This is a genomic window from Actinokineospora sp., from assembly GCF_052390155.1.
In the GTDB taxonomy this organism is placed as follows: Bacteria; Actinomycetota; Actinomycetes; order Mycobacteriales; family Pseudonocardiaceae; genus Actinokineospora.
On sequence record NZ_JBQTHF010000060.1, the window covers coordinates 1 to 57671 of the forward strand.

53 protein-coding genes and 1 riboswitch (1 of these 54 running past the window's edge) are annotated in these 57671 nt (G+C 70.9%); of the genes, 16 read left to right on the forward strand and 37 right to left on the reverse strand.

What is annotated here, in order from left to right:
- From ACT4N7_RS20810 to ACT4N7_RS20825, 4 genes are all read right to left on the reverse strand, one after another.
- Window positions 1-4612 (reverse strand): type IV secretion protein Rhs (locus tag ACT4N7_RS20810; RefSeq protein WP_444830471.1); only part of this gene is annotated, 4612 nt, incomplete at its 3' end.
- Between the two features lie 50 nt (window positions 4613-4662).
- A complete protein-coding gene (locus ACT4N7_RS20815) occupies window positions 4663-8103 on the reverse strand; it encodes a LamG-like jellyroll fold domain-containing protein (protein WP_444830472.1) in 3441 nt (1146 codons plus the stop codon).
- A 167-nt stretch (window positions 8104-8270) separates the two neighbouring features.
- Window positions 8271-9476 carry an aminotransferase class V-fold PLP-dependent enzyme gene (locus tag ACT4N7_RS20820; protein WP_444830473.1) on the reverse strand — a complete coding sequence of 402 codons (1206 nt, stop codon included), beginning with the start codon at window positions 9474-9476 and terminating at the stop codon, window positions 8271-8273.
- Window positions 9443-10930 carry an ABC transporter substrate-binding protein gene (locus ACT4N7_RS20825; protein WP_444830474.1) on the reverse strand — a complete coding sequence of 496 codons (1488 nt, stop codon included), beginning with the start codon at window positions 10928-10930 and terminating at the stop codon, window positions 9443-9445. The genes ACT4N7_RS20820 and ACT4N7_RS20825 overlap by 34 nt, the downstream gene beginning before the upstream one ends.
- Before the next feature lie 199 nt (window positions 10931-11129).
- Here ACT4N7_RS20825 and ACT4N7_RS20830 point away from each other — a divergent pair, with 199 nt between their 5' ends.
- From ACT4N7_RS20830 to ACT4N7_RS20840, 3 genes are read left to right on the forward strand one after another with little or no spacing between them, the layout of a single operon-like run.
- A complete protein-coding gene (locus ACT4N7_RS20830; RefSeq protein WP_444830475.1) occupies window positions 11130-11906 on the forward strand; it encodes a carbon-nitrogen hydrolase family protein in 777 nt (258 codons plus the stop codon).
- 2 nt (window positions 11907-11908) lie between these two features.
- Window positions 11909-12652, forward strand: a complete 744-nt coding sequence (locus tag ACT4N7_RS20835) for a DddA-like double-stranded DNA deaminase toxin (protein WP_444830476.1) — start codon at window positions 11909-11911, stop codon at window positions 12650-12652.
- Window positions 12653-12693: 41 nt separating this feature from the next.
- The gene (locus ACT4N7_RS20840) at window positions 12694-13068 is read left to right on the forward strand and encodes an Imm1 family immunity protein (protein WP_444830477.1); all 375 of its coding nucleotides are present in this window, start codon (window positions 12694-12696) and stop codon (window positions 13066-13068) included.
- 341 nt (window positions 13069-13409) lie between these two features.
- Here the strand turns inward: ACT4N7_RS20840 and ACT4N7_RS20845 are convergent, their stop codons facing one another.
- The 3 genes from ACT4N7_RS20845 to ACT4N7_RS20855 form a co-directional block, all read right to left on the reverse strand.
- Window positions 13410-13589: a DUF397 domain-containing protein gene (locus ACT4N7_RS20845; RefSeq protein WP_444830478.1), complete on the reverse strand. Its 180-nt coding sequence runs from the start codon at window positions 13587-13589 to the stop codon at window positions 13410-13412.
- A 131-nt stretch (window positions 13590-13720) separates the two neighbouring features.
- The gene (locus tag ACT4N7_RS20850) at window positions 13721-13900 is read right to left on the reverse strand and encodes a DUF397 domain-containing protein (protein WP_444830479.1); all 180 of its coding nucleotides are present in this window, start codon (window positions 13898-13900) and stop codon (window positions 13721-13723) included.
- Window positions 13875-14738 (reverse strand): helix-turn-helix domain-containing protein, encoded by an 864-nt coding sequence (locus ACT4N7_RS20855; RefSeq protein WP_444830480.1) that lies wholly within the window; start codon window positions 14736-14738, stop codon window positions 13875-13877. The genes ACT4N7_RS20850 and ACT4N7_RS20855 overlap by 26 nt, the downstream gene beginning before the upstream one ends.
- Window positions 14739-14925: 187 nt before the next feature.
- Between ACT4N7_RS20855 and ACT4N7_RS20860 the strand changes: the two genes are divergently transcribed.
- Window positions 14926-15168, forward strand: a complete 243-nt coding sequence (locus tag ACT4N7_RS20860) for a hypothetical protein (RefSeq protein ID WP_444830481.1) — start codon at window positions 14926-14928, stop codon at window positions 15166-15168.
- A gap of 5 nt (window positions 15169-15173) precedes the next feature.
- Complete coding sequence (locus ACT4N7_RS20865; RefSeq protein WP_444830482.1) at window positions 15174-15536, forward strand: hypothetical protein; 363 nt, start codon at window positions 15174-15176, stop codon at window positions 15534-15536.
- 13 nt (window positions 15537-15549) lie between these two features.
- Here ACT4N7_RS20865 and ACT4N7_RS20870 read toward each other — a convergent pair whose 3' ends face one another.
- The gene (locus ACT4N7_RS20870; RefSeq protein WP_444830635.1) at window positions 15550-16854 is read right to left on the reverse strand and encodes a cytochrome P450; all 1305 of its coding nucleotides are present in this window, start codon (window positions 16852-16854) and stop codon (window positions 15550-15552) included.
- 72 nt (window positions 16855-16926) lie between these two features.
- Between ACT4N7_RS20870 and ACT4N7_RS20875 the strand changes: the two genes are divergently transcribed.
- Complete coding sequence (locus ACT4N7_RS20875) at window positions 16927-17520, forward strand: TetR/AcrR family transcriptional regulator (protein ID WP_444830483.1); 594 nt, start codon at window positions 16927-16929, stop codon at window positions 17518-17520.
- On the opposite strand, the gene nadC is transcribed toward ACT4N7_RS20875, so the two are convergent.
- The 3 genes from nadC to nadA form a co-directional block, all read right to left on the reverse strand.
- A complete protein-coding gene (nadC, locus tag ACT4N7_RS20880; RefSeq protein WP_444830484.1) occupies window positions 17510-18352 on the reverse strand; it encodes a carboxylating nicotinate-nucleotide diphosphorylase in 843 nt (280 codons plus the stop codon). The genes ACT4N7_RS20875 and nadC overlap by 11 nt on opposite strands.
- Window positions 18353-18464: 112 nt before the next feature.
- Window positions 18465-20093, reverse strand: coding sequence for an L-aspartate oxidase (locus ACT4N7_RS20885; RefSeq protein ID WP_444830485.1), 1629 nt, complete (start codon window positions 20091-20093; stop codon window positions 18465-18467).
- Window positions 20090-21097: a quinolinate synthase NadA gene (gene nadA, locus ACT4N7_RS20890; RefSeq protein ID WP_444830486.1), complete on the reverse strand. Its 1008-nt coding sequence runs from the start codon at window positions 21095-21097 to the stop codon at window positions 20090-20092. The genes ACT4N7_RS20885 and nadA overlap by 4 nt, the downstream gene beginning before the upstream one ends.
- A gap of 60 nt (window positions 21098-21157) precedes the next feature.
- Between nadA and ACT4N7_RS20895 the strand changes: the two genes are divergently transcribed.
- Window positions 21158-21889, forward strand: coding sequence for an NUDIX hydrolase (locus ACT4N7_RS20895; RefSeq protein WP_444830487.1), 732 nt, complete (start codon window positions 21158-21160; stop codon window positions 21887-21889).
- Window positions 21890-21952: 63 nt separating this feature from the next.
- Window positions 21953-22633, forward strand: a complete 681-nt coding sequence (locus tag ACT4N7_RS20900; protein WP_444830488.1) for an LON peptidase substrate-binding domain-containing protein — start codon at window positions 21953-21955, stop codon at window positions 22631-22633.
- A gap of 16 nt (window positions 22634-22649) precedes the next feature.
- Here ACT4N7_RS20900 and ACT4N7_RS20905 read toward each other — a convergent pair whose 3' ends face one another.
- The 4 genes from ACT4N7_RS20905 to bioD all read right to left on the reverse strand — a co-directional run bounded on the left by ACT4N7_RS20905 (window position 22650) and on the right by bioD (window position 25342).
- A complete protein-coding gene (locus ACT4N7_RS20905) occupies window positions 22650-23255 on the reverse strand; it encodes a DUF2567 domain-containing protein (RefSeq protein ID WP_444830489.1) in 606 nt (201 codons plus the stop codon).
- Between the two features lie 53 nt (window positions 23256-23308).
- Window positions 23309-23512 (reverse strand): biotin synthase auxiliary protein BsaP, encoded by a 204-nt coding sequence (gene bsaP / locus ACT4N7_RS20910; RefSeq protein WP_444830490.1) that lies wholly within the window; start codon window positions 23510-23512, stop codon window positions 23309-23311.
- Window positions 23513-23519: 7 nt separating this feature from the next.
- A complete protein-coding gene (bioB, locus tag ACT4N7_RS20915; RefSeq protein ID WP_444830491.1) occupies window positions 23520-24557 on the reverse strand; it encodes a biotin synthase BioB in 1038 nt (345 codons plus the stop codon).
- Between the two features lie 65 nt (window positions 24558-24622).
- Complete coding sequence (bioD, locus tag ACT4N7_RS20920) at window positions 24623-25342, reverse strand: dethiobiotin synthase (RefSeq protein WP_444830492.1); 720 nt, start codon at window positions 25340-25342, stop codon at window positions 24623-24625.
- 69 nt (window positions 25343-25411) lie between these two features.
- On the opposite strand from bioD, the gene ACT4N7_RS20925 reads away from it, so the two are divergent.
- The gene (locus ACT4N7_RS20925) at window positions 25412-25657 is read left to right on the forward strand and encodes a glutaredoxin family protein (protein WP_444830493.1); all 246 of its coding nucleotides are present in this window, start codon (window positions 25412-25414) and stop codon (window positions 25655-25657) included.
- Here the strand turns inward: ACT4N7_RS20925 and ACT4N7_RS20930 are convergent.
- From ACT4N7_RS20930 to ACT4N7_RS20945, 4 genes are all read right to left on the reverse strand, one after another.
- Window positions 25654-26919, reverse strand: a complete 1266-nt coding sequence (locus tag ACT4N7_RS20930) for an adenosylmethionine--8-amino-7-oxononanoate transaminase (RefSeq protein WP_444830494.1) — start codon at window positions 26917-26919, stop codon at window positions 25654-25656. The two genes, ACT4N7_RS20925 and ACT4N7_RS20930, sit on opposite strands and share 4 nt — an antisense overlap.
- 43 nt (window positions 26920-26962) lie before the next feature.
- Window positions 26963-27703, reverse strand: coding sequence for a hypothetical protein (locus tag ACT4N7_RS20935; protein WP_444830495.1), 741 nt, complete (start codon window positions 27701-27703; stop codon window positions 26963-26965).
- Window positions 27704-27818: 115 nt separating this feature from the next.
- Complete coding sequence (gene dnaE / locus ACT4N7_RS20940; RefSeq protein ID WP_444830496.1) at window positions 27819-31352, reverse strand: DNA polymerase III subunit alpha; 3534 nt, start codon at window positions 31350-31352, stop codon at window positions 27819-27821.
- Window positions 31353-31456: 104 nt separating this feature from the next.
- Window positions 31457-32869 carry a helix-turn-helix transcriptional regulator gene (locus ACT4N7_RS20945; protein ID WP_444830497.1) on the reverse strand — a complete coding sequence of 471 codons (1413 nt, stop codon included), beginning with the start codon at window positions 32867-32869 and terminating at the stop codon, window positions 31457-31459.
- Window positions 32870-33041: 172 nt separating this feature from the next.
- On the opposite strand from ACT4N7_RS20945, the gene ACT4N7_RS20950 reads away from it, so the two are divergent.
- Window positions 33042-33278, forward strand: coding sequence for a DUF397 domain-containing protein (locus tag ACT4N7_RS20950; protein WP_444830498.1), 237 nt, complete (start codon window positions 33042-33044; stop codon window positions 33276-33278).
- Window positions 33279-33428: 150 nt separating this feature from the next.
- The gene (locus tag ACT4N7_RS20955) at window positions 33429-34064 is read left to right on the forward strand and encodes a uridine kinase (protein ID WP_444830499.1); all 636 of its coding nucleotides are present in this window, start codon (window positions 33429-33431) and stop codon (window positions 34062-34064) included.
- 22 nt (window positions 34065-34086) lie between these two features.
- Here the strand turns inward: ACT4N7_RS20955 and ACT4N7_RS20960 are convergent, their stop codons facing one another.
- The gene (locus ACT4N7_RS20960) at window positions 34087-34371 is read right to left on the reverse strand and encodes a hypothetical protein (RefSeq protein ID WP_444830500.1); all 285 of its coding nucleotides are present in this window, start codon (window positions 34369-34371) and stop codon (window positions 34087-34089) included.
- 173 nt (window positions 34372-34544) lie between these two features.
- Here ACT4N7_RS20960 and ACT4N7_RS20965 point away from each other — a divergent pair, with 173 nt between their 5' ends.
- On the forward strand, window positions 34545-35492 hold the full coding sequence (locus ACT4N7_RS20965) for an AsnC family protein (RefSeq protein ID WP_444830501.1): 948 nt from the start codon (window positions 34545-34547) through the stop codon (window positions 35490-35492).
- Between the two features lie 164 nt (window positions 35493-35656).
- Here the strand turns inward: ACT4N7_RS20965 and ACT4N7_RS20970 are convergent, their stop codons facing one another.
- From ACT4N7_RS20970 to ACT4N7_RS21000, 7 genes are all read right to left on the reverse strand, one after another.
- Window positions 35657-35956, reverse strand: coding sequence for a hypothetical protein (locus ACT4N7_RS20970; RefSeq protein ID WP_444830502.1), 300 nt, complete (start codon window positions 35954-35956; stop codon window positions 35657-35659).
- Window positions 35957-36005: 49 nt separating this feature from the next.
- A complete protein-coding gene (locus tag ACT4N7_RS20975; RefSeq protein ID WP_444830503.1) occupies window positions 36006-36935 on the reverse strand; it encodes an RluA family pseudouridine synthase in 930 nt (309 codons plus the stop codon).
- A 70-nt stretch (window positions 36936-37005) separates the two neighbouring features.
- Window positions 37006-37599 carry a signal peptidase II gene (gene lspA, locus ACT4N7_RS20980; protein ID WP_444830504.1) on the reverse strand — a complete coding sequence of 198 codons (594 nt, stop codon included), beginning with the start codon at window positions 37597-37599 and terminating at the stop codon, window positions 37006-37008.
- An 18-nt stretch (window positions 37600-37617) separates the two neighbouring features.
- Window positions 37618-38961, reverse strand: a complete 1344-nt coding sequence (locus ACT4N7_RS20985; protein WP_444830505.1) for an aminotransferase class V-fold PLP-dependent enzyme — start codon at window positions 38959-38961, stop codon at window positions 37618-37620.
- Window positions 38962-38995: 34 nt separating this feature from the next.
- Window positions 38996-39111, reverse strand: a riboswitch (SAM riboswitch).
- Window positions 39112-39173: 62 nt separating this feature from the next.
- The gene (locus tag ACT4N7_RS20990) at window positions 39174-40655 is read right to left on the reverse strand and encodes a potassium/proton antiporter (RefSeq protein ID WP_444830506.1); all 1482 of its coding nucleotides are present in this window, start codon (window positions 40653-40655) and stop codon (window positions 39174-39176) included.
- Window positions 40656-40752: 97 nt separating this feature from the next.
- Window positions 40753-41034 carry a DUF167 domain-containing protein gene (locus tag ACT4N7_RS20995; RefSeq protein WP_444830507.1) on the reverse strand — a complete coding sequence of 94 codons (282 nt, stop codon included), beginning with the start codon at window positions 41032-41034 and terminating at the stop codon, window positions 40753-40755.
- The gene (locus ACT4N7_RS21000) at window positions 41031-41609 is read right to left on the reverse strand and encodes a TetR/AcrR family transcriptional regulator (protein WP_444830508.1); all 579 of its coding nucleotides are present in this window, start codon (window positions 41607-41609) and stop codon (window positions 41031-41033) included. The genes ACT4N7_RS20995 and ACT4N7_RS21000 overlap by 4 nt, the downstream gene beginning before the upstream one ends.
- A 54-nt stretch (window positions 41610-41663) precedes the next feature.
- Between ACT4N7_RS21000 and ACT4N7_RS21005 the strand changes: the two genes are divergently transcribed.
- The 4 genes from ACT4N7_RS21005 (at window position 41664) to ACT4N7_RS21020 (ending at window position 45818) form a co-directional block, all read left to right on the forward strand.
- Complete coding sequence (locus tag ACT4N7_RS21005) at window positions 41664-42182, forward strand: SRPBCC family protein (protein WP_444830509.1); 519 nt, start codon at window positions 41664-41666, stop codon at window positions 42180-42182.
- Between the two features lie 236 nt (window positions 42183-42418).
- The gene (locus ACT4N7_RS21010; protein ID WP_444830510.1) at window positions 42419-44257 is read left to right on the forward strand and encodes a glycosyltransferase family 39 protein; all 1839 of its coding nucleotides are present in this window, start codon (window positions 42419-42421) and stop codon (window positions 44255-44257) included.
- A gap of 33 nt (window positions 44258-44290) precedes the next feature.
- Complete coding sequence (locus ACT4N7_RS21015; RefSeq protein WP_444830511.1) at window positions 44291-45115, forward strand: DUF4397 domain-containing protein; 825 nt, start codon at window positions 44291-44293, stop codon at window positions 45113-45115.
- Window positions 45116-45236: 121 nt separating this feature from the next.
- Window positions 45237-45818: a class F sortase gene (locus ACT4N7_RS21020; RefSeq protein ID WP_444830512.1), complete on the forward strand. Its 582-nt coding sequence runs from the start codon at window positions 45237-45239 to the stop codon at window positions 45816-45818.
- Here ACT4N7_RS21020 and ACT4N7_RS21025 read toward each other — a convergent pair.
- The 10 genes from ACT4N7_RS21025 to ftsZ all read right to left on the reverse strand — a co-directional run.
- Entirely contained in the window at window positions 45815-47422 is a 1608-nt protein-coding gene (locus ACT4N7_RS21025) for a penicillin-binding transpeptidase domain-containing protein (RefSeq protein ID WP_444830513.1), read from the reverse strand. The genes ACT4N7_RS21020 and ACT4N7_RS21025 overlap by 4 nt on opposite strands.
- 131 nt (window positions 47423-47553) lie before the next feature.
- Window positions 47554-50700: an isoleucine--tRNA ligase gene (gene ileS, locus ACT4N7_RS21030; protein ID WP_444830514.1), complete on the reverse strand. Its 3147-nt coding sequence runs from the start codon at window positions 50698-50700 to the stop codon at window positions 47554-47556.
- 335 nt (window positions 50701-51035) lie between these two features.
- Complete coding sequence (locus ACT4N7_RS21035) at window positions 51036-52253, reverse strand: MFS transporter (protein ID WP_444830515.1); 1218 nt, start codon at window positions 52251-52253, stop codon at window positions 51036-51038.
- Between the two features lie 58 nt (window positions 52254-52311).
- Window positions 52312-52869 carry a hypothetical protein gene (locus tag ACT4N7_RS21040; protein WP_444830516.1) on the reverse strand — a complete coding sequence of 186 codons (558 nt, stop codon included), beginning with the start codon at window positions 52867-52869 and terminating at the stop codon, window positions 52312-52314.
- 83 nt (window positions 52870-52952) lie between these two features.
- Window positions 52953-53783, reverse strand: a complete 831-nt coding sequence (gene wag31, locus ACT4N7_RS21045; protein ID WP_444830517.1) for a DivIVA-like cell division protein Wag31 — start codon at window positions 53781-53783, stop codon at window positions 52953-52955.
- A 46-nt stretch (window positions 53784-53829) separates the two neighbouring features.
- Window positions 53830-54105, reverse strand: a complete 276-nt coding sequence (locus ACT4N7_RS21050; protein WP_444830636.1) for a YggT family protein — start codon at window positions 54103-54105, stop codon at window positions 53830-53832.
- A gap of 28 nt (window positions 54106-54133) precedes the next feature.
- Window positions 54134-54766: a cell division protein SepF gene (locus ACT4N7_RS21055; protein WP_444830518.1), complete on the reverse strand. Its 633-nt coding sequence runs from the start codon at window positions 54764-54766 to the stop codon at window positions 54134-54136.
- Between the two features lie 103 nt (window positions 54767-54869).
- Window positions 54870-55601 (reverse strand): YggS family pyridoxal phosphate-dependent enzyme, encoded by a 732-nt coding sequence (locus tag ACT4N7_RS21060; protein ID WP_444830519.1) that lies wholly within the window; start codon window positions 55599-55601, stop codon window positions 54870-54872.
- A complete protein-coding gene (gene pgeF, locus ACT4N7_RS21065) occupies window positions 55598-56314 on the reverse strand; it encodes a peptidoglycan editing factor PgeF (RefSeq protein ID WP_444830520.1) in 717 nt (238 codons plus the stop codon). The genes ACT4N7_RS21060 and pgeF overlap by 4 nt, the downstream gene beginning before the upstream one ends.
- 148 nt (window positions 56315-56462) lie before the next feature.
- On the reverse strand, window positions 56463-57671 hold the 3' portion of the coding sequence (ftsZ, locus tag ACT4N7_RS21070) for a cell division protein FtsZ (protein WP_444830521.1). It continues 66 nt past the right edge of the window; the window shows 1209 of its 1275 coding nt (coding positions 67-1275); the start codon falls outside the window, past its right edge; its stop codon occupies window positions 56463-56465.

A 57671-nucleotide genomic window follows, 5' to 3' on the forward strand; every position in this document is an offset into this window, starting at 1 on the left:
TATCCGCGATCCTGGTGATATTCCCCGTCGGGTCGTAACTGTAGGCCCTGTCCGCCACCCCGTACGAGGTCGCCGTCTCCCGCGTGGTGCTCGACCGCGCCAACCGCCGGGTACCCAACTCGTACTCATTGGTCAGGAAAACATTACTCGCACTATCCTCACGGTCGTAAACCTCGCGCAACACCTCCCCATACGGTGAATACGTCGTCGCGGAGACGAGTGAACCCACGGCGCCGGTGAGTGTCTCCGGCAAACCCATGCTGTTGTAGTAGGTGCCCGAGGAGTCCGCAGGCACAATGGTGACGCCACCGGACACCGCAGCGCGGTACGAGGTGTCCTGGAGTTTCCCGGTCCAGGTATAGAGATAGAACACCTCGTAGGTGGTGCCGAGAACGCCTTCCGCCGCGTTGGGCAGGATCATCTTTCGGCCCGAGACTCGACCACCGGAGTCGTATCCGGTGACCTTGTCGGTGTACGCGTTCCCCGCCGACCACCGCCGCGACAACGCGGGCATGCCCAGACCGTTCGGAACACCGTTGGAGTCCTTGACCGTGTCGTATTCCCACTCCGCCAGTTTCGTCCCGGCCGTCGAACCGTCGTACCGGCCCACAGTGCGGCCGAGCCTGTCGTAGGCGAACGCCAGGGTCTTGCCCCGCGCGTCGGTGGAGGTGAGCATCCGACCCGCGGCGTCGTAGGTGAACGCGCTGTGTCCGCTGTCGGGATCGTCGGTCGTGATCTTGCGTCCGCGCAGGTCGTACCCATACCCCCACCGGTTGCCCGCCGCGTCGGTGACACCGGCAAGGTGCCCGGCGGGCGTGTAGGCGTAGGTCGTGGTGTCGAACGAACTGCCCACCGCACCCGTGTACTGGCGCTTCTGCACCGTACGGCCCTGCGCGTCACTGATCAGCGTGGTCGCGGTCCCGCCCGCGGGCGGCGTGTTGTGCACCCGGTCGCCGCCGTAGGCCGTGGTCGTGCGCCACTGCTCGACGTTGTACTTCCGGTAGGCCGCCACGATCGGTCGGGCGAGACCGTCGAACTCGGTGATCGTCTGGTTGGGCAACTGCCAGTCGAAAGCCCCGGCCAACACACCTGACGCAGGCTGATCGTTGTAGTAGGGCGCGCTCTGCTTGTAGGCCAAGCCACGCGAGTCGTACATCATGTCGGTGATCAACCGGCCACCACCAGGAGCGGGAGTCTGCGTCTGCCGCTTCCGCAACAACCCGTCATAGAGCGTGTACGCGGTCAGATACCTGTTGTCGTCCTGAAGCTGCTTGGTCGCCACCACACTGGGCGCGTTGGTGTTGTAGGAGTACACGTACTCCGCGTCGGCGAGATCCCGACCCTTCAGATGCCCCGGCGACCACACACGCGCCAACCGCCCGAGCGCGTCGTACTCCATGTCGGTACGACGGTTGTTCGGGTCCACGGCGGCGACCGTGGCGTTCCACGCGGGCTCCAAGTACACAGTGGACACATGACCGAGCGGGTTCGTGCTGGTGATCGAGGTGACCGGACCCGTCGTCGGGGTGTACGCGGTCGTCGTCTTCTCACCGGACGCGTCGACAACCTCAACGGGCCTGCCGAGCGCGTCGTAGACCGCGGTCGACGCCGTCACGAACCGCTGCCCCGCAGCGTCCCAGGCGTCCAGGGCTTCCGCCTTGGTCACGCCGCCGCGCGTCGGCGCGACGCCGTACTCCTGCCCGTCATACGACGAGCGTGCCTCGGACCGAATCGTGGTGGCGGACGCGGCCACGGCACAGGTTCCAGTGACCGCCTGCACATTCCGCGCGTACGTGAGCAGCCACGCGGTCGTGTTGCGGACGTAGGTGGTCCTGGTGCACGACTCGTCACCTGCGACCGCCAGATCACCCAGATCCTCCACTTGAGACGGGAGGCCGTATCCGTCGAACGTCTTGTGCACCGCGGTGCGCCGCCACGCCCCGGATTCGAGCAATGTCCTGCCCCGGACCCCGGAGATACCGGACAGCAACGACTGCGAGCCGTCGGTGCCGGTCGCGGTCGGGGCGGACACCCACGGATCGTTCACCGACGCGGCGACGAGCTGCCCACCGGAATACTGCCTGGACTCCCGCAGGAAACCTTGCAACCTGGCCACATCCCGGACCGGTTCACCCTCGCTTGTGGACACAAAGACGCTCCGTGTGCCACTGGGCAGCCGATCTCCGTCCATCCCACGCAGGAACACGCCTTCGGTGACGCTCTGCGTCCCGGACGGCTCGCCGGTGACTGTGCGCACCGTGTCGTATCCGCGCCAGAGCGACCAGGTACGGCGGGCCGGGGCGGCGAAGTCGTTCTCGTCGTGGTGCCAGGCCGCCCCACCGAGATAGTCGTAGTGCACCTTGAAAAGACTCGACGCGCCCGTCCGGTCGTCGTCGGTCACGTCGGTGACGACGTACTTGTGGAACCAGTCCATGACCGGCTCCGTGGCTCCCTCCGGTGTCCACCAACTCGGGTAGCAACGCAGCGTGTTCGACTCGGGCGAGGAAGGCATGCGAGTCGTCAGGTCGCAGTCCATGTCGCTGTACCTGACGCTGGTGTACGCGCCGGTCTCATTGGTGATACCCGTGATCCGATACCTCGTGAGCGCCCAGTCGAAGCTGAAGGTGTCGACCCTGTTGCGCATCGCCGTGCGGTCGAAAGTCGTCGGGGGCAACGTGATCGGGCTGCCGACGTGTCCGGTTCGGACGATCGACCTGAGGTTCAGCACTGGTGTCGACTGGCGGGCGCCCGGGTCCGGGTAGTCCTGGGTCAACGTCCAGGAATCGACATCGCGGTACCCACCCGAGCCATCTCCGGCTTGTGCGGTCACCTTGTTGAGTCGCTTGCGGGTGAAGAATGTCGGCGACACCCGGTTCGTGCACTGCTCACCCGCGGCGCAGAGTTGATCCGCGGGCACGTCCGGCCACGATGCGGCCGTGGCTGCGTTGAGCTGAGCCGGGTCACAAGTGACGCTCCCAGAAGCGATGCAGCGTTCCGCCGTCTCGAACAACACCCTGCCCGCCGCCGCACCGAACACACTGGTAGAACGCAGCCCGTACTCGATGCGGTCCAGGTGGCCACCGCGCACATACGAGGTACCCGCGGCCGGATCGAGGTTGCGGCCGTAGAAGTTCGTCTCCGGCGAGTAGTAGTACGACGTGACATTGCCGTGCGGATCCACTATGTAGTCCAGGTTCCAGCGATAGGCCTGCTGACACCACGACACCTCGAAGGTCGCGGCGGCACAGGGCTCGCCGCCGTTGTTCCCGTAGACCGGAACGGTCCACGCCGACCGCGTCTCCGGCTTGCCCGCGATCCAGCCCGGCAGCCGGTTCATGCCGAGGAAGTACTGCGTCCCGTCCGGTGTGGTGACCTTCCAGTACTCACCGTCGTTGTCGCCGTTCACTGATCCGGTGAACCGCTCGATCCTGGCCCCGTCGTCGTTGCGGGCCCGCCACACGCCGGTGCTGCTGTCCTTCACCAGTTTCCCGGAAACACCTGCCAGGCTGATCGTCGCGTTGTCGGTGGCCCAGCAGTTGTCGCCGGTCGTGCGCTGCCCATTGGTGCCGCCGAGATCCTCCGAGCAGGTCTTATAGGACCGCTCGATGAAGCCGCCCGCGGACAGATCCCACCCGTCACCTACCACCGATGCCTGGTTGTTCGTCGCCGAGGTACGCCCGTCCAGACTCTGCGAGGAATACCCCAGCGACACGGTCGGCGCGGAACCGGCGGCAGGCGGCGGAACACGCATCGGGTAGCCGTAGGTGAAGTCGCCCGCCGAACCTCCACCGGTCCATGAGCCCGCCGGGGCCAGCGAGCTGGCCGTGTACGCCCCACCGACGCCGCCCGGTGCCGCCGTCACCGCGAACACGCCCGCGGGGGCACTCGACTGCGTCGCGGTGACCGACCTGTCCGCCACCGGAGACTGCAGGGTGACCTCGCCGGAGACGACGCCCACTTCGAGATCGTTCTTGGCCGCGGATACCGGCTCGGCTGCCCGGCACACGGGGTTCTGCGGGGTGGTCAGCGCGCAGGCGGGGAGCTTGACCAGCCGCAGCCGAGCGGCGTAGTCGCCGCCGAACGCCCGCCCGAAGGAGCTGTAGTCCACATCCACCCGCAGCGGCTCGCCAGTGCCGACACCGGCCATGCTGAAGACCAGCCCGTGCACGCCGAGTGCCCGGGACACACCCTGGTCCGCCACGGTCACCGTGACGGTCGCGTCCCGCTCCGCGTCGCCGCTCGTCGCCACGCGCGGCAGTCGGCGTATCGAGACCGGCGTCTCGCCTGCCCGTTCGGGTGCGCTGTCAACCTGGGCACCGTCTACGGCGCCGGACAGGGTCACCCGAGCCGTCGCCCGTCCAGGCCACGAAGGTGCCGCCACCGTCGCCATCACGGCCTTCGCCGCCGGGTCGGTGGGCAATCCCCGCGGCGAGACCCCCGTCACCGGGACGGACTTCTCTTTCTGCAGCTCGGGAAGCTTCCATCCGAAGCGGACCTGCGGCGCGGCCACCGCGGGCACCGACGACGCGAGCAAAGCGACCGCCGTGGCCGCGGCGACAGCCCGACCGAACAACCCGACACGGCCTGCCGAGTTCCTGACGCGAACATTCATGGTCAACTCCACAACTTGGTGCGCAGCAGGGCACGCGTAAGTCCGCAGGACTACTGATGTTTCGATTCCTGGTACCGGGTCTGGACATCGGCGGCACTGAGGACACCGGTGTAGATGCGGACGTCGTCGATGTCGCCTCGCCATGGATCGGAGTAGCCGCCGTTCCAGGTACCGCGGCCGATCAACAGGTTGCCCGTGGAATGCCAACCGGTCACCCCGCTGCCATCCGGCGTGCCGGAGAACGTGCTCTGCCGGACACCGTTGACAGACAACGAGATCGTGCCTGCCGCACCGTCATACATGGCCGCGAGGTGCACCCATGTATTGGTCGCGGCGGTCGCATTCGAACAGGCCGACCGACCTGTCGCGGACGGCTGGTCGAATGTCGTCAGGCACCATCGGCCGGAGTCCGGCCGGTAACCGAGGATGAACGGCGAGTACGACGGGCCGTCGACGGCCACCACGGCGCGGGGAACCGTGGCGTCGGTGAGCCTGGCCCACGCCATGACCGTGTACGACTGGTCGGTGCGCAGCTTGTTCGGCCGCGCGGCGGTGATCTGGCCGGTGCCCGACGCGTCGAACCTGGCCCACTGGTCCTCGCTGGTCGGAGTCCAGTTGGGGTCACCTGGATCAGCCGGAGTCCCCGCCCACGTCACCCCACCCGCCAGAGTCCCGGTATATCCGGCGATCGTGTCCACCGCCGCGGTACCCGTGCCATCGTCGAGGCGGTACCGAGCCCGGCCCACCCACGTGTTCGCCACCGCCGCGGCCTCCGCCGCGCTGATCTCCCGACCCCACAGGCGGACTCGGTCGATCGTCCCGGGAAAGTAGTCCGCGCGGACGCCGTTCCACTTCCCCGCACCGACGACGAACCCGCCCGCCTGGGCGTCCCACAGCGTCGCCGTGGCCGTGCCGTCGATCTTTCCGTTGACGTACAAGGAGATTCTCTTCGAGTTCGGCTCATAGCTGCCGACGAGATGGGTCCATACCCCGACCTGTGGGGCCGCCGCCGACATCGCCCTAGCCACCGGTGCCGCATCACTGTCGGCCTGCGGCGCGCTCATCGCCCACCGGCCGACGTCCGCGGCGTACTGCAGGGCGAACCCACTGGCCCGGACGCCGTCCTGGCCCGCCACGGTGTAGCGACCTCCTGCGTCGTTGAGTTTCACCCAGGCGGACACCGAGAAGGCCCGGTCCGTGCGCACAACGGGGCTCGACGTGCTCGCGTATCCGCCGTTACCGGTCAGCAAACCGTTGTCCGCGTAGCCATTGGCGAACGACGCCCCACCGCTGAGGGTGAGCGCACGGCCATTGCCGGTGCCATCGGACGCTGTGCTGCCACTGGTCTCCGACATCTCCCAGATCGCCACCGGACCCGCCGCCACACCGACCTGGAAGGTGTACTGCACCCGACCCGCGGACGGGTTGCCCGCCCGGTCGAATGCCTGCACGTACAGGATGTTCGTACCCTGCGCGGTCGGGGTGACCGGCACGGCCACGGACCCATCCGGCGAAGAGACGTCCACTCGGTGTTCCAGTGTGTCCGTGTTGATCGACCACCGGTAGTAGGCGACATCCATCGTGTTGTTCGGGCCGGTGTAGCCGTTCGGCGTGACCGTGAACACCCCGGTCTGGCCGATGCTGCCCTGCGAACCGGCCGTCGGATAGTCCGAAGAGGACACTCCAGGAGTGTTCGGGGCCACCGTGTCCACCACGAACTCGCACGCGGCCGACCAACTCGTGGCGATGCCGTCGGTCGCGTAGAGGTGCCAGGTGAAAACCGCGTCCCGGTTGACCACCGCGGTCGGCGCGACGATCTCCGCGAAAGACCCGGACGGCACGTTGCCCTGCTGGTAGACGTTCCCGTTCCACGTGTAGTTGTCCAGCGGGCCGTCGAAGAAGGCGAAACCCGCCGTCAGCATGCCCCCATCGGGATCGGCCAGCCGCGCCCGCACCCGAGGTGTCCTGGTGCCGATGACCGGTCGCGACGGGCCGACGACACAGCCGATCGCGTCGGCGGCGTTCGGCCCCCAGCTTTCCATGCCGAGGTCGACAGGCGCGTTCGGCGCGTTGTTCGGCGGCGGTGGCGTGTAGTAGGTGACCACGAGCTTCGGCGTGTTCACGCCGCCCTCCGCGGAGGTGAACTTCTTCCACCCGTACACATCGGACTCGTTCTCCGCCCGGAGCATGACCCCCGCGGTGGTGAACCCCTGGTCCGCCCACGCCTGAGCCAGCGACCTGACGTCGGTGTTCGTCCAATCTCCGGCACAACCGGAGTAGCCCTTGGTTTCGCTGGTGGTGGCGTACCGGTTCCACGGCTGCGGCATGTTGCTCCAGACGGTCCCAGGACCGACCAACGGAGTGCTCCACACCTCCCAGTTCCGCGGCGAACAACTGTACGACTGGAACTCCCACAGCCGCAGCGTGCTCGCCGTGACGACCGTGCCGCGGATCTGACTCATGTCGAAGTGCAGGTACGCGCGGGTCCGCACACCCGAGATGTAGCCCATGCGGAGTTCCGTGGAACCCGACTTGCCGAGCGTCGATCCCTCCTGAACCCAGGTGTCGAAACCCGTCCCGAGCTCCGGGCTCGGATCGATGGCCACCGGGTAGCTGACCAATGGATCGTCGAAGAAGCCATCGGCCGGTTCCACGGTGATATCCACCGCATCCTGATTCTGCCCCACACTGTCGGCACCCGACCGAGACGCGGTGTGCTGCTTGGCTTTCACCTGCTTGAGCCGATCACCGGACCGGGAGTCCACCCGGGCGTCCCACATCTCCGCGGTGGGGATCCCCCCGATGACCTTGCCAGAGGTGTCCAGCAACGCGACATGACCACCCGCGTCAACGCGCATCTCCACCCCGACTGCCCGCATCGGCAGCGTCACCTTGATCGGCTTCGTGGGCTTGTGCTTGACGACCAGCAACTCCTGGAACCCGGTCAGGGTGGCCTTCACCTGGAGGTCGATGCCGGGCTCGATGTCCCGATAGGTCGCGGTGTCCCCCGCGAGCACCGGCTCCGGCAACGCACCACTCCATTGCATGGCGACGAGCCCGCCCGGCGCCGCCACCGATGCCAGATCCCGAGTCTGCGGCCCGCCCGCGCCAGCCAACACGAGATCGCGCGGGTGCGCCCTCGGACGAACAGACCCGTCCGCACCCCTGACCAAGGTCAGGTCGACAGGCGTCCATTCGGTCCCCCGCTTGACGCGGACCGGCCCGGAAGCCATCTCCGCCGTCACCGTGCCGTCTGGATTCGCCCATGTCTCCGAGCTTTCCGTGGTCAGCGACGGCACCCGGACCCGCTCGTTCGACTCGCGCGCCTGATCCAGCGCGGCATCCTGATCAAGGGCAGGCCGACTACCGGACGGCGCGGCCGACGCGGCCACCGGAACCAGCGCGGGCACGGCGGCACCGCTGATCACCATCAGGGCACCAACCGACCACGCGCGCATGCGGACGCGCCGCGTCACCGCGGTTGTACTCACGACATCCCCCAGCCCGGGCCACGACCCGGAAAGATCACACGAACCCCAGTCCCCCGACTGTCAGCGGGAACTGTGCCTCATCGGGACCGCCGACGAAATGGACTGAACGGACGAATGACCGAAAGTAATCGACGGCCAGTTGATGAGGCGCAATCGCGTTGCGGGAGTCAGGTCGCGGTCACCGCGATGGCGGCGATCGCCTGGTCGATCTGGTCCGGCGACACGAAATAGTGTGGTGAGGCGCGGATGACCCGGTCCAGATCGCGGCGGGTCATGTCGTAGAGGGTGGATGTGCGGCCACTCACCGTGACCGTCACCCCATGTTCGCGGAGCCGGTCGCGGACCTCGTCGGCGGGTGCGCCGTCGACGGTGAAGCTGACCAGGCCGCATTGCTCTTTCCCCAGGTCGCGGACGGTTACACCGGGCAGCTCGGCGAGCCCGGCGCGCAGTTGGTCGGCGCGGGCGCCCACGGCGTCGGCGATCGGGCCGATGCCCAACTCCAGGGCGTAGCGCACCGCCGCGATCAGGCCCAGTCGCTCGGCCACGCCGCATTCCCACAGTTCGAAGACCCGCGCGTCGTCGCGTAGTCCGATCTTGCTCGGGCCGTCCCAGGACCCGCTGTGCAGGTCGATCAGCCGGGGCCGCATCCGTTCGCGCGCGTGGTCGCGGACCACCAGCACGCCCGTGCCGCGTGGCCCGCGCAGCCACTTGCGCCCGGTGCCGGTGACGATGTCGGCGCCGAGGTCGCGGGCGGACACGGGGAGTTGGCCGATCGACTGGCAGGCGTCGAGCAGAACCAACGCGCCCACCTCGTGGGCGGCAGCGGCCGCCTGGGCGACCGGGTTCACCAGGCCGCCATTCGTGGGCACGTGCACCAGCGACACCAGTTTCACCCGCTCGTCGAGCAGGCCGCGCAGGGCGTCGACGTCGAGGGCGCCGTCGGCGTCGGAGGGCACCGGCTCGACGGTCGCGCCGACCCGCTCGGCCAGGTGCAGCAGCGGGATCGCGTTGCCCGCGTACTCCACCTCGGTGACCAGCACGCGATCGCCCGGGCCGAGCGGGATCGCGTCGAGCGCGGTGAGCCATGAGCGGGACGCGCTGTCGGTGAACGCGATCTCCCCCGGCGCGCACCCGAGCAGGTCGGCGAGCACGCCGTAGCCCGCCTCCAGGTCGTCCATGCGCTCGTTGGCCGCTCGGTAGCCACCGACTTCTTCCTCACGACGCAGGTGCGCGACGGCCTCGGCCACGACCCGGCGCGGCGGCAGCGACGACCCGGCGCTGTCGAGGAAGACCTGGTCGAGGCAGGCGGGCGTCTCGGCGCGGACCGCGGCCAGGTCGATCACCGCGGCGTCCATCGCTGCACGTTCCACCATGCCCCCCACGTGTGGTCGGTTCCCGGCGCGTCGACAACGGGTTGGTACCCGTTCCAATTCTCCCGGATCACATAGCTGTGCCGCGACTGACTGAGCACGATCAGACCAGGGTCGGCAAGGTAGGCACGCTGCGCTGCCCGGATCGCGACAGCGCGCTGAGCCGGGTCCGTCGTGGCGCGGGCGGCGTCGAGCGCGGCGGCGGTGGCCCCGCCCGCCGGGTGCAGCAGCGGGTACAGCGCGGGGTCGGGGTCGAACGGGTCGCCGAAGGCCACCAGTTCGGGGCCGCCGTCGCCCGCGCCGGGCCGGGCGGTGACCTGGATGCCGAGCGCGGCGGCGGCCCCGGCGAGGCCGGTCACCAGGTCGCGGGAGATCTGGTCGGCCATCGGGTAGGCCACGGTGATGGTCGCGGGCACGCCCGCCTTGGTCCGCACGCCGTCGGCGCCCGACACCCACCCGGCGGCGTCGAGGACAGCCCGGGCCCGGGCGACGTCGAACTCGAACCGGCCGCCCGGTTCGACGAACTCCGGCAGCACGTCCGGCACCGGCAGCGACGCGGGGCTGCCCTGGCCCGCGAGCGCGGCCTCGACCAGGGCCCGCCGGTCGACCGCGAGGTTCAGCGCGAGCCGGACCGCCGGGTCGGCGGTGACCGGGGACGTGCCGGGCAGCGTGACGGCGCGCAGGTCGGCGGCGCTGTGCCGGACCACGGTGAACCCATCTGCGCGCTCGAACCCGGCGGCGAGCCGGGCGGGCAGCGCGGTGCCGTCGAGCCTGCCGTCGCGCAGGTGTTGCGCGCGCGCCTCGTCGTCGGGCTCGAACTCGACGGTGACCCGGGTGATCGCGGGCGGGTCGGCGAAGTACGCGCGGTTCGCGGTCAGCACGAGCCGGGTGCGGGGTACCCACTCGGCGACCTCGTACGGGCCGGTGCCCACCGGGCGGTCGGTGCCCACGGCCTCGCTCGACCGGATGCCGAGGACGAGCAGGCCGGCGAACCCGGCGTAGGGCTGGGACAGGTCGAAGCGGACCGTGGTCGGATCGACCTGCGTGACGCCCGAGAGCATCCAGAACCTCGGCCGCAGCACCGCTTTCGGGTCGAGCAGCGGCCGGTAGCCTGCGACGACGTCGGCGGCGTCGAAGGCGGTACCGTCGTGGAAGGAGACGTCGCCGCGCAGCCGGACCGTCCAGGACTTGCCGTCCGGTGCCGTCTCCGGTTGCGTGGCGGCCAACGCGAGCCGCAGCGTGCCGCCCGGTTGGTGTTCGACCAGGCCGTCGTAGATCTTGGCCGCCCCGTGCGGCGCGTAACCTGCGAGAGGGTCGAGCGTGGCGGGCGCCTCGGCGGCGGCGATCACCAGCGATTTGCCGTCCGGGTCCCCCGACGCGGGCGGCGTGGCGTCACCAGTGCACGCGGCAGTCGCGGAGAGGACGAGGACGGCGAGCGCGCATCGGCGGCGGGACACAGGAACGGACAATAGTGTCCTGAGTCGGGGGTTCGTGCCTTATCGGCGGATCCAGGTTTTCGCTGGGCGTGCCGTCGGAAGGTCCTCGTACCGGGTGTACTCGGGCCTTTCGACGGTGCGGCCAGCGGGAAGCTGGGCCGTCGAGAAGGTGCGAACCTCCGACTCAGGACACTAGGGCATCTTCGTGAGGGAGCGGGCTGTGCGCGCAGCGCTGTGTCAGATCATCGCGACCGCCGATCCGGCGGCCAACCTCGACCTGGTCCGCGCGGGCGTGCGGCAGGCGGCGGCCGAGGGGGCGGCGGTCGCGCTGTTCCCGGAGGCCACCATGTCGTGCTTCGGGGTGCCGCTGGGGCCGGTCGCGGAGCCGCTGGACGGGCCGTGGGCCACGGCCGTGCACGCCGTCGCCGAGGAGGCGGGCGTGCTGGTGGTCGCCGGGATGTTCACCCCGGACCCGTCCGACCGCGTGCGCAACACGCTGCTGGTCACCGGCCGGGACCACCACCTGGGCTACGACAAGATCCACCTCTACGACGCCTTCGGCTTCGCCGAGTCCCGCACGGTCGCGCCCGGGGACTCGGTGGTCACAGTGGATCTGGACGGCCTCACCCTGGGCATCGCCACCTGCTATGACGTCCGGTTCCCGGAGTTGTTCCACGCCCTCGCCGACAAGGGTGCGACGGCGGTGTTGTTGGGCGCGTCCTGGGGGGCGGGCGAGGGCAAGCGGGAGCAGTGGGAGCTGCTGGTGCGGGCGCGGGCCCTGGACTCGACGTCGTGGGTGCTGGCGTGTGGGCAGGCCGATCCGGGAATTCCGAGCACCGCGCCCACCGGCATCGGCTACAGCCTGGCGGCCGACCCGATGGGCCGCGTGCACGGCCAGTTGGGCGCGGACCCGGGAATGCTGCTGGTCGACATAGACCCAGACCTGGTCGAGTCGACCCGCAAGGCCATCCCGGTCCTGGCCAACCGCCGCCTCTGACCGTGTCGACATTCGAACATGTCGCAACACAGATTCACTCTGCTCTGCACCTGGCCGACGCCGCCCGGCAGTCGTTGAAATCCGCTGTCGAATTTGTCGATCAAGCTATACAGGTGCTGAAACCCGTTCTTGACGGTACGACCGACGCGGCCGCACTACAAGCATGGGCATCACTCGAACAGGCGCGATCGATGTTGTCCGAGCAACAGGCGAGGATCACCTCCGCCGAAATTTGTGTTCGGAGTTACCTAACGCTCATCGGGGCAGACTCCCCAGCAGGCTACGTCAATGAGTCTTTACCCACCACCACGTCCCTGGAATCGGGGTACCGAAACCGCGAATCGGCAGTCATCAAGAAAATTCGTGCCGAGCTGCCGCCCGATGTTGAACCACGGTCGGGCCAGAAGACCCATGGCCGCTGGATCGACGCGGACGGGACCGTCCATGCGGAGACCAGCGGAAAAGACGAGAAGTATGACGAGGTAGTACGATTTCTCAAGAGCGTCAATTCGAGGCGCATGCTCGTTGTTGCATCCCACGTGGAGATCAAACTCGCCGCGCACATGCGTAAGAACGCAATCAGATCCATAATACTGGCCCTGAACAACGTGCCGTGCACGGGCGAACTGGGGTGCGAAGCACTTATTTCGGTAATCCTACCGAAGGGGTATAGTCTTACCGTGTACGGGTCCGACGGATTTGTCCAGAAATACGAAGGAGGCGGGACCTCGCCTTGGGTGCCCTAGAGGTCTACTTCGAGCGTGAGCACGCGAACAGCCCTGTCCGGGTGGCCACCCAGCAGGATGTCGACGGCCTTATCGACCAGATGCGCACCGAATCGCCGGAGCTGGCGCCGATCTTGATGCAAGTAGTGATCTCGGGCGACCCGTACACCCAGGGACTGGATGTCGGCCTGAAGTCGGATCGCGGAGTCTTGCGATACAGCGGTCGCGACTGGTTCGAAGGTTTGTACAGTACAGGCGAACTTCCAATAACTGGAACTCCTCTGCTCTATTTCTACATGGACACCGACACGGAGTTTCCGCCCAACGCCGAGGTGTCAATCGACGCCATTCGACAAGCAGTCAAGGAATTCCTCGCGACCAACGGGGCACTACCGACCTGTGTCCGGTGGCAAGCGGACCAAGGAACCGATCGTTAACGCGACCCGATGGGCCGGGTGCACTGCTAGGCCAGCTGCACCTCGGAGAAGGCCGCTGTCGTGCCGATTCCTTCCCTGACATCTGCTGAGGCGTTCGATTCCGGCGTGCTGCTCGCTCCGCGTGCCGCCGCCCGACTGGTCGACCACGCCAAGCAGATCTACGCAGCAGCGCGACGTGTAGAGATACGGCGTCGACTACCGCGGCCTACACGGCACCGACGAACGCATCCGCCTCGACACGATCCCCACCGTCCACGCCGTCCACCACGCCGCGATCCGCAGACTCCTCCAAAGCTGAGCGTCCTGGTCGTCGATCCGGCGGCAGCCAAAGTCCGTCTGGTCTACTGGCGGGCGAAACGGCCGTGCTTGATCTCGCGCACCATGGCGAGGACATTGCCCCGCAACACCGGTCCGGTCGCGTTCTTCGAGTCCCGAAGATCGCGCAGCGTGTTGGACAACTCAACACAGTCCGCCCCGCTCTGGCTGCGGCTCGACTTACGCCAGGTGGTTTGCGACGTCATCGCATGTCTCCATTTCAATGTAAGGCCAGGATCCGAATCGATCGGGTAATCAGTAGGTCGGCAACTTCACTCACGGAAGGGATGCTCACCGGCCTCCCGACCTTCGATCGGCACGTCAATAGGCCGGGGGTCTACTGACGGTCGAAACGGCCGTGCTTGATCTCGTGCACCATGGCGAGGACATTGCCCCGCAATACCGGTCCGGTCGCGTTCTTCGAGTCCCGAAGATCGCGCAGCGTGTTGGACAACTCAACACAGTCCGCCCCGTTCTGGCTGCGGCTCGACTTACGCCAGGTGGTCCGCAACGTCATCGCATGTCTCCATTCTATTGGCTATCTCAGTGATAAATCGGACTGAGTCATCAGGGCTCATGGCCACCCGTAGTACCGTGTCAACGGCGTGTTTGTAGGCGTTCACGTCGTCATTACTGTGCAACCACAACGTCGATCTACGGGTATCCAGAAATACCACTGGGGCCGGATTGTCGGACTCGAAGAGGTGGAATGGCCCCTCCAGTCCAGGATGCCATCCAACGCCAAACGGGACGATCCGCAGGTCGATGTTGGGACGCCTTGACATCTCCACCAAGTGGCGCAGTTGATCCACCATCACAACTTTGCCACCGATGTCCTGGTACAAAGCCGCCTGCCCGATGAGGGCTACCAGGTTGGCCGGGTTCGAACGATTGATGACGTCTCGGCGACCGATTCGAACCGCGATCCTGGTAAGGATATCGATTGGCAAAACGCCGCCAGCCGACATGATCGCTCGAATGTACTCGGTGGTTTGCAGCAAGCCCGGTATCAGCAGCGGCGCCACCGCCGTCATGTGCCTGGCGTTCTGTTCATACTCAAGGTATGCCGACATTTGCTGTCGGTGCTCCGGCAGGGTTGTGGCCACCCAGTGTGGCTCGTGCGTGCCATGAACCAGCGTCAAGACGTCGTCGTACTGGTCGCCACTGACGCCGAGTGCGGTGAGGATCTGCGCCACCTGCTCCGGCTTGGGCGTCCGCTCACCAGTCTCCCATCGGGACAACATGGCTGGGTCGCGACTGATCCGCGCGGCGAACTCGCGCAGCTTGAGTCCCTTGCCCAGCCGGGCCTGCCGGAGCGCACTGCCCAGCGCGACCGCTTTGGGTGTCCTTGCCATGCCATCTCCATTGTTGTCGAGCGGTAACAGCTTAGCGTAACCGCGCCTGGTCGGACACTTCACCTGTTGTGCGTAATGCAATGCTGTTGCGTTGGTTGACTACTTGGCTGATCCTTTCGACATCAGCCGGAACGTAGCAGGTAGCCGCAAGCGCAGCAGCGCGGCGACGAACAGGGAGACCAACCCCATGACCGACACATTGCACCTGAACTCCTGGGCATCCATCGTCAAGGACTGCCCGATGCGCTACCGCGTCCACGACGGCGAGGACATCGTCTTCACCTGGGGAAGTTCCGCCAACAGCTTCGAGTTCTGCTTCTCCACCGAACCCTTGCGCCGATTCGTCGAACTGGGCACGCGCGCGCTGGCCGAAGCCGAGACCCAGCGCGCGGCCGAAGAAGCCGAGGACGCCGAACAGCAGTCGGCCTGACGGAGATGAGCTTGCACGAACCGATCACCGAAGCCGCCGCCCTGCGCCGGTTTCCCGAACTGGCCGAACTGGTCGAGATCCGGCGGGCAGGCTGGGACTTCCACCGACTGCACGACGAGAACGGCGACCTGCTGGGCATCGCCGCCAGCCACAGCAAGCAGCGGTACACCGACGCCGTCTTCCTCTTCGACCGCGCGCACTTCGTCGGCTGCCGCACCGTCACCGACGAAGACGACGGCGGTGTGGTGTGGCTCAAGGAAGGCAAAGACCTGCAAGAGATCGTCCGCGAACTCGTGGACCTCCCGGCGCCGGGCGAACCGGGCGCACCCGCGCTGATCATCCGCGCGAGTGCACTGTGGACACCGTAACCGCAGACGCGGGCTACCGGCGGGGGCGGACGATGATGCGGGCGCCCTTGGCGGGCACCAGGGTGATGTTGCGCGACTGAGCCTGCTCCGGCGCCCCCACGGCATCGATGTCAAACCGTGTCAACACCGCGCGCAGGACGGCGGCGGCTTCCTGAAGGGAGAAACCGGCACCGAGGCAGCGGCGGACGCCGCCGCCGAAGGGAATCCAGGTGCCGGCGTCGGGCTGGGTGCCGACGAAACGGTCCGGGCGGAAGTCGTCGGGGTCGGGGTGGTTGGCCGGGTCGCGTTGGACCAGGCCGATGTTCGGGGTGACGATCGTGCCCTTGGGTAGCAGGTTGCCCGCCACCACGGTCGGCTCGGTGAGCCGCCGGGCGACGCTGTAGATGACCGGGCGCAGCCGCATCGCCTCCTTGGCGACGGCGTGCAGGTACTCGTCGTCGCCGATGTCGGCGGCCTCCTGGGCTTTGCGCAGGAGGTCGGGGCGGCGGGCGAGTTCGTGGAAGGACCAGGCCAGCGCCGTCGCGGTGGTCTCGTGGCCTGCCAGCAACAGCGTCATCATGTCATCGCGGAGTTCGGCGTCGGTGGCGTCCGGGGCGGCGGCGAGCAGCCGGGACAGCACGTCGCCGCGGGTGGCGAGGTCGGGCTGGGTGCGGCGCTCGGCGATCTCCGCGTACAGCAACCGGTCCGCGGCGGCCAGGTTCTCGCTGTTGCGCTTCCACGGCCAGAACCGGTTGAGCCGCGGATTCATCCAGCCGAGCAGGGCCAGCGGGCCGATCGCGGTGACCTTGTTGATCAGCGGCCGCAGCTTCGCCAGCCGCTCACCCTCGGCCATGCCGAACACGACGCGCAGAATGATCTCCAGAGTGACGGCGTTCATCGGGCCGTGCACCGCGAACGGCTTGCCGACCGGCCAACTCTCGGCGGACTCGACGGCCAGGTCCGACATCATCCCCGCGTACCCGCGCAGCGCGGCGCCGTTGAACGCGGGCATCAACCGCTTGCGGGAGCGCAGGTGCGCGTCCTCGTCGAGGATCAGCACCGAGTGTTTGCCCATGACCGGCGCGAGGATCGCGTTGCCCTCGCCGGCGTGGAACACCGACGCCGGGCCCGCGAAGATCTCGCGGATGTCCTCCGGCCTGGCCACCGAGACCATGGTGCGGCCACCGAGCAGGCGAACGGTGTAGGTGTCGCCGTAGCGGGCGCGCCACCTCGGGGCGACGCGGTGCCGGGACCGGACGAACAGCACGGTCTGGATCACCTTCGGCAGCCGCGGCCCCTCCGGCAGGGACTCACGCTGCGCGACACCGGCCGAACCCATGGGCACCTCCGCGATTGTGCGTTACCTCGATTTATACGCCCGTATAGATCGGCGGGCAACTACTATCCACGGGTGGGACATCGTGAGCAGCTCCTCGTCGCGGCCCGCAGGCTGCTGGAGGACAAGGGATACGCGCACATCACCACGCGCGACCTGGTGGCCGCGTCCGACACCAATCTCGCCTCCATCGGCTACCACTTCGGCTCCAAGGCGGGCCTGCTCAACGAGGCGCTGGGCACCGTGTTCGAAGAGTGGACCACCCAACTCGCCGAGGTCGCGATGGCCGACCCGGACGCCTCGCCGATCGCTCGCGCCCACCTGACCTGGGCCACCGTGCTGCGCAACCTGGCCGACCGACGCGCCCTGCTGCTGAGTTTCGTCGAGGCGCTCGCCCAGGCCGAACGCGACCCGCACCTGCGCGAACAGCTCGCCGACCTGCAGGACCGCACCCGGGTGCGGATCGCGGAACTCGTCGCGACGTCCTACCGGGGCGAGGTCCGCGCCGACGACCCGCGCTGCACCGCGGTGGCCAGCTTCGTCCTCGCCGTCTGCGACGGCCTGGCCCTGCAATGGCTCCTCGACCCGACCCGCACCCCGGACGCCGAGCACCTGCTGCGCGGCCTGGACGACCTGCTGACGCTGTCCGAGCGCGCACCTACCGACTGAGGTCCATGCCCAGGTCGAGCGCGGGCGCCGAGTGCGTCAGGGCGCCGACGGCCAAGTAGTCGACCCCGGTCTCGGCGTACGCGCGGGCCACGTCCAGCGTCAGGCCGCCGGAGGCTTCCAGCCGGGTGCCCGTGCCCGCCGCCCGACGGACCGCCTCAGCGCACTGCGCCGGGCTGAAGTTGTCCAGCAGCACCAGTTCCGCGCCCTCGGACAGCGCCTCGTCGAGCTGGTCGAGGCTGTCGACCTCCACCTCGCACGACAGCTCCGGGGCGTGCGCGCGGGCGGCGGCCAGCGCCAAGGTGACCGAGCCCGCGGCGACGACGTGGTTGTCCTTGATCAGGATCGCGTCGCCGAGGCCGAGGCGGTGGTTGACCCCACCGCCGCACCGGACGGCGTATTTCTCCAGCAGCCGCAAGCCGGGCAGCGTCTTGCGGGAGTCGCGCACGGCCGCACCAGTGCCCTCGATCGCGGCCACCCACGCCGCGGTGGCGGTCGCCACGCCGGAGAGGTGACAGATCAAGTTCAGCGCGGTGCGCTCAGCGGTCAACAGGGCGCGGGTGTTCCCCCGCAGCACCAGTGCGGGCTTCCCCGGGGTAGCCGCGGAACCATCCTCCACAGTGGACACAACGGTCAGATCGCCTACCACACGGTCGAAAACCGCCAGCGCCACCGGCACCCCGGCCAACACCCCCGCCGTGCGCGGCGTGATCTCCGCGACCGCCGCCGCGTCGGCCGGGACGGTGGCCTCGGTGGTGGCGTCGGGACCGTAGCGTAGGTCTTCGGTGAGCGCGGTGGTGATCACGCGGTCGAGGTCGGCGGCGTCGATACTCACGCGGACGCCCTGAGACACTGGTTCGCTCGCGGGCTCGCTCACGGACGCCCCCTCGCAGGCTCCGTGCCGCCGCTCGCGGACGCCCTGTGACATGGTTCGCTCGCAAGCTCGCTCACGCGGCACCCCGCAACGCGGTCGGCCGGGCCAGCACCGGCTGCCCGGACGGGTTCAGCCGAACCACCAGACTCCGCCACCACGCGCCGTCGTCCCTGGCCGGGAAGTCCGTGCGCACATGACATCCCCGCGACTCCGTCCGCGCCGCCGCCGACGCGATCAGCGCCCGGCCGACCAACGTCAACGCCGCGTCCTCCACCCGCTCCCGCGTATCAAGTAGACAGTCCACAGCGGACACGTCGAGCACCGACCCGACCACCGCCAACCCCTCCGCCTCACGCCCGATCGCCGCGTACCGGCTCATCACCCGCTGCAGCGAGTCCCGCTCGGCGACCGGCGCGACCGGCAGATCGCCCACCACCGCCAAGCGCGGATCGGCCAGCCGACCGGCCGCAAGGTCGAGGGCAACGGCCTCGGCCGCGCGAGTGCCGACGACGAGCCCCTCCAGCAAACTGTTGGACGCCAACCGGTTCGCGCCGTGCAGGCCCGTGCTGGCCACCTCGCCCGCCGCGTAGAGGCCCGCGACGGCGGTCCGGCCGTCCACAGTGGACATCACGCCGCCGCACGCGAAGTGCGCCGCGGGAGCCACCGGGATGGGCTCGCGAGTCGGGTCGACCCCCGCCGCGCGGCACGCCGCGTAGACCGTGGGGAACCGCTTGGCGAAGGTGACGCCGTCGAGGTGGGTGGCGTCGAGGAACACGTGGTCGTCGACGCCGCCGCGCTCCAGCGCCATGTGCCGGGTGATGGCCGCGGCGACGACATCGCGCGGGGCGAGGTCTTCGAGCGGGTGCAGCCCGCGCATCACGCGGGCGCCCGTCGCGTCGACCAGCACCGCGCCCTCGCCGCGCACCGCCTCGGTGACCAGCGGGCAGCGGCCGCGCGCGCCCTGTCCGGTGTAGAGCACGGTCGGGTGGAACTGGAGGAACTCGACGTCCGCGACCGGCGCCCCGGCGCGCATGGCCAGCGCGAGGCCGTCGCCGGTGGCGACCTCGGGGTTGGACGTGGCCTGGTAGAGCTGGCCGAGCCCGCCGCTGGCCAACAGCACCGCGGGCGCGCCGAGCACCCCGGGCACCCCGGCCGCGTCGAGCACCAGCAGGCCGGCGACCGCGCCCGCGGGCGTGCGCACCGCCTGCACCGCGACGTGGTTCTCCAGCACCGGAACCCGCCCGTCGCGGGCCGCGGCCAGCAGCGCCCGTTCGACCTCGGCACCCGTGGCGTCGCCGCCCGCGTGCACGACGCGGAACGCGCTGTGGCCGCCCTCGCGGGTGCGGGCCAGCCGCCCGTCCGCGCCCGGGTCGAACACCGCGCCCAGCGCCCGCAGCCGGGTCACCGCGGCGGGTCCGTCGGCGATGATCGCGCGCACCGCGGCCTCGTCGCACAGCCCGGCGCCCGCCACCAGCGTGTCGGCGACGTGCCGCTCGACCGAGTCGCCCTCGTCGTGCTCACCGGGCAGCACGACGGCCACGCCGCCCTGCGCCCAGCGCGTGTTGCCGTCCTCGGCGGACCCCTTGGTGACCACCAGGACCCGCAGGCCCAGCGAATGCGCCCGCAGCGCGGCGGTCAGCCCGGCGACGCCCGTGCCGACGACGACCAGGTCTGCGCCCGCCTCCCACCGCGGGGCGCTCACTCCGCGCCGCCCGGCTGACCGATCTCGATCATGCGCCGCACCGCCCCGCGCGCCTTCGCGGCGATGTCCGGGTCGACGTGCACCTCGTCCTTGCCCTCGCGCAGCGCGCGCAGCAGCGCCGCCGGAGTGATCATCTTCATGTACCGGCAGGAGGCCCGGTCGTTGACGGCGTTGAACTCGATGCCCGGCGCGGCCTTGCGGAGCTGGTGCAGCATGCCGATCTCGGTCGCCACCAGCACCGACTTCGCCTTGGTCGACCGCGCCTGGGTGACCATGTCGCCGGTCGAGAGGATCTTGACCTTCGCGCTGGGCACGATCCCCTCGCCCGCGAGGTAGAGCGCGGAGGTGGCGCAGCCGCACTCGGGGTGGATGAACAGGTCGGCGTCGGGGTTCGCGGCGGCGCGCGCGGCCAGCTCGGGCCCGTTGATGCCCGCGTGCACGTGGCACTCGCCCGCCCAGATGTGCAGGTTCTCCCGGCCGGTCTCGCGCCTGACGTGCGCGCCGAGAAACTGGTCGGGCAGGAACAGCACCTCGCGCTCGGCCGGGATCGAGCGCACCACGTCGACGGCGTTGGACGACGTGCAGCAGATGTCGGTCTCCGCCTTCACCTCGGCCGTGGTGTTCACATAGGACACGACGACGGCGCCGGGGTGCTCGGCCTTCCACGCGCGCAGGTCGGCGCCGGTGATGGAATCGGCGAGCGAGCAGCCCGCGCGGGCGTCCGGGATCAGCACCGTCTTCTCGGGGGCCAGGATCTTCGCGGTCTCGGCCATGAAGTGCACGCCGCAGAACACGATGGTCGACGCGTCGCTCCGCGCGGCGATCCGGCTCAGCGCGAGCGAGTCGCCGGTGTGGTCGGCGATGTCCTGGATCTCGGGGAGCTGGTAGTTGTGCGCCAGCAGCACCGCGTCGCGCTCCTTGGCGAGTCGGCGCACCTCGTCCCGCCACGCGGCGTCCGCCACCACCCCGCCGTAGGGGGTCAGGTCGATCAGCTCCGCGGTCATCAGGCCCCTCCTTGATTGTCCGATTTCCGATCCCGAGGTTTTCGCCTTAGAATCGAAAACATGACGGATGCTACCACCGGAGCCGCGCCGCTCGCGCACGAAGTCCTCGCCGCGGTGCTCCAGGTGAGAGCCGGATCACTTCAGGTGGTGCTGTGGGAGCGCGCGATGGAACCGCACGCGCACCGCTGGTCACTGCCCGGTGGCAGGCTGCGGTCGGCCGAGGACGTGGAGGCGTCCATCCGGCGTCAGCTCGCCGAGAAGGTCGATGTGCGCAAGGTCTCCCACGTCGAGCAGCTCGCCGTGTTCAGCGCGCCCGACCGGGTGCCCGGACCGCGCGTGCTCGCCACCGCGTTCCTCTGCCTGGTGCCCTCGCACCAGGACCCCGAGCTGCCCGCCGACACCGCGTGGCACCCGCTGGACGCGTTGCCGGACACCGCGTTCGACCACGAGGCGATCGCGCTGCGAGCCCGGCACCGGCTGCGCGCGAAGCTGTCGTACACCAACATCGGGTTCGCGCTCGCGCCGCCCGCGTTCACCATCTCGGCACTGCGCGAGCTGTACTCCGCCGCCCTGGGCTACCGGGTGTCGGCGACCAACCTGCAACGGGTGCTGTCCCGGCGCGGCCTGCTCGCGCCGACCGGGGAGACGGCCAAGCCTGGCCGGGCGGGCGGGCGGCCCGCGGCGCAGTTCCGCTTCGCCGACACCGCCGTGGCCGTCACCGACCCGTTCGCGGTGCTCCGTCCGCCGACCGGCGAACGCGGTCGGAGTGGGACAGCCGGCGGCGCGACGTAGGCCGTCCGAGGCAATAGGGCGGATCGGACGGCGCGCGAGGGCGCTTCGTCGTAGCGTGATGGCGTGGCCGATTCGCTTCCGCTGTTTCCCCTTCAGGCAGTGCTGCTGCCCGGAGCGAACCTGCCCCTGCACATCTTCGAGCCGCGCTACCGGCAGTTGACCGTCGACCTGGTCACCGGGGTGGTGCCGAACCGGCGCTTCGGCGTGGTCGCCCTGCGGCCCTCGATCGAACACGAGGTCACCGACGTCGCGCAGCTTCGGGAAGTCGGCTGTTCGGCGGCCCTGCGGCAGGCCAAGCAGCTACCGGACGGCCGCTTCGACATCGTCACCACCGGGGACCGCCGCTTCCGCCTCCTCGACCTCGACTCGACGAGCGCCCCCTACCTGCTGGGCACCGTCGAGTGGCTGCCCGACGCCGAACAGTCCACGGTGGCCGCCGAGTCGGTGTCGATGCTCGCGGCGTCGGCGCGGTCGGCGCACCGCCGGTACTGCATGGCGGCCTGGCAGCGGGAGGACTGGACCGAGCCTGCCGACGACACCGAGCTGGGCGAGCTGGCCCACGCCCTGGCCGCCGACTGCCTGCTGAGCCTGGAAGACCGCCAGCGCCTGCTGGAGGAGACGCGGCCACTGCACCGGCTGCGGATGGTCGGCAAACTGCTCAACCGGGAAGCAGGCCTGCTCTCCGCGCTGCGCGCGGTGCCCGCTCCCCCGTCGGAGTTCAGCGCCCCGATCAACCTGAACTAGTGCGGCGACCTCAGCGTCAGCCGAGGCGGCGGCCGAGGTCGTCGCGGCCGTTCCAGGCGGCGGCGATGCCGTACGCCAGAGCGGTACCCAACGGCCAACCGATCAACGCCCAACCGGACTCCAGACGCGGGGCGATGGCGAGAATGTCGCCCACCGCCGGAGCATCCGCCACGGCGTAACGAGCCTGCGCCCACGACACGCCCACCTGCATCGCCAGCCACGCCGCCAGGGCCGAGCCGATCACCGCGGCCGCCATCAGCACCGGGCCGCGGCGCTCGCGCAGCAGCCAGACCGCGGCGCCCGTGGCCACCCCGGCGGCCAGGCCGAGCAGGACGAACAGCACCAGGTCGTCGAAGCGGTGGTAGCTCTCGGTGCGCAGCGGCACGAACCGGCCGCCGTCGATCACCTGGACGAGTTGGGCGGGAGCGAGGCGCGACCACAGCCAGCCCAGCGCCATGCCGAACAGGGCGACGAAGGACAGCACGCTCACCGCGGGCAGCAGGTCGGCCTTGATCACCACGCGCGGGATCGGGCGGTCCCACGCGTACGGGTACGGCAGCACGGGCGGGATCTCGGTCCGCACCGGGGCGTCGCCCTGCGACTCGACCGGGTGCTCCGCCACGCCTGACCTCCGCTCACGATGCCGCCGCAGGCCGGCGACCCTCGCCAGCGAGACTAGTCGGTCAGGGCGGGCGTGCCCGCGTTGGTGGTCTCGCCGTGTCGACTGCACGTGGCCGACCACCCACTCGGTGTCACCTGGACGACCATCCGGCGGGCGCACTCGGCGCAGAACCGCGGCGGCTCCAGGGCGGCCCGGCCGCCGCGGCAGGGGGTGTGTTCCCCCGCCGCGGGCGGCCGGCCGCAGTGCACGCAGAACATCGCGCTCCTACAGGGAATCCGAGAGCGCCTTGATCGGCATCTTCAGGTCGGCGAGCATGTCCAGATCCTGCTGGGCGGGGCGGCCCAGGTTGGTCAGGTAGTTGCCGACAATGATCGCGTTGACGCCGCCGAGCATGCCCTTCTCGGCACCGAGGTCGCCCAGGGTCAGCTCGCGGCCGCCCGCGAAGCGCAGCATCGTGCGGGGCAGCGCCAGCCGGAACGCGGCCACGACGCGCAGCGCGTCCTTGCCCTCGATCGGCTCGTAGGACTCGTACGGCGTGCCCGGCTGCGGGATGAGGAAGTTCATCGGGACCTCGTGCGGGTCCAACTCGGCGAGCTGCACGGCGAACTCGGCGCGCTGCTCGTCGGTCTCGCCCATGCCGACGATGCCACCGGAGCAGACCTCCATGCCCGCCTCGCGCACCATCCGCAGGGTGTCCCAGCGCTCCTCCCACGAGTGCGTGGTCACCACCTGCGGGAAGTGCGAGCGCGCGGTCTCCAGGTTGTGGTTGTAGCGGTGCACGCCCATCGCGACCAGCTCGTCCACCTGGTCCTGGGTGAGCATGCCGAGCGAGCAGGCGATCTGGATGTCGTTGCCGGACTCGCGGATCGCCTTGATGCCCTCGCGCACCTGCGACAGCAGCCGGGCGTCCGGGCCGCGCACGGCGGCGACGATGCAGAACTCGGTGGCGCCGGTCTCGGCGGTCTGCCGGGCCGCCTCGACCAGGCCCGGGATGTCGAGCCACGCGGAGCGGACCGGGGTCGGGAACCGGCCGGACTGCGAGCAGAAGTGGCAGTCCTCGGGACAGCCGCCGGTCTTGACGCTGACGATGCCCTCGACCTCGACCTCGGGCCCGCACCACTTCATCCGAACCTCGTGGGCGAGCGCGAGCAGGTCGTCGAGTCGGTCGTCGCCGAGCCGCAGGACGGCCAGGACCTGCTCCTCGGAGAGGCCGACGCCCTGGTGGAGCACCTGCTCGCGGGCGACGGCGAGCACGTCGTCACTCGTCGTGCGGTCGTCGGTGCGCTCGGCGGCTGCCGTCACGGGGTTCCTCCTAGAGGCCAGGGCGTCCGGTCGGTGGACAGTCTGCCGCATGGGACTGACACGCATCAGCGATGTAGGTCACGCCCGGCGAACTCCTTGGCCTCGAACTCCCCACCCAGCGCAGGCGCCAGCGACCGCCGCGCCACGGCGGCGAACTCCTCGGGCGCCAGCGTGCCCGCGCCCGCCGGGAACACCCCGACCAGCGGGACGCCCGCGATCACGGGCAGGTCGTCCAGGTTGCAGCGGGCGGCGAGGTCGGGCTCGTCCGGCCAGGCGCCGACGACCACGCCCGCGCAGGTGATGCCGCGCCGCTGGAGCGCCTCGGTGGTGAGCGCGGTGGCGTTGAGCGTGCCGAGCCCCGCCTCGGCGACGACCACGGTCGGGGCGCCGAGCGACCACGCCACGTCGGCCAGCGTGCCGCCGTCCGGGTCGAACCGGACGAGCAGCCCGCCCGCGCCCTCGACCAGCACGAGGTCGTGCGTGCGGGCCAGTTCGCCTGCCACCCTGGCCACCTCGGACGGGCGCACCGGGGGCATGCCCGCCCGGCGGGCGGCGGTGTCCGGGGCCAGCGGGTCGGGGAAGCGGCGCAGCTCTCTGGTGGTCAGCTCGCCCGCGAGTCTGCGCACGTCGTCGAGGTCGCCCGGCTCGTCGGCGGCCACCCCGGTCTGCGCGGGCTTGAGCACCGCCACGCGCCGCCGCAGGGTCAGGGCGAGCGCGGCGATCCCGGCCGTGACGACGGTCTTGCCGACGCCCGTGCCGGTCCCGGTGATCACGAGGACACTCACGGGTGCTCACGTTAGACCTGGCAATTGGTATGAACCGAGACCGCCCCCGGGCTCCGTTATGGTCGAGGCGTGAGTGATGAGGGTGTGGTCATCTACAGCGCCGACTGGTGCGGCGACTGCCGTCGGGCGAAGTCCTGGCTGCTCAGCAACGCGGTCCCGTTCACCGAGATCGACGTCGATCGCGACGCCGCGGCGCGGGCGCGGGCGGCCGAACTCGCGGGCGGACGCCGGAACATCCCGGTGGTCGTGCTGCCGGGCGGCGCGGTGCTCGTGGAGCCGAGCGACACCGACCTGGCGGGCGCGCTCACCGGTTAGACCGCGGCAGCGGCGAGGACACCCGCGGTGATCGCGGCGATGTCGTCGGGCGTGCAGACGTACGGCGGCATGGTGTAGACCAGATCCCGGAACGGGCGCAGCCAGACCCCCGCGGCCACGGCGGCGCGGGTCGCGGCGGGCACGTCGACCGGGTGGTCGAGCTGCACGACGCCGATCGCGCCGAGTACACGGACGTCGCGCACGCCCGGCAGGTCGCGCGCGGGGGCGAGCCCCGCGGTCAACTCGGCCTCGATGCGCTTGACCGTGCCGCGCCAGTCCTGGGCGAGCAGCAGGTCGATCGACGCGGTGGCGACGGCGGCGGCCAGCGGGTTGCCCATGAAGGTGGGCCCGTGCGCCAGCACCGGCACCTCGCCGCGGGAGATCCCGTCGGCCACGCGCGTGGTGCACAGGGTCGCGGCCATGCTGAGGTAGCCGCCGGTCAGCGCCTTGCCGACGCACAGCACGTCCGGGCTGACGCCCGCATGGTCGGCGGCGAACAGCTCCCCCGTGCGGCCGAACCCGGTGGCGATCTCGTCGAACACCAGCAGCACGTCGTGGGCGAGGGTCAGCTCGCGCAGCACGTGCAGGTAGCGGGGGTCGTGGAAGCGCATGCCGCCCGCGCCCTGCACGACCGGCTCGACGATCACCGCTGCCAGCTCGTCGGCGTGGGTCTCGATCAGCTCGGCGAGGTGGGCGACGTAGTCGTGCTCGAACCCGGCGGGCGGGGCGTCGGCGAACACCTGGCCGGGCAACACGCCGCGCCAGAGGCTGTGCATGCCGCCGTCCGGGTCGCACACGCTCATCGGGTGGAAGGTGTCGCCGTGGTAGCCGCCGCGCCAGGTCAGCAGGCGCGACTTGGCGGTGTTGCCCGCCGAGCGCCAGTACTGCAGGCACATCTTGACGGCCACCTCGACGCCGACCGAGCCGGAGTCGCAGAGGAACACGTGCTGGAGCGGGTCGGGGGTGATCTCCACCAGCCGGGCCGCGAGGCGCACGGCGGGCTCGTGGGTGAGGCCGCCGAACATGACGTGGCTCATCTTCCCGGCCTGCCCGACCAGCGCGGCGTCGAGCACGGGGTTGCGGTAGCCGTGGATCGCCGCCCACCACGACGACATGCCGTCGACCAGTTCGCGGCCGTCGGCCAGGCGCAGCCGCACCCCTTCGGCGGAGTCCACGACCAGCGGTGCCTGTGTGCCGGGCATGGGCCCGTAGGGATGCCACACGTGCGCGCGGTCGAGCGCGCTCAGCTCGTCGGGGGTCACGCCGGGCAGGCTAACACCGGCCCCTGACAGTCCATAGTGGACGCTAGTCGATGCCGGCGAGTTCCTTGCGGCGCGCCACGAGTCGGGCGATCTCCCGGCCGTCGTCGGTCGGCACGATCCACTCCCCCGGCGGCACGGTGATGCGCACGGCGGGCCCCGGCGTGACCGTGACGCGGAGTTCGCCCACCCCCGGCACCGGCAACGTCGCGCGGCGGGCCACCATCACCTGCTCGACCGCGCCGACGCCGCTGAGCGCCACCATCGGCCGCACGGTGCGGAACCGGCCGCGGCTGCCCGCGAGCGTGATCCGGTCGGACCCGACCAGCAGCTCCAGCCCGCCCGTGCCCCGCGCCCGCCACGGCACCTCGACGCCGGAGTCGGCCAGATCGCGCGTGTAGGGCTCCAGGACGTGGCCGCGCGCCAGGTCGGCGATCCGCCATCCCGCCGCACCGAGCACCGCGGCGGCGAGCGGGGCAGTCAGCCAGATCAGGGCGGGAAAGGCGGTGCCCACCAGGATTCCGGACAGCACCCCGAGTGCGGCCGCCGCGCTCGGCCACCGCCGCGGCCGCAACCACCGCGACCGGAAGTAGGCCGTCCCCGCGCCCCCGAGAACCAGCGCCGCGGCGACCGTCGCCGCAGAAGCCTCGAAGTCCGGGCGGCCGAAGGCGACACCCGCGCCGAGGAGGGGACCGAACAGGATCACCGCCGCGAGGTGCGGACGCACCGCCCGCAGCCGCGCCGCCACCACCCCGCCGACCGGTTCCTGATCATGTAGCCCCCGCACCGCAGAAACGGTACCCAACGCGACCCCCGATTCCCCGCATTCCCACCCACCGCGAGTCCGGTGCGCCACAGCCCCTTCGGGACCGCTCGATCACCGCAGCCTCCTTAAGACTCGGTTACGACAGGCAGGCGGGGCCGAGGAGGGCCTTGAGGTCGCCCATCAGCGACGGCGACGGGGCGACCCGCAGCGTGTCGTCGAGTTTGAGGAGGGTCTGGCGGGGGCCGTTGACCAGCTTGAGGTGGACCTCGGTGGTGCCCGGATAGGCGCCGAGCACGTCCTTGAGCTGGGCCACCAGCGGCGGGGTGCACTTGGTCGCCGCCATGCTCAGCCGGAACGGTGCCCCGGCCGCGTTGGACAGGTCGGGGACGGCCAGGTCGTTGGCGATCAGCGAGGTCCGGTCGTCCCGTTTGGCGACCCGAGCCTTGACCAGGACGATCGCGTCCTCCAGCACGCCCATCCCGACCACGGCGTAGGTCTTGGGGAAGAACAGCACCTCGATGCCGCCCGCCAGATCCTCCAACTGCGCCGACGCCCACGGCTCGCCGTTGCGGTTGACCCTGCGGTTGACCGACGCGAGGATGCCGCCGATCACCACCTGGGCACCGTCGCCGATGCCGCCTTCGAGGATGGCCGCGATCGAGGTGTCCGACTGCGCGGTCAGCACGTGTTCGACGCCGTTGAGCGGGTGCCCGGAGACGTAGAGGCCGAGCATCTCCCGCTCCAGCGCGAGCTGGTGCTTGGACTCCCAGAACTCGTCCGGCACGCGGACGTCGAAAACACTGGTGACGCTCTCGTCCGCGCCACCGGCCGCGCCGAACAGGTCGAACTGGCCGACGGCCTCGGCCTTCTTGGTGTCCATCACCGCGTCGATGGCGTCGGTGTGGATGAGGAACAGGCCCTTGCGCGGGTGCTTGAGCGAGTCGAACGCGCCCGCCTTGATCAGCGACTCGACGACCTTCTTGTTGCACGCCGTGGTGTCGACCTTGCGCAGGTAGTCGGAGAAGTCGGTGAACTCGCCCTTCTCGGTGCGCGACTTGATCAGCGACTCGACCACGTTGGCGCCGACGTTGCGGATCGCGCCGAGACCGAAGCGGATGTCGCCGCCGACCGGGGCGAACTCCTTCTCCGACTCGTTGACATCGGGTGGCAACACCGTGATGCCCATCTTGCGGCACTCGGCGAGGTAGACCGCGGCCTTGTCCTTGTCGTCGCGCACGCTGGTGAGCAGGCCCGCCATGTACTCGGCCGGGTAGTTCGCCTTGAGGTACGCCGTCCAGTACGACACCAGGCCGTAGGCCGCGGAGTGCGCCTTGTTGAACGCGTAGTCGGCGAACGGGACGAGGATGTCCCACAACGTCCTGATCGCGTCCTTCGGGAAGCCGTTGCGCTCCATGCCGCCGGAGAAGTTGACGAACTCCGCGTCCAGGACTTCCTTCTTCTTCTTGCCCATCGCGCGGCGCAGCAGGTCGGCCTGGCCGAGGGTGTACCCGGCCAGCTTCTGCGCGATCGCCATGACCTGCTCCTGGTAGACGATCAGGCCGTAGGTCGTGCCGAGAACGTCCTCCAGGTCCATCGCCAGCGCCGGGTGGATCGGGGTGATCTCCTGCTGGCCGTTCTTGCGCAGGGCGTAGTTCGTGTGCGACTTCGCGCCCATCGGACCCGGCCGGTAGAGCGCGCCGACCGCGGAGATGTCCTCGAAGTTGTCGGGGCGCATGAGCCGCAGCAGGTCGCGCATGGGGCCGCCGTCGAGCTGGAACACCCCGAGCGTGTCGCCGCGGGAGAGCAGCTCGTAGGTGGGTTTGTCGTCCAGGCCCAGGGTTTCCAGGTCGGGGACCGGCTTGCCGTTGCGCTCGATGTTGCGCAGCGCGTCATCGATGACGGTGAGGTTGCGCAGGCCGAGGAAGTCCATCTTCAACAGCCCGAGCGACTCGCACGTCGGGTAGTCGAACTGGGTGATGATCGAGCCGTCCTGCGGGCGCTTCCACAGCGGGATCGTCTCCATCAGCGGCTCGGCCGAGAGGATCACCGCGCAGGCGTGCACGCCCGCGTTGCGAATCAGGCCCTCCAGCCCGCGGCCGGTGTCGATGATCTCCTTGACCTGCGGGTCGTTCTTGTAGAGCTCGCGGATCTCGGTGGCCTCGTTGTAGCGCTTGTGCTGCGGGTCGAACAGCCCGGACAGCGGGATGTCCTTGGCCATCACCGCGGGCGGGTACGCCTTGGAGATCCGGTCGGCGATGGCGTAGCCGGGCTGGCCGAACAGCACCCGCGCGGAGTCCTTGATCGCGGCCTTGGCCTTGATCGTGCCGAAGGTGATCACCTGCGCGACCTTGTCCGCGCCCCACTTCTCCGTGGTGTAGCGGATGACGTCGCCGCGCCGACGCTCGTCGAAGTCGATGTCGATGTCGGGCGGGCTGACCCGGTCGGGGTTGAGGAAGCGCTCGAAGATCAGCCCGTGGGCCAGCGGGTCGAGGTCGGTGATGCCCATCGCGTACGCGATCAGCGCGCCGGCAGCCGAGCCGCGGCCGGGGCCGACCCGGATGCCGCTGTCCTTCGCCCACTGGATCAGGTCGGCCACCACGAGAAAGTAGGCCGGGAAGCCCATCTGCAGGATGACGCCGATCTCGAACTCGACCTGCTTGCTGTGCTCCTCGTCGACCCCTTCCGGGAAGCGCCGCCGCATGCCCGCCCACACCTGCTCGCGGAAGTACTCGTCCTCGGACTTGCCGTCCGGGATGGGGAATTTCGGCATCAGGTTGCGGAACTCGAACATGCCGGAGATGTCGACCTTCTCGGCCACCAGCAGGGTGTTGCGGCAGCCCTCCTGCCACGGGTCCGAGTTGTCGATGGCCCGCATCTCCTCGGGCGACTTCAGGTAGTAGCCGTCGCCGTCGAACCGGAACCTGGTCGGGTCCTGCAGGGTGCTCGCGGTCTGCACGCACAGCAGCGCGTCGTGCGCGGCGCTGTCGGACTTGTAGGTGTAGTGCGAGTCGTTGGTGACCACGAACGGGATGTCGAGCTTGCGGGCGATGTCGACCAGCCCGTCGCGGACCCGGCGTTCGATCTCCAGGCCGTGGTCCATCAGCTCGACGAAGAAGTTGCCCTCCCCGTAGATGTCGCGCCAGGTGGCGGCGGCTTCCAGCGCCTCGACCGGGTGACCGAGGCGCAGCCGGGTCTGAACATCACCGGACGGACACCCCGTGCTCGCCATCAGGCCCGCGGAGTGCGCGGCGATCAGCTCGCGATCCATTCTCGGCCACTTGCCGAGCTGACCTTCGATGGACGCATGACTGGACAGCCGCATGAGGTTGCCGAGCCCGGCGGCGTCGCGGGCCCAGATGGTCTGGTGGGTGAACGAGCCGCTGCCACCGACGTCGTCGGACTTCTGACTCGGGTCACCCCAGCGGATACGTTCCTTGGTGAACCTCGACGCAGGCGCGATGTATGCCTCGATGCCGAGGATCGGCTTGATGCCTGCGCCCTTGGCGTGCTTGAAGAAGTCGTAGATACCGTTGGTGTGGCCGTGGTCGGTGATCGCCACCGAGGTCATCCCGAGGCGCTCGCACTCGGCGAACATGTCCTTGAGCTTGGCCGCTCCGTCGAGCATCGAATACTCGGTGTGCACATGGAGATGAGCGAAGGAGTCAGCCACGCGAGCGATCCTCTCACGGGGCTGCCGGGTGACTCGGACGACGTGCCGGAGGCGACGAACCGAGCTGCCTCGGAGGACGGGGTGCCACCCGATGAAGCCTCCTCTCAGTCACCCAGCAGCATCGTTCGATCACGCCACGCCATCTGCAGTAGCGCCCACGAACTGGCGGACATCCGCGAGCGGAGCCGTTCGATCGCGTCCGCGGTGAACGGCACACCGACACCGCTGCCCAAGGTGACGAGGTCGCCCTCGTCATTGGCCGAGACCAGCCCGGCGAACAGCCCGTCGAACACTTCGTCCTCGATAACGGCCACCGTGCGCTGGCTGGCACCGAGCGTCAGCGCATCCATGACGAGGCCGTAGTGCCAGAGCCTGAACCGCCCCTCCCGCCGCGCGTGCTCGAAGGAGCGGAACGGCTCGTCCGCCGCATAGTCGATCAAGTGAACACCACCACCGTCATGCTCCGAATTTCCCAGCAGCTCCTCGGAGAACTCACGCATGATGTTTCGCCACAGGGAGAAATCATTGCCGATGTCGGCCTGTGCCACCGAGGACGGCTGAAATTCTCCGGCAGGCATGACACTGCACAGTCCACCGCCATCCGCGACCGCGTTCCCGTCACGTTGGTGCAGGAGAAACCGATGCTCCCCCCACTTGTCACGACGAATCGTGAGGGTGCTGATCCCTGGTGACATCAGCAGTTCTCGCGGGTCGAAGGGATCGACAATGGATCGCCGCAGCGGCAGGTTCGCCCATTTCGGCAGAACGCCCCCAGCGGCCAGCCACGCCCCGCGGAATTCATGAGCGAGCGACTCTTTAACATCGAAAGTCTCGAAGAACGTCGTCGTTCCGAACGTGAGCGTCAGACCGTTGTTCACATTCACGTTCAGCAGACGATAGGATACTCTATTCTCCAGCAGGCGCGGCCGAACGATGTCCCGCACCGCCCGACTATAGCCGGAATACAGCACACCGCTGTTGTTCAGCGGCAGTACGTGCGAATGCGACCCGGTCAACGTGGGCGTCGGGGTGGTGTCGAACGACCGCACCAGGCGCACCTCGTCCAGACTGACCGGCTTGTCCAACAGCCAACCCGGCCCAGCTAACACGGGCCCGCACTCCGCTCGTGCCGACGCCGGGTACAACTCCACCGCTCGCCTGCCGACCTTCCAACCGCGCGCCTGGCGAACCCGCAACCATGCCTCCTGGCTGTGCCTGACCTCGTCGGCGACCACCGAACCGCGATCCACGGCCGAACCGGCGTCGCCCGCTTGCGTCTCGTCGACCGACGACAACACCGGCACGGACGCCGAGTCATCGGCGCGGAGCAGACGAAGCAAGCTCTGCTTGGTCACACCGAGCAACGTCGCGAGTTTGGGCCAGAGGTAGGGAAGCGGCACGCTCTGTCCCGACTCCCAACGATGGATGGTGGTGCGGTCGACATGCAACGCTTCCGCAAGCCCCTCTTGGGTGAATCCACTCGCTTTCCGAAGCTGCGCGAGTCCGACTCTCTTCACAGTGCCCCCAACTGTCCCGTATGCACTTGCGGTCGATAACGCGACCATACCGCCCGGAACGCCGCTTTTGTGCAACATCCGGGCAGCATGAATGCCCTACCGCGCCGATGGCGAATCCGACAATGTCCACGATGTCCCGACAGTACGACATCGACAGGAACGAGGGCAACAGATGGACTTGTACGCCGGTCGACTGGACAGCGCGACCTGGACCCGAATGTGCGGCGGCGGCAACGGAGAGGACGAGAACACCGAGGCATGTGTCGAGTTCACATCTGTCCCAGGTCACACGAACGCCGTGGCGATTCGCGACAGCAAGAATCACGGTGCGGGCGAACTGCGATTCACGGCGGCAGAGATGCACGCGTTCGTCAGGGGCTACGTGATGGAAAACAATATCAACCTCTGACCTGAATGAAGCGGAATCCCTTCGGCGAGCAACAAACAGGCCCATCCTGAAGGGATTCCGCTGTCTACCGAACGAACCACTCGATCCTCGCGCGGAAGTGACAGCGCAATGACGCGACGTCGTAGCGCCGGATCCGGCACAGTGGACACCATGCGTTTCCGGCCAGTGTCGCCTGGTGTGTTGGTCCACGAGTTGACCGCGCGGGTCGCCGAGCGGGACCGTGTCGAGTGGACGCGGGTGATTTTGGACGGTGCGCCGCCCGCCGACCCCGGGACGCTCGCCGACACCCTCGCCGACGCCCTGCGGGTGCTCGGCCGACCCGTGCTGCGGGTGTCGGCCACGGACTTCCGCCGACCCGCGTCGCTGCGGTTCGAGCGGGGGCGCCGCGATGCAGGCGCGCGCTACGAGCTGTGGCTCGACGAGGGCGCGCTGCGCCGCGAGGTGCTCGACCCGCTGGGCCCCGGCGGGTCGGGCCGGGTGCTGCCCGCGCTGTGGAACGCCGACACCGACCGCGCGACCCGCGCCGACTACGCCGTGCTGCCCCCGCGCGGCGTGCTGCTGCTCGACGGCGAACTGCTGCTCGGCCGCGGCCTGCCGCACGAACTGTCGGTGCACCTGTGGCTCTCCGCCCCGGCGCTGACCCGGCGCCTGCCCGCCGACGAGCACTGGGCGCTGCCCGCGTTCGCCCGCTACGACGCCGAAGTACGCCCGCTGCACACCGCCGACGCGGGCGTGCGCACCGACGACCCGCGCCACCCCGCCGTGCTGGACGACGCCCCGGTGTGAGCGGATGATCACCATCCGTGTGCTACCGGGTCAGGCGGTTGAGGATCTCGATGGAGGCCGCGGCTCGGTGCATCGACACCACGCATCTGCGCAGGTACCGCAACTGACGCCAGCGCCCGCGCCACGTGCCGGACGGGCCTTGGCGCACCTCCCGCGCCACTGAGTCGCGGAAGGTGTCGATGACGCCCATCTGGGCTCTGACTACCCGGTCCGTGGACCCACCTGCGGCGGCCTGACCGCGCCGGTACGCGCTGGCGGCGTCCTGCATCGCGTCCTGGAGAAACCGGCCGCGGCGATCGGGTAGCACCTGACCATCCTCGTGCACCGCCGCGACGATGCACAACTGCCGACGCGGGCGTGTGCGCACCGACCCCGCGCCACCGACGCCCCGCGTGAACGGATGATCACCATCAGGATCATCACCGTGTCGCGACTCGGCTTCCGACGCGGTGTTTCGGCCGACCGGGTAGCGTGCGATCCGTGGTCGCGACGGACTCAGTGGATACCCGCCTGCTCAGGGCGGTCGCCGACATGGGCAGGGCGGCGGTGCACGAGGTGGCCGCCCGGCTCGGCATGGATCCGCGTGAGGTCGCCGCCCGGCTCGTCGCGCTGTCCGGTGCCGGTCTGCCGCTGCTCGTCGGCGTCGAGTGCGACCCTCACCGGCTGCGGGCGATTCTGGACCGGATGCCTCCGCAGGCGGGGTATGGCGCCCCTTCCGGGGGCTACCCGCCCGGGCCCGGGGGCTACCCGCAGCAGCCCCCGTACCCGCCGCCGGGATACCCGCAGTCCGGCCAACACCAGGCGCACGGCCCGAGCGGCCCGTACCCGGTGCGCACCGGACCGGCCAGCCAGCCGTTCCCCGCGCAGGCGGGCCCGGCGAGCCAACCGTTCCCGGCGCCGGACGGCCCGATGAGCACGTGGGGGCCGCCGCAGAGCTCGTCCTGGGCGCGCGGCGACCAGCCGCCGCAGATCCCGGTCGACCGCACCCAGCCGGCCACGCGTCCGCCGCGTGAGGGTCGGGTCGGGTCGAAGCTGGAGGCCGAGGGCCTGGAGGGCGAGCGGCTCGCGATCCAGCTCGTCGAGGTCGTCGACCCGGCCGACTACCTGTTCACCGCGGCGGGATATTCGCTGCAGCAGGGCGAACGGTCGATCGTCGTGCACACGGAGTTGACCAACCGCGGCTCGATGCGGTTCGAGGCGCTGCCGGACATGTACCTGGTGCTGGTGACGCCGGACGGCCGGTCGATCTCCAAGGCGCCGGTGTCGCTGTCGTCGCGTCCCGCGCACCGGATCGGCGTCTCACCGGGGCAGACCGCGGGCGGCCACACGGTGTACGTGCTGCCGGAGGACACGGAGATCACCCACGTCCGTTGGAGCCCCCGCCCGGACGAGGAAGCCCGCACCCTGACCTGGGCCGTCGAGAACTAGGGCCTGGTTCAGATGTGGGGTGCGTGAGAGTCGTGATCGAGGTGGTTCCTGGCGGTGCCGACGGATCGTCTCTCATACCGGGTTGTATTCGGGCGATTCGTCCGTGCCGTCAGGGGCCACCTCGGCGCGGCTATCGCGTGCGCCACATCTGAACCAGGCCCTAGTCACGCGCGGCCGAACAGCTTGCCCAGCCAGCCCTTCTTCGCCGGCTCGGCCGCCGCGGCCGGGATCGGGCTCGTCGGCGGATCGCGGTCGTAGACCACCTCGCGCCGGTCGACCCGAACCGTCTCGTCGTGCGCCGGGCCGCGAGTGAGGTCGCCCGGGTTCACCCGCACCGTCTCGTCCACGTCGTCCATCGGTAAGGCGCCGATGACCGGCGGGGCCACACCGTCGGACATGAAGCGGCCGTGGCCGCCGGTCGCGAACGGGTCTCCCCCGTCGTCCGTGCCACGCTGATCTTTCATCGCACCACCCTTGGCCGTCCCCACAGTGCGTCCAAACCTAGCCCAGAACTCAGTAGTCGGCGGCGAGGACGTCCAGCGCGGCGGCGAGATCGGCGGGGTAGGTGCTGGCGAACTCGACCCAGCGGCCGTCGTCGGGGTGGTGGAAACCGAGGGTGCGGGCGTGCAGCCACTGCCGGGTGACGCCGAGCCGCTTCGCCAGGACCGGGTCGGCGCCGTAGGTCAGGTCGCCGACGCAGGGGTGGCGCAGGGCGGCGAAGTGCACCCGGATCTGGTGCGTGCGACCGGTTTCCAGCTTCACGTCGAGCAGCGACGCGGCGCGGAACGCCTCGATGGTCTCGTAGTGCGTGATGCTCGGCTTGCCGCCCGCGACCACCGCCCACCGGTAGTCGTGGCGGGGGTGGCGGTCGATCGGGGCGTCGATGGTGCCGACGCTGGGGTCCGGGTGGCCCTGCACGAGCGCGGAGTAGCGCTTCTCGACGGTGCGCTCCTTGAACGCGCGCTTGAGCGCGGTGTAGGCGTGCTCGCTCTTGGCGACCGCCATGACGCCCGTGGTGCCGACGTCGAGCCGGTGCACGATGCCCTGGCGCTCGGCGGCGCCCGAGGTGGCGATCCGAATGCCCGCCGCGGCCAGGCCGCCGATGACCGTGGGGCCGCTCCAGCCGGGGCTGGGGTGCGCGGCCACGCCGACCGGCTTGTCCACGACCACGATGTCGTCGTCCTGGTGCAGCACGATCAGCCCGTCGACCGGGATGGCCTGGACCTCGATCGGCCGGTCCGGCTCCGGCAGGGTGACCTCCAGCCAGGTCCCGGCGAGCAGCCGGTCGGACTTGCCCGCGGGGTGGCCGTCGACCAGCACGTCGCCGGACTCGGCGAGGGCGGCGACCACCGTGCGGGAGAGCCCGAGCAGCTTCGACAGCCCGGCGTCCACCCGCATGCCGTCGAGGCCATCGGGCACCGGCAACGTCCTGGATGCACTCATGCCATCCCCTCGCAGGCTCGGTGATGCCGCTCGCGGACACCCTGTGACAGTGGCTCGCGCGCAAGCTCGCTCATGAATTGTCCTGCTTACGAGTAGAGCGGCCGTCGTAGTCGCGGCCCATCATCGCCATGATGACGATCAGCACGCCGCCCACGGTGATCCCGGAGTCGGCCACGTTGAACACCGGGAAGAAGTCCCCGTTGGGGGCGAACACGGACACGAAGTCCACGACGTGGCCCTGGAAGGGGCCGGGTGCGCGGAACATCCGGTCGGTCAGGTTGCCCAGCGCGCCCGCGAGCACCAGCCCGAGGCCGATCGCCCAGCCCACCGACCGCAGCTTCGGCATGATCCAGATGATCGCGACCACCACCCCGGCGGCGACCAGGGTGAGCAGCCAGGTCATCCCGGTGGCCATCGAGAACGCGGCGCCCGGATTGCGGACGAGTTGCAGGTAGACCGCGCCGCCGAGCAGCCGGATCGGGGCCTCGCCCTCCAGGGTCGCGGTGGCGATGATCTTGGTGACCAGGTCGAGCGCGAAGACCACGACCGCCGCGGACAACAGCAGCACGCCCCGGCGGGCGGGCGGCTCGGGGGCCGGGGCGGCCGGATCGGTCTCGGTGCCGCGGTCGTCGCCGCGCTCGGTGCTCACCGGCCCATTGTCCATGCAGGCGGAAACGCCGGGTCAGGCCGCCTCCCGCAGGAACGGCGGCAGCGGGCGCGGGTCGTCGACCGGCGCCCACCGGCCGTCCACGAGCTCATAGGCCGCGCGGGGTCCGTCGGCGGCCAGCGAGCACAGCGCGGCGACCAGCCGGTCGACGTGCTCGGCCGTGGTGCCGAGCCCGACACTCGCCCGCAGCGCGCGGGACTGGGTGGCGTCGACGCGGCCGAGCAGCCTGCGGGTGGCGATGTGCGCGCAGAACGCGCCGTCGCGTACGCCGATGCCGTGCTCGGCCGACAGCGCCGCGGCGGCCAGGCCGGGGTCGAGCCCGTCGACGGTGAAGCTGACCACGCCGACCCGGTCGTGCCCTGGCCCGAACAGGGCGAGTTCGCGCAGGCCTGGCACGGTGGCCAAGCCTGCGCGCAAGCGGTGCAGCAGCACCTTTTCGTGCTCGGTCACCGCGGCCCAGCCGTGCCGGGTGATGGTCTCGCAGGCCACCGCGAGCGCGTGCACGCCGACGACGTTGGGCGAGCCCGCCTCGTGCCGCTCGGGCACCTTGGACCACGACACGCCCAACCGGTCGCCCCAGTCCACGACCTGGCGGGTGGCGCCGCCGCCGACCAGGTACGGCTCGGCCGCCCGCAACCAGTCGGCGCGGCCGATCAGCGCGCCCGCGCCGAACGGGGCGTAGAGCTTGTGGCCGGAGAGCACCGCGTAGTCGACGTCGAGGGCGCGCAGGTCGACCGGCCGGTGCGGGGCGAGCTGCGCGGCGTCGAGCACGGTCCGGGCGCCGTGCGCGCGGGCCACCTCGGCCAGCGCGGCGACCGGCCACAGCTCCCCCGTGACGTTGGACGCGCCACTCAGCACCACCAGCCGCGGGCCGACCGGCAGCCCGGCGAGCGCGGCGCCGAGCGCGAGCACGGCGTCGCCGGGACTGGCGGGCGTCTCGATCCGGTGCACCCGGGGGCCGCGCCACGGCAGCAGCGCGGCGTGGTGCTCGGTGTCGAACAGCACCACGGATGTGCCCTTGGGCAGCGACCTGGCCAGCAGGTTCAGGCTGTCGGTGGTGTTGCGGGTGAACACCACGGCGTCCGTGCGGCGGGCGCCGACGAACGCGCGCACCGTGTCGCGGGCCTGGTCGTAGACCCGAGTGCAGACCTGGGAGGCGAACCCGGCGCCGCGGTGGACGCTGGCGTACCAGGGCAGCAACTCGTCCACGGCGTCGCGGACCGCCTCCAGACACGGCGCGCTGGCCGCGTGGTCGAGGTTGGCGTAGGTCACCCGGCGGCCGTCGACCAGCGGGACGGCCAGCCGCGCGCCCACCACGGGCGGAACGGTGACCTGGACAGGGGGAGCGGCGAGCGGCACGAGCAGACCTCCGGGTCCGGTCGGACCCGCGACGGGTCCGCGCTTGCCCGCCCGCACCGCGCGGGGGGCCAGGTCCTCACCCGGGGCACCCCACCGCGGTTGGAGGGTTGCCGACCAGCGAGCCGGGGCTTGACGCTGGCACTCATGACCTTGGCGGCCACGATACCGCAGCGGCGGCGCGGGGTGCGGCGCCGCCCGCATCGTGGGAGCGGCTACTCCGCGCCGGTCTCGCCCTTCCAGCGCGCGTAGCGGCCGGCGCGGTCGACCGCGCGGATGCGGTTCTCGGTGGCCGAGCGCGCGGCCTGGGTGGACACGACGAGCAGGTGGTCGCCCTCCTGCAGGCGGGTGGTCAACACCGGGGTGAATCCCTTGCCGTCCCTGGCGACCAGGCTCACCGACGCCCCGGGCGGCAGCCGCAACTCGGACAGGTAGACCCCGTGCAGCTTCGAGCCCACCGGGATGGACACCTGCAGCAGTTCGGCGTCGAGGTCGTCGAGGGTGGCGACGTCGACTTCGACCTCCTTGGTCTTCGCCCCGGGGTCGAGGTTCAGCGCCTTGGCGAGCAGCCCCAGCGTGCTGCCCTGCACCAGGGTGAGCACGATGACCAGCACGAAGACGGCGTCGACCAACTGCTGGGCGCCGGGCAGGTTCTGCGACAGCGGGATCATCGCCAACACGATCGGCACGGCACCGCGCAGCCCGGCCCAGGACAAGAAGACCTGTTCCCGCCACGGCACGCGGAACGGCGTTGTCGACACCAGCACCGACAGCGGGCGGGCGAGCAGGGTGACCACCACCCCGGCCACCAGCCCGGGCACCACGGCGTCGAGCAGCCGCGAGGGCGAGGCGAACAGTCCCAAGAGGACGAACAGGCCGATCTGGGCCAGCCAGCCCAATCCCTCGGCGAAGGACACCGTGTCCGACCGGTGCGGCAGGCGGGAATTGCCCAGTACCAACGCCGCGAGGTAGGTGGCGAGCAGACCGGAGGCGTGCACGGCCTGGCCGCCCGCGAACGCGAGCACGCACACCGCGACCGTGGCGAGTGGATAGAGGCCGGTGGCGGGCAGGGCCGCGCGGCGCAGGGTGTGCGTGCCGACCCAGCCGAGGCCGAGGCCGAGGACCGCGCCGACCCCGAGTTCGTAGACCAGGGTGAACGGCAGTGTCCAGTCGATCGGCGCGGTGGAGGTCAGCAGCACGACCGCGATGTAGCACGGCGCGTCGTTCATGCCGCTCTCCAGTTCCAGCGAGCCGACCAACCGCCGGGTGACCGAGAGCCGCCGCAGCACGCTGAACACCGCGGCCGCGTCGGTCGAGGCGAGCACCGCGCCCCAGAGCAGCGCGGTGCGCCAGTCGAAGTCCAGCAACCAGTGCAGCACGGCGCCGGTGACCCCGACGCTGACCGCGACGGCCACTGTGGACAGTGCGATTCCTGGCCACAGCGCGGATCTCACCTCGGACCAGCGGGTGGTGAGGCCGCCCTCGGCGAGGATCATCACCAGCGCGGCCAGGCCGAGGGACTGGGTCAACTCGGCGTTGGAGAACTCGATGCCCAGGCCCGCCTCGCCGATCAGCACGCCGAGTCCGAGGTAGAGCAGCAGCGACGGCAGACCCAACCTGACCGACACGCGCACGGCGAGCACCGCCACCAGCAGCACGGCCGCCCCGATGCCCAGGGCCAGGGTCAGATCGGTCACCCCACCTCCAGCCGTCGACGTCCGTGCGGCCATTCTGTCTTGCCGCCGGCGCCCAGCGGTAATCGACGGGCCGACAACGCCGCAGGTGAGGCCCCGCTCAACCGGCGTCGGCGAGCAGCCGGTCGAGGGTCGCGGCGGCGTCGTCGGGGGCCGGATCGATCTCGATCACCTTGTCGCGGCCGCGGTCCCCGGTGACGATCAGCACGTCCTGCCCGCGCACGCCGAACGCCGCCGCGAGCGCGCGGCGGACCGCGTCGTGCGCCTTGCCCGCCACCGCGGGCGCGGCGACGGCGACCACGAGCGCGGCCCCGTCCGCGGGCCAGCGGCCGCCCACCCGCGCCCTGCGCGACCCGGGTTTGACCCGCACGGCGAACCTCATCCCGGCTCCGCCGGCGCGGACAGCATGGTGCGCAGGATGTCGGCCACGTGCGCGCGGCGCGCGGGCGACGAGCGCGGCAGCGAGTCCGGCGCGGCGCGCATGAGCTGGGCCTGTCCCAGGTAGACCGAATAGGCGACCACCGCGCGCCTGCGTGCCTGTGCGCGGCCGAACCCGAGTTCGGCGAACTGCGCGGCGAGGTAGGCCAGGCGCCGTTCGGTGACCCGGCCGACGGCGTCGGCGACCAGCGGGTCGGTGGCCGAGGCCAGCAGCGCCAGTTCGACCCCGACACCGTGTTCGGGGTCGAGCACCGCGCCGAAGAGCAGCCGCAGCCGCTCGGTGGCGGTCGCGCCCTGGTCGGCGGCCCGGATCACGTTCTCGGTGTGTTCGCACTCCCACCGGTCCAGCGTGGCCGCGAGCAGCGCGTCGCGGCTGGGGAAATGCCAATAGACGCTGCCCTTGGTCGCGCCGACCCGCGCGGCCAGCGGCTCGACGGCCACCGCCGCCACACCGCCCTCGGCGAGCGCGGCGAGCGCGAGCGCCGTCCAATCGGCTTTGCTCCTGCGGTTCCCGGACACGCCGCCATACGCTACCGTACGGACGAGACCATACGGTTGCGTACGGAGGATGTCATGATCGACAACATGCACCGGCGAGACCTGCCGGTGGACCCGACGCGGGCGGGCGAACTGCTCGACCGCATCGTGGGCACCGACAGCCCGCTGTGGCCCACCGACACGTGGCCGCCGCTGCTGCTGGACCGCCCGCTCGGCGTCGGCGCGGCGGGCGGCCACGGCCCGATCCGCTACACCTGCACCGCGTACACCCCGGGCAGGCTGGTGGAGTTCACCTTCGCCCCCGGTCTCGGCGTGCGCGGCACACACACGCTGGAGGTGCTCGACGGCCCCGGCGGCACCAGCGTCCTGCGGCACGTGCTGCGCGGGCGGCCGGAGGGCACGGGCCGGGCGGCCTGGCCGCTGGCGATCCGGTGGCTGCACGACGCGCTGCTGGAAGACCTGCTCGACCGGGCGGCCGCCGCGGTCGGCCACCCACCCGCGCGGCGGGCCCGGTGGTCGCCGTGGGTCCGGGTGCTGCGCCGACTCGTGGGCGGGCGCAAAGTCGGCAAGGTTGACGAGGTCGGCAGGGTCTAGCGGGAGACGCATCCGGGCGTCTGAGTTGACCCGAACGGCCCAAGGCGAACTCCTGCTTCACCCGTAAGGCGCTATCGGCCGAACACGGAAAGTTGCAGTACGCAAGGGCGTGACCTGCGGTCTAACATTGGCCCACCGCAGCGCGCGGCGCCCCTCGCAGTTCCCGCCGGATCGCCCATCGAAGGAGGTCGCGGCTCGCTTCCGGCCAGTCGGCCGGTCGTCGAGCAGGCACCCACATGACCCAGCACCGTTGGAGCGCGGACTCCTCGGCCCGGTTATCCCTGCGCCTGTGGCGGACCCTCGCCGACGAGCGCATCCGGGCAGCGGACCGTGATCTCATCGCCCTCGCCGCGCCGATCTCCCTCGCCGCGCTCGCCGCCGCGGTCCGCCTCGCGGGCGGCGCCGGACCCAGCCAGACAGCCGAAGCCCGACACGTCGCCCAGGTGTTCTCCATCGACCAACTCGGCACACTGCTCAACCCCGTCGAGACGGCCGCCGCGCCGCTGGCCTGGCTGCAGCTCGGCGGCTACACCGCCGTCACCGACGCGTTCACCCGGCACACGTCGGCGCTGAGCGCCGTGCGTGAACCGCTGGCGCTGGCCGCCGCGCTCGGGACGCTGCTGCTGTGGCTGCTCGCCCGGCGGATGGGACTGTCCCGGTGGACCGCGGCCGCCGCCGCGGGCATCGTCGCGCTGTCCCCGCTCGCCGTCGGCGTGCAGGTCGCGGTCCGGCCGGAGAACGTCGCAGTGCCGTGGGTGCTGGCCGCGCTGGTGCTGCTGTGGACACCGCGAAGACACCGCCGCCTCGCCCCCGACCTGTGGGCCACGGCGTTCCTGGTCGTCGCCGTGATCACCGCGCCGGTCACGCTCGTGCTCGCGGTGACCGCCGCCTGGCTGATCTGGCGGCGCGGGCGCAAACGCCTGTCGCTGATGCTCGGGTCGCTGTTCACCCTCGGCATCGGCATCGGCCTCGGCGCGTCGGCCGCGCTGAGCGGCATCCGGCTCGCCGCGGACGGTCCGGCACCCGCGCAGTGGCTGTCGCTGGACCCGGTGCTCGCGGCGGCGGGCGTGTTCGCCGCAGTCGGCGCGCTGTTCTCGTTCCGGCTGCGCCCGCTCGCGTTCGGGGTGCTGGCCCTGATCGCGATCACCACGCTGCCCGGCGGTCCCGGCGCGGGCGCGCTGACCGTGGTCGTGCCGCTGGCCGCGCTGCTCGTCGCGGGCACGGTCGAGTGCGGCGTCACCCACCGCGCGCGGGCGGGCAAGCACACCGTGACCAGGCCGTTGCTGCTGCCAACCGCCGCGCTGGCACTGACCGTGGCGGCTTCCGCCCTGCCCGCGTGGACCGGGGCGCTGACCGCGTCGGCAGCCGACGTGCGCGCGGCCGACGCCCCGGGCACCGCGGCGGCGAGGTGGCTGCGGGACAACCTGCCCACCACCCCGGTGCTCACCGACGAGGCCACCTGGGTCGAGCTGATCCGCGCGGGCAGGCCGCCCGACGCCGTCACCCGTTCGGCCGCGTGCGTCGACACCTGTCCGGCCAGGACGTGGCTCCTGGTCACCCCCGGGCTGCGCGCGGAACTGGCCCGCAGACCCGCCCTCGCCGAGGCCGCCGCCCGCGCGGAAGCGGTCGCGGTGTTCGGCGACGGGCCTCAGGCGATGGTCATCCACCGACCCGCCATCGCGGGCGCGGCGGCGGGCGAACGCCGGGCTCGCGCGCTCGCGGGCGCCGACCTGGCCGGGTCGCCCCGGATCGCGGCCGACCCCGCCGTGGCCGACACGCTGCGCGCGGGCCGCACCGACCCCCGGGTGCTGACCACCCTGTCCGCCCTCGCGTCGGCCCGCCCGGTGCGGGTGGCCGCGCTGCCCGCCGTACCCGGCGAGGACGCCGCGGACCAGCCGCGCAGACAGGTGCTGCTCGCCGCCGCGGGCGACCCGGCGGAACAGCTCGTGTTGTTCTTCTCGGGCCAGCGCGGGGTGTTCCGGCCCGAGTCGGTGGCCGCCACACCCGAGGGCGTGCTGGTGCGGTATCCGCCCGGTGTCCCCGCCGGGCTGCTCACCCCGTACGACGTTCCCTGACCCCATTCCCCACAGTCGGAAAGGACACCGGCGATGCGTTCGCTCCGTCGGATCGGTGCGGCCGTCGCCGCCCTGGCCCTGGTCACCCTGGTCTCGCCCGCTCCCGCCGCCGCGCAGCCCGCGCCCGGCGCCGACCTCGGCTGGGTCCGCCTCGGCCACCTCTCCCCCGAGGTGCCGCCCGTCGACGTGTACCTGGCGCCGTTCGGCGGGCGGGAGCGGGTGATCATCCGCAAGGCGGGCTACGGCGCGGTGACCCCGTACTCGACGCTGGTGCCCGGGGCGTACACCGTCTCGATGCGGCCCGCCGACGCCGCGTCCACCGCGCCGCCCGCGCTCAGCGCGACGGTGCAGATCGTCAAGGGCAGCGCCTACTCGCTGCTGGTTTTCGCCACCGGCCCCCAGGGTGCCCTGCGCGGCGACCTGGTGATCGACGACCTCAGCGCCCCCCGCCCCGGCTCCGGGCGGCTGCGGATCGTGCAGGGGGCGGCAAGGCTGGCGCCCGTGACCGCCGACGTGGGCGGCGGACCGGCGCTGGCCACCTCGGCGGCCTACGGCATGACGACCCCGTACACGGACCTGACCGAGGGCCGCTACACCCTGCGGCTGCGCGGTGAGCAGGCCGAGACACCGGCCGCAGTGGACGTTCGCGCGGGCACCTCGACCACACTGCTGGTCACCGAGGCCGAAGGTGCCCTGGTGGTGAACCCCCTGGTGGACAGCACAGCCACGGCCACCGCGCCGCGCCTGGGCGTGGAAACCGGTGCGGGCGGCACGGCTCCCGCGGGCGCGGGCTGGCTGTTGCTCATCCCCGCGGCCTTACTCGCAGCCTTCGCGACAGGCAGCAGGCATGCGCCCTGACCCTCCACAAACGACAGTCCTTTCGCGACACCAAGCCGCTCGGCCCGCTGTCGCGGCCGCCGAGCCCCATCGACGCGTTCGGCCGGATGCTCGACCACAGACCCGGCCCGGGCTTCGGGTGGTGCTGGCGCTGACCGCCGTCCTGGCGGTCGGCTGCGCGGCCACTCCCGCTCCCGCTACCCCGCCGCCCCCCACGACCACCAACACACCGGTTCTCCCCGCGCCACAACCACTTCCGGCCGCGCCCGCCGTCGAGCCGGTCGGCCTGAGCATCCCCGCGATCGGCGTCGCCGAGTCCGGGCTGGTGCCGCTGCGGCTCGGCCAGGCGGGCGAACTGGAGGCACCGACCGACTTCGCCCGAGCGGGCTGGTACGCCGCGGGCCCGGTGCCCGGCGACCCCGGCCCCGCCGTGATCGCGGGACACGTCGACTCACGCACCGGACCGGCGGTGTTCTTCCGGCTGCGCGACCTGCGCCCCGGCGACACCGTCACCGTGCGCCGCTCCGATGGCGCCGACGCGGTGTTCACCGTCGACACCGTCCAACACCACCCGAAGGACGCGTTCCCCACCGCGGCCGTCTACGGCCCGGTGCCGGGCGCGGCGCTGCGGCTGATCACCTGCGGCGGCGAGTTCGACCGCGGCCGATCGTCCTATCGGGACAATGTGGTGGTCTTCGCCTCCCGCCACGAGTTGATCGGCTAACTCAAGCCCGCCAAGAACTTCCCCGTCACGGCGACCGCGGGGGCCGCCGCGCCCGCGTCCTCGACCAGGACGGCGAACGCGACATCGCCCCGGTAGCCGGCGAACCAGCCGTGCGAGCGGGTGCCGTCGCCGAACTGCGCGGTGCCCGTCTTGCCCGCCACCGGCCCGTATCCGGCGAGCGCCCGGCCCCGCCCGGAGGTCACCACCTCGCGCATCATCGTGCGCAGCGCGCCGACCGTGCCTGCGGACGGACCCTGGTAGCCGGTCTTCACGACAGTCTGGATCCCGGCGAACAGCCGCGGCGTCACGGCCGAGCCCTTCGCCACCGTGGCGGTCATCAGCGCGAGGCCGAACGGGCTGGCCTGCACGGTGCCCTGCCCGATGCTGTTCTCCACCTGCTCAGGCGTGCCGCCCGCGGGCCGGACGCGGCCGGTCTGCGTGGCGAGGCCGGGGATCTCGAAGTCGGCGGCCAGGCCGAACTGCGCCGCGGCCCGCGGCAGCAAGTCCGCCGGGAGATCGGCGGCCAGGGCGGCGAACGTGGTGTTGCACGACTGCGCGAACGCGGTGCGCAGCGGCGCCTGCCCCAGCTCGAAATCGGCGTTCTTGATGGCGCGGGTGCCGATCGTCTGCGAGCCGGGGCACGGGAGCACCGTGTCGATCGTCGCCTTGCCCGCGCCGAGCACGGCCGCGGCAGTGACGACCTTGAACGTGGAGCCCGGCGGGTAGAGCCCGTTGAGCGCCTTGGGCGCGTCGCCCGCCGCCCGGTTCTGCGCGACGGCGAGGATGTCGCCGGTGGACGGCTGGATGGCGACCACCAGCGCGGGCCCCGCAGCGGTGTCGACCGCCGCCTGCGCCGCCCGCTGCGTCGGCACGCTCAGCGTCGAGGTCACCGCCGCCGTGGGCGCCGCGGCCACGCCGAACAGCGTCGTCACCTCGGCGCCCCCGCCGTCGACCAGCACGATCCGGCTCGCCTCGGCGGCTTTCGGCCCGGCGAGCCGCTTCATGCCGCCCGCCAGCAGCGGCGCCACCGCCGGGTCGACCGGCCGCACTTCGCCGCCCTGCCACGACATCAGCGGCTGTCCGTCGCGGTCGAGCACCGCGGTGCGGTCGGTCGCCGAGCCGCGCACGACGAGCGCGTGGCCGGGTGTCAGGCTCGGGTGCACCACGGTCGGCGCCCAGCGCACCCGCCACTGACCTTCGGCGCGCGCGAGGGTGAGCGCGCTGCCGTAGCTCCACACCCGGCCGGGGCCGAGCGTCCAGCTCACCCGGAACTCCTCGCTCACCTCGGCCGCGTCGGCCGCGGGCGGGACCATCCCGGTCCACTCGGCGGTCACCGCGGCTGGCTCCAGCGTCGCGAAAGTCGCCGCCAGCACCGACTTCGCGGTGTCCTGGTCGGTCGTCAGTGCCGCGGCGCCCGCCGCGTCGCGGGCCGCCAGCGCGGCGAGAAACTTGTCGCCGACCTGCACCGCGGTCAGGGACGGCGGTCTGGCCGCGGGCGCGGGCGCGCCATCGTCCGGCAGCAGGATGAGCAGCGCGGCGAGCACGACGGCGACGACCGACAGGCCGCCGATGGACAGAATCCAGCGTTTCCGTGTCGAGGACACGTCGAACCCCCAGTACCCCACGTCCCCCGACGCGTGGCGATCACGCACCACCCACGATGCCAGGGGAGCGGCCCCGCCGACCACACGGGCCGACGAACGCCACTCCCCCGATGCGCACCCGTGATGTGCGGTCAGCTCCGACGCACCGCCACCGCGACAGCCAGACCGTCGCCGACCGAGCCCGCGAACCCGGCGGCCGAGCCGTAGTCGACCGAGTCGGCCAGCGTCTCGCTCACCAGGACGGCCTCGTGCGTCCGCGCCGCCGCGGCCACCTCGTCCGGCGCGTCCACGGTGAGCGCGATCCGGTCGGACACGTCGAGCCCGGCCTCGCGGCGGGCCTGCTGCACCACCCGGATCAGGTCGCGCGCGAGACCCTCGGCCGCCAGCGCCGCGGTGACCGCGGTGTCGAGCACGACCAGCCCGGAGCTGGCGGGCAGTTCGGCGGTGGCACCCGCGTCGGTCGCCACCAGGCGCCGCTCGTACTCGCCGTCGAGCAGCTCGATGCCCGCGGCCACCACCGTGCCGCTGCCGGTGGTGGACCACTCGCCCGCCTTGACGGCCTTGATCACCTTCTGCACGTCGGCGCCGAGCCGCGGCCCGCACGCGCGGGCGTTGACCACCAGCTCGAAGTGGCCGTGCGCGGCGACGTCGGTGGTCAGCTCGACCGCCTTGACGTTCACCTCGTCGCGGATGAGCGCGGCGAACGGTTCGAGCACGGCGACGTCGTGCGCCGCCACCAGCAGCGTCGCCAGCGGCAGCCGCACCCGCAGCTTGTTCGCCTTGCGCAGCGCGAGCGCCGACGAGCAGACCTGGCGCACCCGGTCCATGCCCGCGACCAGCGCGTCGTCGGCGGGCAGCGCCGCGGCGTCCGGCCAGTCGGCCAAGTGCACGGAGCGCTCGCCGGTCAGCCCGCGCCACACCGACTCCGCGGTCAGCGGCAGCAGCGGCGCCGTCAGCCGCGACACGATCTCCAGCACGGTGTGCAGCGTGTCGATGGCGTCCGTGTCGCCCGCCCAGAACCGGTCGCGCGAGCGGCGGACGTACCAGTTGGTCAGCACCTCCAGGTATTCGCGCACCGACTGGCAGGACCCGGAGATGTCGTAGAGGTCGAGCGACTCGGTCACCGAGGCCACGAGCTGCCGCGTCTTGGCCAGCACGTAGCGGTCGAGCACGTGGCCGGAGAATGTCCCCGTGTCCGTTCTCGATGTTCCATCCTTGCCCTCGGCATTCGCATACAGGGCAAGGAAGTACCACGAGTTCCACAGCGGCAGCACGGCTTGGCGCACCGCGTCGCGGATGCCGCGCTCGGTGACCACGAGGTCGCCGCCGCGCAGGATCGGGCTCGCCATGAGGAACCAGCGCATGGCGTCCGAGCCGTCGCGGTCGAACACCTCGTTGACGTCCGGGTAGTTCTTGCGCGACTTGGACATCTTCTGCCCGTCGTCGCCCAGCACGATGCCGTGCGCCACGCAGTTGGTGAACGCGGGCCGGTCGAACAGCGCCGTCGCGAGCACGTGCATGGTGTAGAACCAGCCGCGCGTCTGGCCGTTGTACTCCACGATGAAGTCGCCCGGGTAGTGGTCCTCGAACCACTGGGCGTTCTCGAACGGATAGTGCACCTGCGCGAACGACATCGAGCCCGACTCGAACCAGCAGTCGAGCACCTCCGACACCCGGCGCATGGTCGACCGCCCGGTCGGGTCGTCCGGGTTGGGCCGGGTCAGGTCGTCCACGTGCGGGCGGTGCAGGTCGGTCGGGCGCACGCCGAAGTCGCGCGCCAGCTCGTCGAGCGAGCCGTAGACGTCCGTGCGCGGGTACGCCGGGTCGTCGGACACCCACACCGGGATCGGGGAGCCCCAGAACCGGTTGCGGGAGATGTTCCAGTCGCGCGCGTTCTCCAGCCACCGACCGAACTGGCCGTCGCGGATGTGTCCCGGCACCCAGTTGATCTGCTGGTTCAGCTCGACCATCCGGTCCTTGAACCGGCTGACCGCGACGAACCACGACGACACCGCGCGTTGGATGAGCGCGTTGTCGCAGCGCCAGCAGTGCGGGTACGGGTGGTCATAGGTCTCGTGGCGCAGCAGCAGACCCGCGTCCTTGAGGTCGCGGATGATCGGCTTGTTCGCCTCGAACACCTGGAGGCCCGCATAGGGCGGGACGTCGGCGGTGAACCGGCCGTGGCTGTCGACCGGGACCACGACCTCGATGCCCGCGGCGTCGGTGACGACCTTGTCGTCCTCACCGAACGCGGGCGCGATGTGCACCAGGCCCGTGCCGTCCTCGGTGGTGACGTAGTCGGCGGCGAGCACCTGGTGGGCGTTCTCCCGGCCCGCGAAGAAGTCGAACGGCGGCGCGTAGCGGGTGCCGAGCAGGTCGCTTCCCTTGTAGCGCCCCACAACCGGCACGCCTTCGCCCAACTCGCGGGCGTACGCGCCGACGCGGGCCTCGGCCAGCAGGTAGCGCTCACCGTTCGCCTCGACCACCACGTAGTCCACGTCCGGGTGCACCGCGGCGGCGAGGTTCGACGGCAGCGTCCACGGGGTCGTCGTCCACACCAGCGCCTGCACGCCGTCGAGGTCGGTGCCGGGCGCTTCGAGCCGCAGGCCCACCGTCACCGCCGGGTCCTGCCGGTCCCGGTAGGTGTCGTCCATTTTGGTCTCGGTGTTCGACAGCGGCGTCTCGCAGCGCCAGCAGTACCACAGCACGCGGAAGCCCTCGTAGACCAAACCCTTGTCGTGCAAGGACTTGAAGGCCCACATGACGCTTTCCATGTAGTCCAGGTCGAGGGTCTTGTAGTCGTTGTCGAAGTCGACCCAGCGGGCCTGGCGGGTGACGTAGTCGCGCCACTGACCGGCGTAGGCCATCACCGAGGTGCGGCAGACATCGTTGAACTTCTCGATGCCGAAGTCCTCGATGTCGCTCTTGGACGAGAACCCGAGCTGCTTCTCCGCCTCCACCTCGGCGGGCAGACCGTGGGTGTCCCAGCCGAACCGGCGCTCGACGTGCCTGCCGCGCATGGTCTGGTAGCGCGGGACGACGTCCTTGACGTAGCCGGTGAGCAGGTGGCCGTAGTGCGGCAGGCCGTTGGCGAAGGGCGGGCCGTCGTAGAACACGAACTCGTTGTCGCCGTTGGCCCCCGCCGGGCGGGCGTCCACAGTGGCCTGGAACGTGTGGTCGGCCGCCCAGTAGTCCAGGACGGCGGTTTCGAGCTGGGGGAACGACGGCTGCGCGGGGACGGCGGACTCGTCGCCGTGCTGCGCCCGGGGATACGGCATCGGTGGTACTCCTCGTACGGATCGGTCGGACCGTACGGGGACGACGTGCGCCGGCTCCCTTGCCGCCGCGTGCCGCGGTACCACCCCGCTTGCCGCCGGCGGACCGGCGACCACTCTCGGCCGGCTGTGACGGGCCGGTCCCGTTCGGGTCTACTGGGGCTCGCGCCCGTTCTTCCGAAGACTCCCCGGTGATGGCCGGATCGATGTCTGTACGGACAAGCCTAACGCGTGCCCGCAACCGGGTTCTCGGCGGTGACCTCCCGCCACCGGTCCGCGACCGCGCGGACCAGCAGCTAGAGTGCGCCACCCTGGCCGTCCGGGTGAACGGCAGGCGACTAGCGCTCGAATGCGTCCGGGCGGAAATGTCGCCAGGCGAGCGCGGTGACCACGACCATCGCCGCGGCCGCCGCCCACAACGGCGCGGTGACGCCGAACTCGCGGGCGATGAACCCGCCTATCAGTGAGCCGATAGCCGCGCCACCGATGATCAGCAGACGGGAGACGCCGCCGACCCGCCCGCGCAGCCGGTCCGGCACGACTCGCTGCCGCACCGACATGGCCACCACGCCCCACACAGCGCCGTGTACGCCGAACGCCAGCATGATCGCGCCCGCCACCCACGGATCGTCGGTCAGCGCCAGCCCGACGTGGGTGGCTGTCTCGATCACCAGGCCGACCCGGAGCAGGACGCTGTCGCCCACCCACCGCTGCAACCGCTCGACGACCAGCGTGCCGAGCAGCCCGCCTACCGCGCCGGCGGTGAGCAACAGGCCGAAGCCCACCTCCGGGAGCCCGAGGTGTTCACGGGCGTAGAGCACGAGGATCGCGAACGCCGCGTAGAGGGCGATATTCATCACACACAGGCACACGGCGATCGTCCGCAGCAGCCGATGCGCCCACAGCCACCGCATCCCCTCCGCGATCTCCGTCCGCAGCGGCTTGCGCTCCCCCGGCTCGGCGGGCGGCTGCCGGTAGCGCAGCGCGGCGATCAGCAGCGCTGCCACCAGGAACGTGGCCGCGTTGACCCCGAACGGCACGGCCGCCGCGACCACGAACAGCGCGGCGCCGATGGGTGGCGCCACGAACTGGTTGCCCACGTAGAAGACCGCCATGAGCCGGGCGTTGGCCCGGGGCAGCGCCTCGGGCGCGACGACGGCGGGGAGCAGCGCACCCGCGGCGTTGTCGGCCAGGGTCTCGCCGACGCCGAGCAGGAAGAACGCGAGGTAGATCAGCGCAATGGTCACCTGATCGGACCACACGGCGAGCGCGAGCCCACCGATCACCCCGGCCCTGGCGAGGTTGACCGCGACGATCAGCCGCCGCCGGTCGAGCCGGTCGACCAGGGCGCCGCTGACCAGGGCGAACAGCAACCAGGGAAGCTGCTGCACGAACACGGCCCCGGAGACCAGCGCCGGATCGTCGGTGAGCCCGGCGACGAGCAACGGCCCGGCTGCCAGGACGACGCCGTCGCCGATGTTGGCCGCCGCAGTGGCCGTCCAGAGTCTGCCGAAATCGGCACCCAGCCGTGGTCGCGCGGAAGTGTCAGTGGACATGGCCGAGCCGTGCGCGCACCACGTCCCCCTTCACCGCCTGGTACCGACCCGGTCCAGGCTAGTGATCGACACCGGACTTCGGGCCGTGCCGGACACCGCGGGCGGCCCGGTGCCTGGCCGCCAGGGTCGCGTCGGGAGCACACTGGCCGCACGGCGTGAAGCCCAACTCGCGGGCCTCGGCCACGGGCAGTGCGATCGACGGCCGCCCGGCCAGCCAGGCGCAGGTGGTCAGGTGATAGCGCGGCCGTTCGTCCACCACGCGCACGTCGACCGTCAGGCTGGTCACCACGAGCAGGTCGGCGGCGTCGGTGGACTCCTCGTCGGGCTCGTCCGCCGGGTCGGCGGCGAAGTCCTCGTCGTCGGTGTCCGCCGGATCAGGATCCGGCGCGACCGGCACCTCGGATTCCACGGGGTCGTCGTCGAACTCGGCCTCGTCGACCGGGTCGGCGGCGGCCTTGCGGCGCCGAGTGCGGAGCCAGTCGACCACCAGGATCCCGGCCGCCAGGACACTGACGGCGACCGAGAGCCACGCCCACAGCGTCTCCGCCGTGGTGAGGGCGGTGACCAGCAGCGCGAAGGCGCTGAGCACCAGCAACAAGACGATGTACAGCACCATGTGCCCTGTCCGCCGGACCGGTGCGCCGCGCGTGCCCGCGTCCTGATCGGACACGCGCGCGGCGACCCGGCCGACTTCCCGCGTCAGCCCGCTTCGGCCCGGGGGCCGAAGGAGTAGCCGCTCTGCTGACCGGCCGCGCGCCCGCCCTCGCTGGTCGGGGCCGCGGAACCGCGGTCGCCGAGCTCACGGAGGCTGGACTCCAGGAAGGTCTTCAGTCGGGTGCGGTACTCGCGCTCGAAGGTGCGCAGCTCGTCGATCTTCTTCTCCAGCGTGGTGCGCTCTGCCTGCACCGCGCCGATGATCTCGGTGTGCTGTCGCTGGGCGTCGCGCTCCAGCGTGGTGGCCTTCTCCCGCGCCTGCCGCTCCAGGGTCTCCGACCGGGTGCGGGCGTCGTTCAGCATGGTCTCGGCACGCGTGCGCGCCTCGTTGACCATGGTGTCGGACTTGGCCCGCGCCTCGGACAGCAACTGCTCGGACTTGGTCCGAGCCTCCGCCAGCATCCCGTCGGCCTCGGCTTTGGCCTCGCCGGTGAGCCGGTCGGCCATCTCCTGCGCCAGGCCGAGAACCTTGGCGGCCTGCACGTGGTGATCACCGCCGCCGCCCGGGTTGGTCTGCTCCAGCGAGCTGGGCGGCGGAACCGGAGTCAGCCTGCGCGGTTCCTCGGTCGGGCGAACCTGAGCCACTGGGGCCCCGCCGCCGGACCGGGCGTCGTCGAGGTCGGCGCGAGCCGACTCCAACTGCGCGTCGAGCTGCTCGACCTGCGCTCGCAGGTCGTTGTTCTCCTCGATCAGGCGGGAGAGCTCCACCTCGACCAAGTCGAGGAAGGCGTCCACCTCGTCCTCGTTGTAGCCCCGCTTGCCAATGGGAGGCTTGCTGAACGCGACGTTGTGCACGTCAGCGGGGGTCAACGACATCTGATCACCTCACGCGCTCCAGGGCTGCAGGTAGCCGGGTTCCCCGTTACCCGGGATACGCCAGTCGCATCAAGATGAATACGACCAACAGCAGCACCATAATCGATAGGTCCAGGCCGACGCCTCCGATCCTGATCGTCGGGATGAGCCGACGAACAAGACGAACCGGAGGATCGGTCACTGTGTAGATGGTCTCTAGCGTTACCGCAACCCCACCCGCGGGCCGCCACTCGCGCGCGAACGTGCGCACGAGCTCCACCACGACCCGCGCGGTGAGCAGCAGCCAGAAGATGAACAACACCCAATAGACGGCGAGGAGCACTGGTTCCACAGGTCAACTCTGCCATCAATCAGCTTCTGGTGACGAATCCGCCCTCCGCCAACCGCCGCTTGTCCTCCGCGGTGGGGTCGACATTGGGGGGTGAGATCAAGAACACCTTGTTGGTGACCTTGTCGATCGAGCCGCGCAGCGCGAACGCCAGCCCGGCCGCGAAGTCGACCAGGCGCTTGGCGTCCGCGTCGTCCATCTCGGTCAAGTTCATGATCACCGGGCGACCGTCGCGGTAGTGCTCGCCGATCGCCCTGGCCTCGTTGTAGCTGCTCGGGTGCAGGGTCACGACCCGACCGAGCGGGTAGCCACCCGCCTGCACGGGGGCCTCGACCTGGCGCAGCCGAGGCGCCGGGTCCCGCCGCGCGTCGACCGCGAGCGCGCCGTGGGTCTGGGTGTCGGCGGGCGTCGCCCAGGCAGGCCGCGGACGGCCGCGCTCGGCGGGCTCGTAGTCGTCTTCGCCCTCGTCACGGTAGGCGCCGCGCTGGCCGCCGAACCACCGACGCCTGCCCGCGCCGTAGTCGTCGAACTCGTCTTCCAGGTACTCCGGGCGACGGGTGTAGCCACGACGGTCGTAGTCTTCGGCGTCGTAGTCGTCGAGCTCGTCGGCCGGGACCATCCCGAAGTAGGCCTTCAGCTTCTGCAGCGTACTCATGGCGTCCCCTCCGCGACTCCCCAAGCGTGGTCCCACGTGCGTTTTCGACACCACAGCCCCGCACGCCTACCGGCGCCCCGGGAGATGGCAAACCCGGAACCTTCTACGGGGAGGCTAGCCCGCGCCCCCCGAGCAGAGCGGTTCCGACACGCACGCACGTCGACCCGTAGTCGATCGCTTCCTCCAGATCGTTACTCATGCCGCACGAGAGCTCGCGCGCCGTGGGATAGAGCGTGCGAAGCTGTTGTGCGACACCGGCAAGACGCTCGAACGCCACGGTCGGTTCCGTGTCGAGCGGCGCCACGGCCATGATCCCCCGAAACCGTAATTCACTCGAACGAGTTACCTGTTCGGCGAGTTCGTCAAGATCGTCGAGCGGGCAGCCGCCGCGCGCGGGGTCGCCGTCGAGGCTCGCCTGCAGGAGTACGTCGAGCGGCTCGGCGCGCTCCCCCGCGGCCCGGGCGGCGGCCGTGGCGCGGTCCAGCGCGGCCACCAGCCGCGCCGAGTCGACCGACTGGATCTCGGCCGCCCAGCGGGCCACCGACCGCGCCTTGTTGCGCTGCAGCCGCCCGACCATGTGCCAACGCACGGGGGCGTCCGGGCGCAGCGCACGCACCTCGTCGGCCTTGGGACCGGCCTCCTGCTCGCGGTTCTCGGCGAGGTCGAGGACGCCGAGGTCGGCCAGCGCCACCGCGTCACCGGCCGGGAAGGTCTTGGTCACGGCGAGCAGCCGAACCTCGCTCGGGTCGCGTCCGGCGCGGGCGCAGGCGGCCTCGATCCTGGCCGCGACCTCGGCGAGGTTGGCCGCGATCGCCGCCGCGCGGGCGCCCGTCACGGGGTCGCGTCCCGGTCGAGCCAGGTGATCGCGGCCAATCGCCCAGTGGTCCCTTCCCTGCGGTGACTGAACAGTGCGGGCTCCTCGTTCGTGCACCGCGGGTCGATCCCGATGCGCGCCACGCCCGCGTCGGCGAGCTGGCGCCAGAGTCCGGCGCGCAGGTCGAGGCCCGCGGTGCCCTTGCGGGTCCGGCACGCGCTGCCCGGCAGGTGCTTCTCCACGTCGGTCTGCATCGCCTGCGGCACCTCGTAGCAGTCGCCGCACACCGACGGGCCGAGCAGCACCTCGACGCGGCGCACGTCGGCGCCCACCGACGCCATGGCGGCCAGCGCGGCGGGCACCACGCCCACCCGCGCGCCGACGCGGCCCGCGTGCACCGCGGCGACCACCCCGGCCACCGGGTCGGCGAGCAGGATCGGCACGCAGTCGGCCACCAGCGCGACCAGCGCGAGCCCCGGCTCTGCGGTCACCAGCCCGTCGGTGGCCTCGACGGGCGCGGCCCGCGGACCGTCGACCACCGCGACCGTGCGACCGTGCACCTGCTCCATCCACACCAGCCGGTCGGCCGCCAGGCCCAGGTCGGCGGCCAGCCGCGCCCGGTTGGCGGCGACCGCGTCCGGCGCGTCCCCGACGTGCTCGCCGAGGTTGAACGAGTCGTAGGGGGTCTGGGACGCCCCGCCGTCGCGGGTGGTGACCACTCGGCGAATCCGCAACCTGCACTCCTCATCACGATCGAGTCTGTCGACAGCCCGCGCCCAAACTACTGCCGACAACGGCGAACCCCGGCGGGGGAACGCCGGGGTTCGCTGGCCGGGCTGGACTGTCGGGGCTGGACTGTCGGGGCTGGACTGTCGGGCCGCACTACCGACGCATGAACGGCGGGACGTCCACCTCGTCGTCGGGGTCGTCGACGACCGGGACGGCGCGGCCGGGCAGGCTGCCCTGGCTGCCGCGCACGTTCGGCAGCGGCTGCGCCGTCGCCGCGTGGGCGGGCGGAGCCGAGGTGGGCTGGTACGCCGGACGCGGCTGGTAGCCGTTGTCCTGCGCGGGCTCGTGCCGCTGGACGGGCGGCTGGTAGGTCGGGGTGGGCGCGGGCTCGGGCGCCGCGCCGCCGACCTGGCCCGCCTGCGCGGAGGCCGTGGTGCCGCGCGAGCCGAACGCGGTCGGGTCGAGCTTCTTGTGCGTCGGGGTGCCGCTGTCGAACCCGGCGGCGATCACCGTCACCCGCACCTCGTCGCCGAGCGAGTCGTCGATGACCGTGCCGAAGATGATGTTCGCGTCGGGGTGCGCGGACTCCTGCACCAGCGAGGCGGACTCGTTGATCTCGAACAGGCCGAGGTCGGAGCCGCCCGCGATGGCCAGCAACACGCCGTGGGCGCCGTCCATGGACGCCTCCAGCAGCGGCGAGTTGATCGCCTTCTGCGCCGCCTGCACCGCGCGGCCCTCACCGCGAGCCGAGCCGATGCCCATCAGCGCGCTGCCTGCGCCGGACATGATGCTCTTGACGTCGGCGAAGTCGAGGTTGATCAGACCCGGGGTGGTGATCAGGTCGGTGATGCCCTGCACACCGGAGAGCAGCACCTCGTCCGCGGAGCGGAACGCGTCCATCAGGCTGACCCCGACGTCGCCGAGCTGCAGCAGCCGGTCGTTGGGGATCACGATGAGCGTGTCGCACTCGTTGCGCAGCTCGGTGATGCCGTCCTCGGCCTGCTTCGCCCGGCGCTTGCCCTCGAAGGAGAACGGCCGGGTGACCACGCCGATGGTCAGCGCGCCGAGCTTGCGCGCGATGGACGCGACGACCGGCGCGCCACCGGTGCCGGTGCCGCCGCCCTCGCCCGCGGTGACGAAGACCATGTCGGCCCCCTTGATGACCTCCTCGATCTCCTCGCGGTGGTCTTCGGCGGCCTTGTGGCCGACCTCGGGGTTGGCGCCCGCACCGAGCCCGCGGGTGAGTTCGCGGCCGATGTCGAGCTTGACGTCGGCATCGGACATCAGCAGCGCCTGCGCGTCGGTGTTCACCGCGATGAACTCGACCCCCTTGAGGCCGACCTCGATCATCCGGTTGACGGC

Bases quoted from the DNA above. Each gene is read 5' to 3' on its own strand.
- ACT4N7_RS21015 (WP_444830511.1), top strand. From the start codon at position 44,291: ATGCGTTCGCTCCGTCGGATCGGTGCGGCCGTCGCCGCCCTGGCCCTG.
- ACT4N7_RS20855 (WP_444830480.1), bottom strand. From the start codon at position 14,738: ATGGCAAGGACACCCAAAGCGGTCGCGCTGGGCAGTGCGCTCCGGCAG.
- ACT4N7_RS20820 (WP_444830473.1), bottom strand. From the start codon at position 9,476: ATGGTGGAACGTGCAGCGATGGACGCCGCGGTGATCGACCTGGCCGCG.
- ACT4N7_RS20865 (WP_444830482.1), top strand. From the start codon at position 15,174: ATGAGCTTGCACGAACCGATCACCGAAGCCGCCGCCCTGCGCCGGTTT.
- ACT4N7_RS21005 (WP_444830509.1), top strand. From the start codon at position 41,664: ATGATCGACAACATGCACCGGCGAGACCTGCCGGTGGACCCGACGCGG.
- ileS (WP_444830514.1), bottom strand. From the start codon at position 50,700: ATGCCGTATCCCCGGGCGCAGCACGGCGACGAGTCCGCCGTCCCCGCG.
- ACT4N7_RS21040 (WP_444830516.1), bottom strand. From the start codon at position 52,869: ATGGTGCTGTACATCGTCTTGTTGCTGGTGCTCAGCGCCTTCGCGCTG.
- ACT4N7_RS20995 (WP_444830507.1), bottom strand. From the start codon at position 41,034: ATGAGGTTCGCCGTGCGGGTCAAACCCGGGTCGCGCAGGGCGCGGGTG.
- ACT4N7_RS20950 (WP_444830498.1), top strand. From the start codon at position 33,042: ATGGACTTGTACGCCGGTCGACTGGACAGCGCGACCTGGACCCGAATG.
- wag31 (WP_444830517.1), bottom strand. From the start codon at position 53,783: ATGTCGTTGACCCCCGCTGACGTGCACAACGTCGCGTTCAGCAAGCCT.
- ACT4N7_RS20860 (WP_444830481.1), top strand. From the start codon at position 14,926: ATGACCGACACATTGCACCTGAACTCCTGGGCATCCATCGTCAAGGAC.
- ACT4N7_RS21035 (WP_444830515.1), bottom strand. From the start codon at position 52,253: ATGTCCACTGACACTTCCGCGCGACCACGGCTGGGTGCCGATTTCGGC.
- ACT4N7_RS20870 (WP_444830635.1), bottom strand. From the start codon at position 16,854: ATGGGTTCGGCCGGTGTCGCGCAGCGTGAGTCCCTGCCGGAGGGGCCG.
- ACT4N7_RS20975 (WP_444830503.1), bottom strand. From the start codon at position 36,935: ATGAGTGCATCCAGGACGTTGCCGGTGCCCGATGGCCTCGACGGCATG.
- bsaP (WP_444830490.1), bottom strand. From the start codon at position 23,512: ATGTTCTGCGTGCACTGCGGCCGGCCGCCCGCGGCGGGGGAACACACC.
- ACT4N7_RS20845 (WP_444830478.1), bottom strand. From the start codon at position 13,589: ATGACGTCGCAAACCACCTGGCGTAAGTCGAGCCGCAGCCAGAGCGGG.
- ACT4N7_RS20895 (WP_444830487.1), top strand. From the start codon at position 21,158: ATGACGGATGCTACCACCGGAGCCGCGCCGCTCGCGCACGAAGTCCTC.
- ACT4N7_RS20850 (WP_444830479.1), bottom strand. From the start codon at position 13,900: ATGACGTTGCGGACCACCTGGCGTAAGTCGAGCCGCAGCCAGAACGGG.
- nadA (WP_444830486.1), bottom strand. From the start codon at position 21,097: ATGACCGCGGAGCTGATCGACCTGACCCCCTACGGCGGGGTGGTGGCG.
- ACT4N7_RS20970 (WP_444830502.1), bottom strand. From the start codon at position 35,956: ATGAAAGATCAGCGTGGCACGGACGACGGGGGAGACCCGTTCGCGACC.
- ACT4N7_RS20955 (WP_444830499.1), top strand. From the start codon at position 33,429: ATGCGTTTCCGGCCAGTGTCGCCTGGTGTGTTGGTCCACGAGTTGACC.
- ACT4N7_RS21010 (WP_444830510.1), top strand. From the start codon at position 42,419: ATGACCCAGCACCGTTGGAGCGCGGACTCCTCGGCCCGGTTATCCCTG.
- ACT4N7_RS21055 (WP_444830518.1), bottom strand. From the start codon at position 54,766: ATGAGTACGCTGCAGAAGCTGAAGGCCTACTTCGGGATGGTCCCGGCC.
- lspA (WP_444830504.1), bottom strand. From the start codon at position 37,599: ATGGACAATGGGCCGGTGAGCACCGAGCGCGGCGACGACCGCGGCACC.